The organism is Rhodococcus koreensis (assembly GCF_900105905.1).
In the GTDB taxonomy this organism is placed as follows: Bacteria; Actinomycetota; Actinomycetes; order Mycobacteriales; family Mycobacteriaceae; genus Rhodococcus_F; species Rhodococcus_F koreensis.
Genome location: NZ_FNSV01000005.1, coordinates 1086074 through 1143744, shown reverse-complemented (window position 1 = coordinate 1143744; position 57671 = coordinate 1086074). Strand labels below are relative to the sequence as shown.

At 68.9% G+C, this 57671-nt stretch carries 53 protein-coding genes (2 of these 53 running past the window's edge); 39 read left to right on the top strand and 14 right to left on the bottom strand.

Annotated features, from left to right (window positions below):
- The 4 genes in view from BLV94_RS09955 to BLV94_RS09940 are tightly spaced (at most 1 nt apart) and all read left to right on the top strand, a layout consistent with a single transcriptional unit that may run on beyond the window.
- Positions 1 to 311, top strand: partial view of an amino acid permease gene (locus BLV94_RS09955; protein ID WP_072942215.1) — the 3' portion only. It extends 1228 nt beyond the left edge of the window; only the last 311 of its 1539 coding nucleotides appear in the window; its start codon lies beyond the left edge, outside the window; the stop codon is at positions 309 to 311.
- Position 312: 1 nt separating this feature from the next.
- The gene (locus BLV94_RS09950; protein ID WP_072942213.1) at positions 313 to 1158 is read left to right on the top strand and encodes an urea amidolyase associated protein UAAP1; all 846 of its coding nucleotides are present in this window, start codon (positions 313 to 315) and stop codon (positions 1156 to 1158) included.
- Positions 1155 to 1811 (top strand): urea amidolyase associated protein UAAP2, encoded by a 657-nt coding sequence (locus BLV94_RS09945; RefSeq protein ID WP_072942210.1) that lies wholly within the window; start codon positions 1155 to 1157, stop codon positions 1809 to 1811. Before BLV94_RS09950 ends, BLV94_RS09945 begins: the two co-directional genes overlap by 4 nt.
- Positions 1808 to 3793, top strand: coding sequence for a 5-oxoprolinase/urea amidolyase family protein (locus BLV94_RS09940; RefSeq protein ID WP_072942208.1), 1986 nt, complete (start codon positions 1808 to 1810; stop codon positions 3791 to 3793). The genes BLV94_RS09945 and BLV94_RS09940 overlap by 4 nt, the downstream gene beginning before the upstream one ends.
- Before the next feature lie 7 nt (positions 3794 to 3800).
- Here the strand turns inward: BLV94_RS09940 and BLV94_RS09935 are convergent, their stop codons facing one another.
- Genes BLV94_RS09935 through BLV94_RS09920 form a run of 4 tightly spaced genes read right to left on the bottom strand, consistent with a single transcriptional unit; the run spans position 3801 to position 6412 of the window.
- A complete protein-coding gene (locus BLV94_RS09935) occupies positions 3801 to 4424 on the bottom strand; it encodes a dihydrofolate reductase family protein (protein WP_072942206.1) in 624 nt (207 codons plus the stop codon).
- Between the two features lie 15 nt (positions 4425 to 4439).
- Positions 4440 to 4916, bottom strand: a complete 477-nt coding sequence (locus BLV94_RS09930) for an SRPBCC family protein (protein WP_072942204.1) — start codon at positions 4914 to 4916, stop codon at positions 4440 to 4442.
- A complete protein-coding gene (locus BLV94_RS09925; protein ID WP_072942202.1) occupies positions 4913 to 5269 on the bottom strand; it encodes an ArsR/SmtB family transcription factor in 357 nt (118 codons plus the stop codon). The genes BLV94_RS09930 and BLV94_RS09925 overlap by 4 nt, the downstream gene beginning before the upstream one ends.
- 57 nt (positions 5270 to 5326) lie before the next feature.
- Positions 5327 to 6412 (bottom strand): NAD(P)H-dependent amine dehydrogenase family protein, encoded by a 1086-nt coding sequence (locus tag BLV94_RS09920; RefSeq protein ID WP_072942201.1) that lies wholly within the window; start codon positions 6410 to 6412, stop codon positions 5327 to 5329.
- Positions 6413 to 6572: 160 nt separating this feature from the next.
- On the opposite strand from BLV94_RS09920, the gene BLV94_RS09915 reads away from it, so the two are divergent.
- Complete coding sequence (locus BLV94_RS09915) at positions 6573 to 8165, top strand: HD domain-containing phosphohydrolase (RefSeq protein WP_072942199.1); 1593 nt, start codon at positions 6573 to 6575, stop codon at positions 8163 to 8165.
- 38 nt (positions 8166 to 8203) lie between these two features.
- Here BLV94_RS09915 and BLV94_RS09910 read toward each other — a convergent pair whose 3' ends face one another.
- The 3 genes from BLV94_RS09910 to tnpA form a co-directional block, all read right to left on the bottom strand.
- On the bottom strand, positions 8204 to 9982 hold the full coding sequence (locus BLV94_RS09910) for an ABC transporter ATP-binding protein/permease (protein WP_244163572.1): 1779 nt from the start codon (positions 9980 to 9982) through the stop codon (positions 8204 to 8206).
- 7 nt (positions 9983 to 9989) lie between these two features.
- Positions 9990 to 10286 carry a hypothetical protein gene (locus tag BLV94_RS09905; RefSeq protein WP_244163571.1) on the bottom strand — a complete coding sequence of 99 codons (297 nt, stop codon included), beginning with the start codon at positions 10284 to 10286 and terminating at the stop codon, positions 9990 to 9992.
- Positions 10287 to 10386: 100 nt separating this feature from the next.
- Positions 10387 to 10899 (bottom strand): IS200/IS605 family transposase, encoded by a 513-nt coding sequence (gene tnpA, locus BLV94_RS09900; protein WP_244163570.1) that lies wholly within the window; start codon positions 10897 to 10899, stop codon positions 10387 to 10389.
- Between the two features lie 35 nt (positions 10900 to 10934).
- Between tnpA and BLV94_RS09895 the strand changes: the two genes are divergently transcribed.
- Both BLV94_RS09895 and BLV94_RS09890 read left to right on the top strand, forming a co-directional pair.
- A complete protein-coding gene (locus BLV94_RS09895) occupies positions 10935 to 12173 on the top strand; it encodes an RNA-guided endonuclease InsQ/TnpB family protein (protein ID WP_072942195.1) in 1239 nt (412 codons plus the stop codon).
- A 216-nt stretch (positions 12174 to 12389) separates the two neighbouring features.
- Positions 12390 to 13682, top strand: a complete 1293-nt coding sequence (locus BLV94_RS09890; protein WP_072942193.1) for an SAM-dependent methyltransferase — start codon at positions 12390 to 12392, stop codon at positions 13680 to 13682.
- Positions 13683 to 13767: 85 nt separating this feature from the next.
- On the opposite strand, the gene BLV94_RS09885 is transcribed toward BLV94_RS09890, so the two are convergent.
- From BLV94_RS09885 to BLV94_RS09875, 3 genes are all read right to left on the bottom strand, one after another.
- A complete protein-coding gene (locus BLV94_RS09885) occupies positions 13768 to 15831 on the bottom strand; it encodes a transglycosylase domain-containing protein (protein ID WP_072942191.1) in 2064 nt (687 codons plus the stop codon).
- A 426-nt stretch (positions 15832 to 16257) separates the two neighbouring features.
- Positions 16258 to 17241: a potassium channel family protein gene (locus BLV94_RS09880; RefSeq protein WP_072942189.1), complete on the bottom strand. Its 984-nt coding sequence runs from the start codon at positions 17239 to 17241 to the stop codon at positions 16258 to 16260.
- A gap of 110 nt (positions 17242 to 17351) precedes the next feature.
- Positions 17352 to 17750 (bottom strand): RidA family protein, encoded by a 399-nt coding sequence (locus BLV94_RS09875; RefSeq protein WP_072942187.1) that lies wholly within the window; start codon positions 17748 to 17750, stop codon positions 17352 to 17354.
- A gap of 108 nt (positions 17751 to 17858) precedes the next feature.
- Between BLV94_RS09875 and BLV94_RS09870 the strand changes: the two genes are divergently transcribed.
- On the top strand, positions 17859 to 18893 hold the full coding sequence (locus BLV94_RS09870; protein WP_072942186.1) for an Rv2578c family radical SAM protein: 1035 nt from the start codon (positions 17859 to 17861) through the stop codon (positions 18891 to 18893).
- Between the two features lie 156 nt (positions 18894 to 19049).
- Entirely contained in the window at positions 19050 to 19505 is a 456-nt protein-coding gene (locus tag BLV94_RS09865) for a hypothetical protein (protein WP_072942184.1), read from the top strand.
- 19 nt (positions 19506 to 19524) lie between these two features.
- On the opposite strand, the gene BLV94_RS09860 is transcribed toward BLV94_RS09865, so the two are convergent.
- From BLV94_RS09860 to ypfJ, 3 genes are all read right to left on the bottom strand, one after another.
- Positions 19525 to 20241 carry an SRPBCC family protein gene (locus tag BLV94_RS09860; protein ID WP_072942183.1) on the bottom strand — a complete coding sequence of 239 codons (717 nt, stop codon included), beginning with the start codon at positions 20239 to 20241 and terminating at the stop codon, positions 19525 to 19527.
- Between the two features lie 2 nt (positions 20242 to 20243).
- Positions 20244 to 20870 carry an ArsR/SmtB family transcription factor gene (locus BLV94_RS09855; RefSeq protein ID WP_072942181.1) on the bottom strand — a complete coding sequence of 209 codons (627 nt, stop codon included), beginning with the start codon at positions 20868 to 20870 and terminating at the stop codon, positions 20244 to 20246.
- A 63-nt stretch (positions 20871 to 20933) separates the two neighbouring features.
- Positions 20934 to 21857 carry a KPN_02809 family neutral zinc metallopeptidase gene (gene ypfJ, locus BLV94_RS09850; protein ID WP_072942179.1) on the bottom strand — a complete coding sequence of 308 codons (924 nt, stop codon included), beginning with the start codon at positions 21855 to 21857 and terminating at the stop codon, positions 20934 to 20936.
- Positions 21858 to 22000: 143 nt separating this feature from the next.
- Between ypfJ and aspS the strand changes: the two genes are divergently transcribed.
- The 14 genes from aspS to aroB all read left to right on the top strand — a co-directional run bounded on the left by aspS (position 22001) and on the right by aroB (position 40654).
- On the top strand, positions 22001 to 23809 hold the full coding sequence (gene aspS, locus BLV94_RS09845) for an aspartate--tRNA ligase (RefSeq protein ID WP_072942177.1): 1809 nt from the start codon (positions 22001 to 22003) through the stop codon (positions 23807 to 23809).
- 69 nt (positions 23810 to 23878) lie between these two features.
- A complete protein-coding gene (locus tag BLV94_RS09840; protein ID WP_072942176.1) occupies positions 23879 to 24850 on the top strand; it encodes a DUF389 domain-containing protein in 972 nt (323 codons plus the stop codon).
- On the top strand, positions 24850 to 27414 hold the full coding sequence (locus tag BLV94_RS09835; protein ID WP_072942174.1) for a circularly permuted type 2 ATP-grasp protein: 2565 nt from the start codon (positions 24850 to 24852) through the stop codon (positions 27412 to 27414). The genes BLV94_RS09840 and BLV94_RS09835 overlap by 1 nt, the downstream gene beginning before the upstream one ends.
- Complete coding sequence (locus BLV94_RS09830; RefSeq protein WP_072942172.1) at positions 27411 to 28361, top strand: transglutaminase family protein; 951 nt, start codon at positions 27411 to 27413, stop codon at positions 28359 to 28361. Before BLV94_RS09835 ends, BLV94_RS09830 begins: the two co-directional genes overlap by 4 nt.
- A 65-nt stretch (positions 28362 to 28426) precedes the next feature.
- Positions 28427 to 29602 carry a phosphotransferase family protein gene (locus BLV94_RS09825; protein WP_072942170.1) on the top strand — a complete coding sequence of 392 codons (1176 nt, stop codon included), beginning with the start codon at positions 28427 to 28429 and terminating at the stop codon, positions 29600 to 29602.
- 55 nt (positions 29603 to 29657) lie between these two features.
- On the top strand, positions 29658 to 31091 hold the full coding sequence (locus BLV94_RS09820; protein WP_072942168.1) for a replication-associated recombination protein A: 1434 nt from the start codon (positions 29658 to 29660) through the stop codon (positions 31089 to 31091).
- Between the two features lie 78 nt (positions 31092 to 31169).
- The gene (gene alaS / locus BLV94_RS09815) at positions 31170 to 33842 is read left to right on the top strand and encodes an alanine--tRNA ligase (RefSeq protein WP_072942166.1); all 2673 of its coding nucleotides are present in this window, start codon (positions 31170 to 31172) and stop codon (positions 33840 to 33842) included.
- Between the two features lie 2 nt (positions 33843 to 33844).
- Complete coding sequence (gene ruvX / locus BLV94_RS09810) at positions 33845 to 34381, top strand: Holliday junction resolvase RuvX (RefSeq protein ID WP_072942164.1); 537 nt, start codon at positions 33845 to 33847, stop codon at positions 34379 to 34381.
- Positions 34378 to 36129, top strand: coding sequence for an endolytic transglycosylase MltG (locus BLV94_RS09805; RefSeq protein WP_072942163.1), 1752 nt, complete (start codon positions 34378 to 34380; stop codon positions 36127 to 36129). The genes ruvX and BLV94_RS09805 overlap by 4 nt, the downstream gene beginning before the upstream one ends.
- The gene (locus BLV94_RS09800; RefSeq protein ID WP_072942161.1) at positions 36119 to 36946 is read left to right on the top strand and encodes a shikimate dehydrogenase; all 828 of its coding nucleotides are present in this window, start codon (positions 36119 to 36121) and stop codon (positions 36944 to 36946) included. The genes BLV94_RS09805 and BLV94_RS09800 overlap by 11 nt, the downstream gene beginning before the upstream one ends.
- 91 nt (positions 36947 to 37037) lie before the next feature.
- A complete protein-coding gene (locus tag BLV94_RS09795) occupies positions 37038 to 37640 on the top strand; it encodes a prepilin peptidase (RefSeq protein ID WP_072942158.1) in 603 nt (200 codons plus the stop codon).
- 75 nt (positions 37641 to 37715) lie between these two features.
- Positions 37716 to 38903, top strand: coding sequence for a chorismate synthase (gene aroC / locus BLV94_RS09790; protein WP_072942156.1), 1188 nt, complete (start codon positions 37716 to 37718; stop codon positions 38901 to 38903).
- 38 nt (positions 38904 to 38941) lie between these two features.
- Positions 38942 to 39448: a shikimate kinase gene (locus BLV94_RS49980; RefSeq protein ID WP_072942154.1), complete on the top strand. Its 507-nt coding sequence runs from the start codon at positions 38942 to 38944 to the stop codon at positions 39446 to 39448.
- 93 nt (positions 39449 to 39541) lie between these two features.
- The gene (gene aroB / locus BLV94_RS49975) at positions 39542 to 40654 is read left to right on the top strand and encodes a 3-dehydroquinate synthase (protein ID WP_072942152.1); all 1113 of its coding nucleotides are present in this window, start codon (positions 39542 to 39544) and stop codon (positions 40652 to 40654) included.
- A gap of 120 nt (positions 40655 to 40774) precedes the next feature.
- Here the strand turns inward: aroB and BLV94_RS09775 are convergent, their stop codons facing one another.
- Positions 40775 to 41521 carry a B-4DMT family transporter gene (locus BLV94_RS09775; protein ID WP_072942150.1) on the bottom strand — a complete coding sequence of 249 codons (747 nt, stop codon included), beginning with the start codon at positions 41519 to 41521 and terminating at the stop codon, positions 40775 to 40777.
- Between the two features lie 136 nt (positions 41522 to 41657).
- Here BLV94_RS09775 and BLV94_RS09770 point away from each other — a divergent pair, with 136 nt between their 5' ends.
- From BLV94_RS09770 to BLV94_RS09695, 16 genes are all read left to right on the top strand, one after another.
- Positions 41658 to 42761: an aminopeptidase P family protein gene (locus BLV94_RS09770; RefSeq protein WP_072942149.1), complete on the top strand. Its 1104-nt coding sequence runs from the start codon at positions 41658 to 41660 to the stop codon at positions 42759 to 42761.
- A gap of 34 nt (positions 42762 to 42795) precedes the next feature.
- Entirely contained in the window at positions 42796 to 43359 is a 564-nt protein-coding gene (gene efp / locus BLV94_RS09765; RefSeq protein ID WP_005241702.1) for an elongation factor P, read from the top strand.
- A complete protein-coding gene (nusB, locus tag BLV94_RS09760) occupies positions 43360 to 43869 on the top strand; it encodes a transcription antitermination factor NusB (RefSeq protein WP_072942147.1) in 510 nt (169 codons plus the stop codon).
- Positions 43870 to 44009: 140 nt separating this feature from the next.
- Positions 44010 to 44639 carry a bifunctional pyr operon transcriptional regulator/uracil phosphoribosyltransferase PyrR gene (gene pyrR / locus BLV94_RS09755; protein WP_015890604.1) on the top strand — a complete coding sequence of 210 codons (630 nt, stop codon included), beginning with the start codon at positions 44010 to 44012 and terminating at the stop codon, positions 44637 to 44639.
- Entirely contained in the window at positions 44640 to 45584 is a 945-nt protein-coding gene (locus BLV94_RS09750; RefSeq protein WP_072942146.1) for an aspartate carbamoyltransferase catalytic subunit, read from the top strand. It begins immediately after the preceding gene.
- Positions 45581 to 46924: a dihydroorotase gene (locus BLV94_RS09745; protein ID WP_072942144.1), complete on the top strand. Its 1344-nt coding sequence runs from the start codon at positions 45581 to 45583 to the stop codon at positions 46922 to 46924. The genes BLV94_RS09750 and BLV94_RS09745 overlap by 4 nt, the downstream gene beginning before the upstream one ends.
- Positions 46921 to 47487, top strand: coding sequence for a PH-like domain-containing protein (locus BLV94_RS09740; protein WP_072942142.1), 567 nt, complete (start codon positions 46921 to 46923; stop codon positions 47485 to 47487). The genes BLV94_RS09745 and BLV94_RS09740 overlap by 4 nt, the downstream gene beginning before the upstream one ends.
- Positions 47484 to 48644: a glutamine-hydrolyzing carbamoyl-phosphate synthase small subunit gene (carA, locus tag BLV94_RS09735; RefSeq protein ID WP_072942140.1), complete on the top strand. Its 1161-nt coding sequence runs from the start codon at positions 47484 to 47486 to the stop codon at positions 48642 to 48644. Before BLV94_RS09740 ends, carA begins: the two co-directional genes overlap by 4 nt.
- On the top strand, positions 48644 to 52012 hold the full coding sequence (carB, locus tag BLV94_RS09730) for a carbamoyl-phosphate synthase large subunit (RefSeq protein WP_072942138.1): 3369 nt from the start codon (positions 48644 to 48646) through the stop codon (positions 52010 to 52012). The genes carA and carB overlap by 1 nt, the downstream gene beginning before the upstream one ends.
- A gap of 29 nt (positions 52013 to 52041) precedes the next feature.
- The gene (gene pyrF, locus BLV94_RS09725) at positions 52042 to 52851 is read left to right on the top strand and encodes an orotidine-5'-phosphate decarboxylase (protein WP_072942136.1); all 810 of its coding nucleotides are present in this window, start codon (positions 52042 to 52044) and stop codon (positions 52849 to 52851) included.
- 126 nt (positions 52852 to 52977) lie between these two features.
- Positions 52978 to 53298, top strand: a complete 321-nt coding sequence (gene mihF, locus BLV94_RS09720; RefSeq protein ID WP_072942134.1) for an integration host factor, actinobacterial type — start codon at positions 52978 to 52980, stop codon at positions 53296 to 53298.
- A gap of 8 nt (positions 53299 to 53306) precedes the next feature.
- Positions 53307 to 53930: a guanylate kinase gene (gene gmk, locus BLV94_RS09715; protein WP_072942132.1), complete on the top strand. Its 624-nt coding sequence runs from the start codon at positions 53307 to 53309 to the stop codon at positions 53928 to 53930.
- A 41-nt stretch (positions 53931 to 53971) separates the two neighbouring features.
- Positions 53972 to 54277, top strand: coding sequence for a DNA-directed RNA polymerase subunit omega (gene rpoZ, locus BLV94_RS09710; RefSeq protein ID WP_009480427.1), 306 nt, complete (start codon positions 53972 to 53974; stop codon positions 54275 to 54277).
- Between the two features lie 14 nt (positions 54278 to 54291).
- The gene (coaBC, locus tag BLV94_RS09705; RefSeq protein WP_072942130.1) at positions 54292 to 55593 is read left to right on the top strand and encodes a bifunctional phosphopantothenoylcysteine decarboxylase/phosphopantothenate--cysteine ligase CoaBC; all 1302 of its coding nucleotides are present in this window, start codon (positions 54292 to 54294) and stop codon (positions 55591 to 55593) included.
- Between the two features lie 133 nt (positions 55594 to 55726).
- Positions 55727 to 56941, top strand: a complete 1215-nt coding sequence (gene metK, locus BLV94_RS09700) for a methionine adenosyltransferase (protein WP_072942128.1) — start codon at positions 55727 to 55729, stop codon at positions 56939 to 56941.
- 46 nt (positions 56942 to 56987) lie between these two features.
- On the top strand, positions 56988 to 57671 hold the start of the coding sequence (locus BLV94_RS09695; protein WP_174705491.1) for a primosomal protein N'. It continues 1335 nt past the right edge of the window; 684 of the gene's 2019 nt are visible here — the first part of the coding sequence; its start codon is at positions 56988 to 56990; its stop codon lies beyond the right edge, outside the window.

The window sequence follows — 57671 nt, the reverse complement described above, 5'->3', positions numbered from 1 at the left end:
TGGTCACGGTGCCGCTCCTGCTGCGCAGGCTGAAGGGCTGGCCGCACGGGGGACCGCAGGTCGACGCGGACGGTCGGACGCTGTTCTCGCTCGGACGGTTCGGACTGCCCGTGAACATCCTGGCCGTCGGCTACGGCGCGCTGATGGTCGTCAACCTGTCCTGGCCGCGCGCCGAGATCTTCGACCCCAGCGGCGACTACCCACTCCTGCGGTGGGCCGCCCCCATCACCGTCGCCGCCGTGGTCGCGCTCGGGATCGCGTGCTTTCCGCGCGGCCGCACGACCCCCAACCCCGTCACGATCGGAGCCTGACATGACCTCAGTGGACACCTCGACCACCAGTGCCGCGAAGGAACACGCGCGTGCCCAGTCGGGCGTGGTCACCGACTCGATGCCGGTGGTCCCCGCGTCGTCCTGGCCCACCCCTCCGTCCGGTGTCGATCCGGCGCTGCTCACGTGGGCGGAGACCGTTCCCGGCGGCCGGTACACCACGAAAGTGCTGGGCCGCGGCACCCGACTGCGACTGCGGGACCTCGACGGCCGGGCCTGCGCCCACCTGCTGCTGTACCGGGCGGACGCGCCGTGGGAGCGGCTCAACGTCGCCGACACGGTGAAGGTGCCGTGGCAGGCGTACACGGGGACCGGGCATCCGCTGCTCTCCGATCAGGGGCGCGTCCTCGCGACCGTGGTGTCGGACGGGTCCGGCCGGCACGACGCCCTCTGCGGCACCACCTCGCTCGCCACGAACACTGCGAAATACGGTGACGGCAGCCTGCATTCGGGGTCTCCAGCCGGCCGTGAGCTCTTCACCGTGGCGGCCGCGAAGCACGGGCTCGAGCGTCGCGACCTCCCGCCCTCGCTGTCGTTCTTCCACGGGGTGCGGGTGGGCGCGGACGGATCGCTGAGCAGCATCGGATCCGCCGGCGCGGACACCGCCGTCGAACTCGTGATCCACCTCCCGGTGATCGTCCTGATCGCCAACACGGCGCACCCCCTGGATCCGTCGCCGACGTACGACACGACCGCGCTCGAGGTGCTCGCCTGGACCGGCGCCGACGTGGCCGAGCCCGTCGACGCCGACCCGGAGTACCGGCGCGCCTTCCTCAACACCGAAGACGTCTGGGCTGCAGCGCAGCGCCAGGGACGGGAGCAGGCATGACCACCACCATCGAGACCGCGCCGCTGGTACCGGGAACGGTGATCCTGGACGAGGAGGTCGGCGCCCGCGGACCCTGGTCCGCCGTCGTCGCGGCCGGCGACGTCCTGACCATCGTGGATCTGTACGGCAACCAGGCCGTCGACACCCTGATCTACGCGGCCGGCGACCACCGGCAGCGCTACTCGGCCGCCGCGACGGTGTCGGCGCAGCGAAATCTGTTCCTGACCACGGGAAGTGTGCTCCGCACCGACGATCACGACGCGCTGATGACACTCGTCGCCGACGAGGTCGGCTCCCACGACACGGTGGGCGGCGCCTGCTCCCAGGAGTCGAACACCCTGCGGTACGGCCACCACACCAAGCATCAGCACGCCTGCGTCGAGAACTTTCTCGCGGAAGGGTCGCGGTGGGGAATCGGCAAGCGGGATCTGGTGTCGAACATCAACTTCTTCATGAACGTCCCCGTCGACGCCGACGGCACACTCGGCATCGTCGACGGCCTTTCCGCACCCGGCCGCCGGCTCGCACTCCGCGCGGACCGCGACGTTCTGGTACTGGTGTCCAATTGCCCGCAGATCAACAACCCCTGCAACGGGTTCGACCCGACGCCGGTGCGGATGATCGTGACCCGGCCGGCGGGAGCACCCGCATGAGCGCCAAGATCACGGTTCAGCGGCCCGGCATGCTCACCACGGTCCAGGACTTCCCGGGCCGGACCGGGTACTGGCACGTCGGGGTGCCGCCGTCAGGTCCGATGGACGACCTGTCGTTCCGGCTCGGGAACACCGCGCTCGGCAACGACGAGGGCGCCGCCGGAATCGAATGCGCCATGTCCGGCCCCGCGTTGCAGTTCGACGAGGAGACGGTGGTCTGCGTGACCGGTGCGCCCGCCCCGGTCACCGTCGACGGCGTGCTGCACGCGCAGTGGCGACCGGTACGGGTTCCGGCGGGCGGGACCCTGGATGTCGGCGCGGTCGCCGGACCAGGGCTGCGCATCTACCTCCTCGTCCAGGGCGGGCTCGACGTCGACGACTTCCTCGGCAGCGCCTCGACTTTCACACTGGGCAAGTTCGGCGGTCATCAGGGCCGCACGCTGCGGCAGGGCGATGTTCTCGCGGTCGGTGAGCACACCGGCGCCCGCGCGGCCGCCGTTCCCGCAGAACACGTCCCGGCCCTGTGCCGTCGCTGGGAGATCGCGGTCACCGAGGGCCCGCACGGCGCACCCGAATTCTTCACCCGCGCCGACATCGACACGCTGTACCGGACCGACTACGAGGTGCATTTCAACTCGGACCGCACCGGGGTGCGGCTGATCGGGCCCAAACCCGACTGGGCTCGCACGGACGGCGGCGAGGCAGGCCTGCATCCGTCCAACATCCACGACAACGCGTATTCGGTCGGCGCCCTGGACTTCACGGGAGACACCCCGATCCTCCTGGGCCCGGACGGGCCGAGCCTCGGCGGGTTCGTGTGCCCCGTCACGGTCGTCTCCGCGGAACGCTGGAAGCTCGGACAACTGGCCCCCGGCGACACGGTGCGCTTCGTGCCGATCCGGGCCGACCGGGCCGCGTCCACGCGTGCGCTGGGGCCTGCCCGGCGGGCGGCGTTCTCGACGGTCTTCTCCACCGCCGGTGACCGGGACGACGGCGTGATCGCCCGGCGCGACGGAGAGACCGCCGTGACGTACCGGCGATCCGGCGACGACAACGTCCTGGTCGAATACGGCGACATGAGCCTCGACCTCGCACTGCGGGCCCGCGCACATGCGCTGCACCAGCGGCTCGAGGTCGAGAAGCCGGCCGGGCTCCTCGACCTGACACCGGGCATCCGGTCACTGCAGGTGCGGGTCGACCCCGACGTGCTGCCGATCCCGAAGCTGATGGGGCTGCTCGCCGAGGCGGAGGACGCGCTGCCCGCGGCGAACGAACTCGTGGTGCCGAGCCGGTCCGTGCGGATGCCGCTGTCGTGGGACGACCCCTCGACGCGTGAGGCGATCCAGCGGTACATGCACGGTGTCCGCGCCGACGCGCCGTGGTGCCCCTGGAACATCGAGTTCATTCGTCGCATGAACGGCCTCGGCAGTGTCGACGACGTCTTCGACACCGTCTTCGGGGCGGAGTACATGGTGCTCGGACTCGGCGACGTCTACCTCGGCGCGCCCGTCGCGACACCCCTCGACCCGCGGCATCGGCTGGTCACAACGAAGTACAACCCCGCCCGCACGTGGACGCCGGAGAACGCGGTCGGCATCGGTGGGGCATACCTCTGCATCTACGGGATGGAGGGCCCCGGCGGCTACCAGTTCGTCGGCCGCACCACCCAGGTGTGGAACCATCGGCACCCCGAGAAGTCCGGACCGTTCGAGGACGGCACCCCCTGGCTGCTGCGCTTCTTCGACCGGATCTCCTGGTACCCCGTGGAACCGGACGAGCTGATGGACCTGCGATCCGACGTCGCCGCCGGCCGCGGCGGCGGAATCGAGATCACGGAGGGCACGTTCTCGCTCGCCGAGCACCAGCAGTTCCTCGCGGCCAATGCCGAATCGATCGGCGGATTCCGAGCCGAACAGGCCGTCGCGTTCGCCGCTGAGCGGCAACGATGGTCCGCGGCAGGGGAATTCGCGACGGTGGGCTGATCGCTCGTCACGCGAGCAGGTCGGTGAAGCTCTCCGGCCGCGGTGCGTCGTCGTGTTCGCGGGGCACGTAGTGGACTTCGACCACCCCGTTGCCGAACGACTCGGAACCGACCAACTGCAGGCGCCGCTGATCGGGGATCTCCGAGAACCAGGGCGCGCCGGGCGAGACCACCGGGTAGACGAAGAAATAGAACTCGTCGACGAGACCCGCCGCCACGACCGAGCGTGCCAGGGAAGATCCGCCGGACAGATGAATGTCTTTGCCCGGCTCCGCCTTCAGCTTCTCGAGGTAGGTCGCCAGGTCGCTGTCCGCGGCCACGACGACCTGTTCGGTGTTGGCCCATTCGGTCAGCGGAGTGTTGCCGGAACGCGAGAACACCAGTTTCCGGTAGGTGTTCATTCGCTCGGCCATGACCTGATTGGTCTCGGTCCCTTCGTGTTCGGCCAGTGCGCGGGGCCAGTACGCGGCCATCTCCTCGTAGGTGGTGCGCCCGACCAGCACAGTGTCGTAGGTCGAGTAGATTCGATCGATCTCGCGGTACTGGTCGTCGACGACGTCGTGGACCCACGCTGCGGGGTCGTCGAGGCGGCCGTTGAGGGTCGTCATCATCTGCAGGACGATCTTGCGCATGTCCGGCCTCCTCGGTTACGCCTGTCGCTCGGCGAGTTCGGCGAGTTGCTCCGTGACGGTGCCCCAGCCGTCGTAGAAGCCCATTTCTTCGTGGGTATTCCGGTCGGCGTTGTTCTTGTGCATCACGTGGGCGACGTATTCGGTGCCCGTCGGATGGTCGGTCAACGTGATGATCGCGGTCATGAACGGCTGTTCGGCGGGTCGCCAGCCACCGACGAGGGAGTTGGTGAACACGATGCGTTCGAATTCGTCGACGGCGAGGAAGCAGCCATTCATGTGGGGCACGAATTCGCCGCCGTCTTCGCTGATCTGGGTGGTGAGCGCGCCGCCAGGGCGTAATTCCATGTCGACGACCCGGCACCGGGAAGGCGCGGGGACCCACCATTGTTCGAAGCTGGCAGGGTCGGTCCAGGCGCGCCACACGACGGCCCGGGGCGCCCGGATGATGCGCGAAATCGTGAGGTCGAGATCGGGTCTCGCGGTGTCGGTCATTGCGGTGTGTCCTTCGCGTGAGTGGTGACTGCGTGTTCGGTGACGAATTGTTCGAGCCTGTCGGTGCGGCCCTCCCAGAGTTCCTGTTGCTCCGCGAGCCAAACTCCGACCGCCGTGAACGGCGCCTTCTCGATCGCGCACGTCCGTACCCGGCCTTCCTTGCGTGTCCGGATCCACCCGCTGTCCTCCAGGAAGTGGATGTGCTTCATGAAGGAGGGCAGGGCCATGTCGAACGGTTTCGCCAGTTCGCTGACCGTCGCCGGGCCGCGGCTCAGGCGGCCCAGCACGGCCCGCCGGGTGGGGTCGGCGAGCGCTTGGAAGATACCGTTGAGCTGCTCCGGATACTGAGCCACAAGGCAAAGTATTCACCGCAACGATGGTTAGCGCAAGGGCTAACTGTTTGGCTGGTGTCAGCCGAGCTTGCCGTGACCGGGGACGAGCGGGACATCCAGGGCGTCGTAGAGCCCCGGCGAGGCCGTCCGCAGCCACGGAATCGCGTTGACCAGGCGCCCCACCGCGGTGGCATTGCCACCGGCCGCTCGATTGCCGCCCTCGTCGGTGGCCTCCACATTGACCTCGATCCGCGGACGGCCCTCGATGATCACCTTGTGGGCGCCGTCCCCGCCGTCCGGTGGCACGGGCCAGTCCGGGGCGCACGACGGGTGGATCCGCGTGACGTGCTCGATGACGATGCGGGGTTCGCCGCCCACGATGCCCTGAACTTCGAAACGCAGTGCCCCCTGGGTTCCCGCCTCGAACTCGCCCATGAGTTCGGTGGCGATCGTCTCCTCGAGCGGCCGGCGTAGCAGCGTCTCCCGGATCTCGTCGAGTTCCACCCCGAGAGCGCGGGCGATGAGCCGGATCTGGCCGCCCCACACCATCGTCGGCACCGTCGCCGCGACCATCGGCGGTTCGTAGTCCATCGGCTGGCCCATGCCGACGAGGTACCGCACCGAATCGTGTTGGTCGTACGTGGTGTAGTCGAAGATCTCCTGGCACCGGATCCGGTCGATCGTGCCCGCCAGGCCCGTCATCAGGATCGGCAGGATGTCGTTGCCCCATCCCGGATCGACACCCGACACGAACAGCGCGCCGCCACCGGACTTCGCGGCCGCCTCGATCGGGTCGCGCAATTCGGCCGGCGCATTACGGTGGTCGTAGAGCGCATAGATCGACGGGGTCACGACGACCGCCCCGGCATTCAACGCGCGGGTGATGTCGGCCGCGGCATCGTCCGGGCGGATGTCACCCGACGCGGCGTAGACGACGGCGCCGGGAGAGTTCGCGAGCACTGCGTCGGCATCGTCGGTTGCCGCCACCCCGAGCGAGCGGCCGAGGCGCGCGAGGTCGCCGGCGTCGCGTCCGACCTTCTCCGGGTTCGCCACGAGCACCGCGGACAGCTCGAGTCCGGGGTGGGCGTCGACGGCGCGGATCGCGGCCCGCCCCACATTCCCGGTTCCCCATACCACGGTCCGGATCTTCCCCTGGTCAGCCATGGAATCGGACCCTACCCAGTTTGCGGGCCGGTCATAGCCCGAATCGGGCAACACCGGTCCCATTCGTCGACTGTTCCCGGCAGCGCTAGACCGTGTCCAGGTGGACCGTGTTCAGGTGGACCGTGTTCAGGTGGACCGTGTTCAGGTGGACAATGGGTAGATGCACCCGCACGGGACGCTGCCCGGCTCGGAAAAGGGACTGAGCAGAGCCGAACTGCTGGCCTCGGTATCGCTGGCGATCGACCTCGGTCTGGGTCAACCGATGGAACACATGCTTCGGTCGTCGTTGATCGCGACACGGATCGCCGAGCGGATGGGGCTCGACCCCCGGCAGCGAGAGACCGTCTACTACGCCAATCTGATCGGGTGGATCGGTTGTCACGCCGACTCCCACGAACTCTCGGCGCTCTTCGGCGACGACATCGCCTTCCGCGCCGACACCTACGCGGTGGACATGACAGGCCTGCCGTTTCTGCGGCTGACGATGAGTCATGTGGGACGCGGATTGCCGGGCTGGGAGCGCGGTATCCGTGCGGCAGCATTCCTGGTCGCCGCGCGCGGTCAGGTCGCCACGCTGATCCATTCGCATTGCAGTTCCGCCGGGGTTCTTTCCGATCGGATGGGTTTGGACGGGCAGGTCGGAAAGGCGCTGGCCTACGCCTTCGAACGCTGGGACGGCCGCGGATTGCCGAACGGTTGTCGCGGGGAGGGTATCCCGGTCGAGATCCACATCGCTCACGTAGCAGACGTCGTCGAGGTGCACCTGCGGACGGGTGGGCTCGCGCACGCGAAGGACGTTCTGCGTTCCCGGCGCGGCAGCCAGTTCAGCCCGGCCGTGGCGGAGGTGTTCGAACGTGACGCGGCGGCGATCGTCGACGGGGTGCTGGAAACAGACGTGTGGATCGCGGCGTTGGCCCAAGCGCCGGATCGTGACCGAACCCTGAGGGCCGACGAGAGCGACGAGTTGCTCAGGGCCATGGCTGATTTCGTCGATCTCAAATCGCCGTTCACCCTGGGGCATTCGCGTGGCGTCGCGAATCTGGTCGCCGGGGCGGCCCGACACCTGGGCATGTCACCACCGGACGTCACGAATCTCTACCGTGCCGGTCTCGTGCACAGTCTCGGCAAAATGGGGGTGTCCAACCAGATCTGGGAGAAGAAGAGGCCTCTCACCACGGCCGAATGGGAACGGGTACGGATGTATCCGGATCTGACCGGCCGGATACTGAGCCGAGTCAATGGCTTGGAATCGGTGGTGCCCGTCGCGATGAAGCACCGGGAACGGATCGACGGGTCCGGCTTTCCCCGGGGGATCGCCGGCGCGGAGTTGACCGCGCAGGACCGGCTGCTTGCCACGGCGGACGCATATCAGCGACTGCTCGAACCGCGTCCATACCGGCCGGCGCTCGATCCTCGCGGCGCTGCGGATCGGCTGCGCGAGGAGGCGCGTGCCGGACGCCTCGACGCCGAGTCGGTGGCGGCCGTGCTGGCGGCGGCCGGGCAACGGCTGTCGAGGCGCACGCCCTGGCCGGCCGGGCTGACCGACCGCGAAGTCGAGATCCTGCGACTCGTCGCGCAGGGCCGGTCCAACCGGGACATCGCCGCCGAACTGTTCATTGCAGAGAAGACGGCACGCAACCACGTCGAACGTGTCTACGCCAAGCTCGGTGTCAACAACCGCACGCAGGCCAGTCTCGCCGCGATCGACCGGGGTCTGGTGGGATTCCCGGTCAATGCAGTCGTGGGGAAGTGACGCGTCCGCCGTCCGGCGGGACCGACCGTGCCGGGCCGTCATCGCCGGGATGCGCCGGGCCGGGACCGCCGGTCCAGTACCCACACCGTGGCGAGTGTGAGGCCCACGGCAAACGAGGCGAGCGCGAGGAGACTGCCGCCGGTGCCACCCCGGAAGGTGTCGCCGTAGGCGGACATGGCCGGCACCGTGGCGCTGTACCGGTCGAGATCGAGGTCGCGACCCAATGCTTCGAATGCGTGGCGGTTGGACAGGCCGAGGCTCATCAGGCGTCCCGGGACGGCCATCTCGTCAACGGGAACTATGGCGCCACCGAACAGAACCTGAGGGAAGCAGAGCATCGGCAGGGCGAGGGCGGCCTGCGCGGCGTTCGAGACCGCGGCCGAGGCGAGCAAACCGAGGACCAGCGCGGACGTCGCTTCGATCACAATCGTCACGAACAGGAAGGCGTACACGTGCCATCCGACGGCGGGGAGCCGACCGAGCGCCCGCAGAACACCGAGCAGCAGCCCGCTCACTCCCGCCAGCACCGGAAGCAGCGCTGTCACCTTGGATGCCACGTAGGCGCTCACGCTGAGCCCGGCCAGGCGCTCCTGCCGGAAGACGGCCATTTCCCCGACGATCTGGAGCAGTCCGTACGTGAGGCCGAAGAAGAAGCCCGCGAAGGCGATCCAGAACACGATCTGGGCGGGGCCGAGGTCGGCCGCGCTGCGCGGATCGAACGCGCCGCGCTGGAACAGCGTCGCCATCATCGCCGTGACCAGCACCGGTGAGCCGAGCAAGACCGCCAGGGTCAGCCGGTTGCGAAGGAGAACGTCGACATTGCGTCGTGTGAGGAGCCACCATTGCTGCACCATGCCCGTGCGTTTTACGTCCGAACGGGTGGCCGGGAGGGGCGGTGGAGCCGAGCCGGGCCGGGCGTCCGAATTCTCACCGCTGTCCGCGAATCGCTCCGCCCAGATCTGAGGGGTGTGCTCGCGTGCCAGCCGGTCGTACACCTCGGCCAGATCCTTCACACCGAAGTAGCGTCGAGCCTCGGTCGGGCTGCCGGTGAAGGCCAGGTGGCCGTCGCGAGCCAGGAACACCACCCGGTCGCAGCGGTCGATGCCGGCCGGCTCGTGTGTCGTGAGGACGACTGTGACCCCACGCCGGCTGAGTCGGTGCAGCAGGCGCATCACGTCGGCTGCGGTCGACGGATCGAGCCCGGAGGTGGGTTCGTCGAGGAAGAAGAGGCGTGGCCGGGTCAGTAGCTCCACGGCGATACTGGCCCGCTTGCGTTGGCCGCCGGACAGCGCACGGACCGGCACCTCGGCCCGATCGGCCAGGTCGAGGTCCTGCATGGTCTCGTCGACGATCCGGTCCGCTTCGGCCGCCGACGTGCCCGCGGGCAGCCGGAGCCGCGCCGCGTACCGCAGCGTGCGGCGCAGGGGCATCTCGAGGTGGATGATGTCGTCCTGGGGTACGTAGCCGATACGGGAATCGGCGCCGACCCGGGCCCCGCGAACGACGCCGTCGTGCCGAACCTCCCCGGCCGACGGTGGTTGCAGTCCGGCGAGGATCTCCAGCAACGTGCTCTTTCCTGCTCCACTGCCGCCGGCAATGGCGACCAACTCGCCCGGTTCGACGGATAGCGACAGCTCCTGGAGGATCTGCCGCCCCCCGACACTCCTGCTCACGTCGACCGCATCGACCCGCCCGCCGTCCGCCGCTTCAGGTGCGTGATCCGACAGGCACGTACCGACCCGCCCGACGGTCGGTGGTTCGAATGTCGATTCGGTCGTGACCGGTGATTTCCGTGATTCCTGAACTCGCTTTGTCATGCCCTGATCATCGGTCCGCCGGTTCCGTCGTCGCATGGGGCGTTTGCCTCAAATCGCGAGGTCCGTCCGGGGCGCGGGCGAAGAATTTCCGGCCGTCAACCATCGATCGTCGGGACAGGACGTGTTCGGCCGCGTTGGCGACGCTGGCGTGGTTGCGGGGGGCAATGTCGAGGAGTGCGTCGAAGGCGGCTTCCTGGCCGCAACCATATTGCTCGGCCAGGAGTGCTACCGCGGTCGACAGGAGCTGTGCACGTGCCTTCTTCGACGGATTCCGTCCGGCTGCAGCGGGGGTGTCAGTGGGCACGGAGAGTCCTTTCGCTGTGCCTGCGGGTCCAGGCGACCTGGGCGACCACTTCAGGGTCGTCGGCGTGACGAGCAGAGAACACCGACATTCACCGGGTTAATCAGAGGAAGCCTGGCCCTTGGGGGCCGGGAGGAAGCTGATTCTGTATTGCGGGATCGCGCGTAGCGGGGTCGCTTTCTGGTGTGGGTTCGGGTCGTTGTTGGTTGGTGATGTACTCGGCGACGATGGCGAGTGGGGCTCCGCCGGCGGAGGCGGCGAAGTAGGACGGTGACCAGAAGTGATTGCCCCACAGGTATTTCTGGATGTGGTCGGGGAACTCTTGGCGCAGGTATCGAGCGGAGACGCCCTTGAGGCTGTTGACCAGGGTGGAGAGTTGCACGGTAGGTGGGTAGTGGATCAAGAGGTGGACGTGGTCGGTTTCTCCGGTGAACTCGGTCAACGTTGCGCCGAACTTGTCACACACCTCTGCCATGATCTGCCCGCATCGGGTCAGCATCGGGTCGGTGAACGCACCGCGACGATACTTCGTGACGAAGACCAAGTGTGCATGTAGGTTGGAGACAACGCTACGACCGCGGCGTATGTTCGGGTCAGGCGGCCATCTCGGTGACATAGACCAAAGAGTATCCGCAGGGAAAGGCGCAGGGTGTGAAGCGGATCGTTGTCGTCAAGCTGGCTCCCACCCCGGAGCAGTATGTGGCGCTGAAATCGACACTGGAGTTGTGCAATGCGGGGGCGAACATGGTTGCGCAGCTCGCGCACACCGCCGCTGATCGGCGCCCGTTCGCGCTGCAAAAGCAGGTCTATGCCCAGCTCAAAGCGTGCGGGTTGTCGGCGCAACCGGCGATCCGGGTCATCAAGAAAGTCGCGGATGCGTACGCGACCCGGACCGCGAACCTGCGTAACGGCAATTACGGCACGCCGGGATCGACACGGTATGCGAAGGTTGCGGGTAAGGCGATCGTGTTCCGTCAGGACGCGGGCCAACCGTTCGACGATCGGTGCTTGTCGTGGCAGATCGATCGATCGACGGTGTCGATCTGGACGACCGCGGGCCGGATGCGCAACGTCGGATTCGTGTGCGCGCCGTGGCAGCTGACAATGCTCGCCGACCGCACAGGCGAGTCGGATCTGATTTTCCGCGACGGATCTTTCTACCTGCACGCAACCGTCGACACCGACGCACCGCAGCGGCTGGTCCCCGCCGACGACCCCACCGGGTGGCTGGGCGTGGACTTGGGGATCGTGAACCTGGCGGTGACCACCGCAGACGACCCGGCCGAACTCGACGTCCGGTGGTCCGGTGGTGCGGTCACCGCCCGCCGGAAAAAGAACGGAACCATCCGGTCCGCGCTGCAAAAGGTGGGGACCAAGTCCGCGAAACGAAAACTGAAGAAACGGCGTAGGAAGGAGACTCGGTACGCCACCGACATCAATCACCAACTCTCGAAAACGATTGTTGCCCAGGCACAACGCACCGGTCAAGGAATCGCGGTAGAAGACCTGTCGGGAATCCGGGACCGGGTACGGCTCGCACGCAGACAACGGCAACAACTGCACTCCTGGGCCTACGCGCAACTGCGCGACCAGATCACCTATAAGGCGCACGCCGCAGGAGTGCCGGTGCAGGTGATCAACCCTCGCAATACCAGTAAGACGTGCCACCGCTGCGGGCACTGCGACACCGCGAATAGGCACAGTCAAGCACTCTTCCGGTGCCGCGGCTGCGGATGGACCGGCCACGCGGACCATAACGCCGCCGCCAACATTGCCGCACTCGGACACGACAACTACCGGGCCGCCCAATCAACCGTGCCTAAAGCAGCCACGCCTCTCACAGCCAGTGAGAACGTGAGCAGCAAACCCGCGTCCTTCAGGACCGGGTAGTTGATCTAGTCGTTCCCAGGCGTGCGGGCGGCGAGATTCGAGAATCGCGACGCCCGTATCGGTAGCAGTAGTTGGTGTGATGGTCTGCGGCGACGGACGTTCCATCGATATGGTCGACGAGGTGGATTTCGGGACGTTTGAGGGTTGACAGGTCTGTGGGTCACGGCGAGCGGCATGAAGTGCGCACGCCGGACCCACACTTCGACGGAGGTGGGTATGACGGTCGCTGACACGGTGGCTCCGCTGGTTCGCGCGGTGCTCGGTACACAGGTTCCGGTGGGGATCAGGTGCTGGGACGGTAGTCGCAGTGGGCCTCCGGACGCGCCGTGGCAGGTGCACCTCGCCAATCGGCGTGGTCTGCGGCGGTTGCTGTGGGCGCCGAACGATCTCGGTTTCGCCCGGGCTTACGTGTCCGGCGACATCGACATCGAGGGTGACCTGCTCGCCGGACTGGACGCGCTGGAGGAGGTGGCGGACCCGAGCCGGGGCCCCGGTGTGCGGATAGACGGGCAGACGAAGAAGGCACTGGTGACGGCGGCGCTGCGCCTGGGGATCGTCGGGCTGCCACCGAAGCCGCCGGCGGAGGAGATGAAATTGGCGCGCGGGCGCCGGCACGACAAGGCTCGTGACGCCGCCGCGATCAGCCACCACTACGACGTCGGCAACGATTTCTATCGACTCGTGCTCGGTGAGTCGATGACCTACTCGTGTGCGTACTGGGCGGAGCCGGGCGGGGATCTGGACGCGGCCCAGTACGCCAAATGCGATCTGGTGGCCCGCAAGCTCGGACTGACCGCGGGGATGCGGGTACTCGACGTCGGCTGCGGGTGGGGGACTTTCGCGCTGCACGCGGCACGTCATTACGGTGTGCACGTCGTCGGTGTCACCCTGTCCCACGAGCAGGCGGACTACGCCGCCAAACGGATGGTCGACGCCGGGGTGGGGGAGTTGGTGCAGATCAGGGTCCAGGACTACCGCGACGTCGCGGACGGCCCCTACGACGCGATCTCGAGCATCGGCATGGCCGAACACGTCGGCGAAACGATGCTGGCGACCTACGCTGCGGACCTGTTCGCACTGTTACGCCCGGAGGGCCGGTTGCTCAACCACGCGATCTCGCGGCGACCACGCAAGACCGCGGACAGTTTCTCCACGACGTCGTTCATCGATCGCTATGTGTTCCCCGACGGTGAAATCGAACCGATGGCACCGATGATCGACGCGCTCGAAGGTGCCGGCTTCGAGGTGCGCGACGTCGAGTCGCTGCGCGAGCACTACGCGCTGACCCTGCGGGCTTGGGTGGCGAACCTGGAGGCGAACTGGGACGAGGCGGTGGCCTCCAGCAGCGCCGGGCGGGCACGGGTGTGGCGGCTGTACATGGCCGGAGCGGCCTTGGCCTTCTCGGCGAACCGGCTCGGGATCAACCAGATTCTGGCAGTCAAAAGCACCGATCGGGGCAGCAGCGGCATGCCCGGCACCCGCGACGAACTCTTGCGGGCGCACACCTGAGGGGCGGCGTGCCGAACCCGGGTGGCGCTGAACCGCACAGGGGTGGAGGCCCGCTCAGGTCGTCGCGGGCCTCCACACCACCCGGTCAGCGGGCGTAGCGCGGGTCGATCGGAGGCAGGGCGGTGGGGCCGAAGTTGTTCGCGATCGGCATCATCGCCGTGAACCAGGTGCGGGCCGGCTCGGTGCCGCCGAACAGGTTTCCGTCCCCGCACGCGCGCAGCGGGCTGGTACAGATCTGGCCGGGGGTCGGAGTGTCCCCGAACACGTAGACGCTGCCGGCCAGGTTGTTCGTGTACCCGACGAAAGCCGACGACATGTGCGATTCGGTGGTCCCGGTCTTGCCGGACATCGGCAGTTTCCACCCGGCGGCGCCGGCCGCGGCCGACGCCGTGCCACCGGGCAGGTCGTCCTTGCTGAGCGCGTTGGACAGGGTGTCGGCCAGGCCGGGATCGATGACCTGCTCGCACGCCTGCTGGGTGAGCGGGACCGGCCGGCCCTGCCGGTCGACGATGGAGTCGATCGGGCTCGGCGGGCACCACTTGCCGTGTGAGGCCAGGGTCGCGGCGACATTCGACAGCTCCAGCGGATTGATCCACACCGGGCCGAGGGTGAACGACCCCAGATTCTGGTCTTTCTGCATGTCGGCCAGGCTCTGGTCCCCGAACCCGGACGTGCCCGGTTCGTTGTAGGACCGCATGCCGAGGCGTACCGCCATGTCCACCGTCGCATCGACCCCGGTGGCCTGGAGAAGTTTCACGAACGCGGTGTTCGGTGACTGGGCGAGGGCGTCGGTGAGCGACAGTGCCCGCGGATACGGGGCGGCGTTCTGCACGCAGTAGGCGCCGCCGGGACACCCGGGCGCGCCGCCGTCGCCCATCCCGTAGGCATCGAACCGGCCCGGTACGTCGAGGATCGCGTTCAGACGCAGCCCCTTCTCCATGGCCGCTGCCGTGGTGAAGATCTTGAACACCGATCCGGCGCCGTGCCCGGAGAGGGAATAGGGCAGCTCCTGCACCGTCTCGGCGGCGGCTGCGTCCAGGCCGTAGTTGCGGCTGCCCGCCATCGCCAGGACTCGGTGTTGGTCCTGCCCGGGTTGCACGACGTTCATCACGCTCGCGATGTCCGGGAGTTTCGGGTCGGCGTAGGTGGACACCGCCGACTTCACCGATCCCTGTACGGCCGGATCGAGGGTGGTGCGGATCAGGTAGCCGCCCCTTTCGAGTTGCTCCCGCGACAGTCCGGCGTTCTGGAGGTACTGCAACGCGTAGTCGCAGAAGAACCCGCGGTCGCCGGCGGCGATGCATCCGCGGGGCAGGTTGTTCGGTTTCGGGAGCACCCCGAGCGGCGTCTCCTTCAGGGCGCGGATCTCGGCGGCCCGGTCCGGAACATTCACGACCAGGGTGTCCAGGACGACGTTGCGGCGCTCGAACACCCCCTCCGGGTTGGTGTAGGGGTTGAGTGCGGAGCTGGACTGCACCATGCCCGCGAGCATCGCCGACTGCTCCAGGTTCAGGTCCTTGGCGTCGATGCCGAAGTACGTGCGGGCGGCGTCCTGCACCCCGAAGGAACCGTTGCCGAATGGCACCAGATTCAGATACCGGGTGAGAATTTCCTCTTTGGAGAGTTCCTGGTCGAGGGTCATCGCCATCCGGATCTCGCGGATCTTGCGGACCGGCGTGGTCTCGATCGCGGCCCGGCGTTCGCCGTCGGTCTTGGCGACCACGTGGAGCAGGTAGTTCTTCACGTACTGCTGATTGATCGTCGAGGCACCCTGTTCGATCTGACCGCTGGTGGTGTTGGTGAAGAACGCCCGCATCGTGCCCTGCCAGTCCACCCCCTGGTGTTCGCCGAACCGTCTGTCCTCGATGGAGAGAATCGCCAGTTTCATGTCGTTGGAGATCTGGTCGCTCGGGACCTCGAATCGGCGCTGGTCGTACAGCCAGGCGATCGGGTTGCCGGTGACGTCGGTCATGGTCGTCACCGCAGGCACCACCCCGTCGGCCAGTTCGGCCGAGGAGTTACCGACGCTGTCGGCGGCGCGGTTGGATGCGTACCCCAGCCCGGCGGCGATCGGGAACATCACCCCGGCCAGCAGCACTCCCGCGGCCACCGTGGCGCCGGTGAGTTTGAGAACGGTCCTGGATTGCAATTCGGCACCTCCTGCGACGATGCACCGGCAACGACGCAACCGGTGCTCGCCCGATTATCGGGCCACTCGGCGCGGTTGGGGCGCGAATGACACGCATCCGCCACAACGTGACGGGTGACCAACCGGCCGCGCGGCCTCTCATGGGCGATGCCTCACCCCGCGCATTCATCGCATGTGTGTCCTCCTCCGGCCAACCCGGATGGTCAGGACGGTGACGCCGGGGAAGGGCGGGGCGGAGGCCGTCGACCTCGATCGGAATCTGTCGATCCGCGGCCGCGACCGAGTTCGTCGAGTCCGGATCGTTGGGAAACCTGATGAAGCCGAGGTTGTTTCGGCAGAGAACACAGGGAGGTGACCCCTCGAGAGCCGCCCACATCGGTTCGGTGTGAGCCCTCGGGTAGGCCGGTGATCAACCCGCGCAGGGAGTTACGGGTTGACGTGGTGGCGTGCCGCATCGAGTTCGTCGGGGGTTCCGAGAGCGATGAGGATCGTTTCGGGTTCGAGTTGGATAGTGGGCGCCGGATTGGCGACGAACTGACCGGAGACGGTGCGAATCGCAAGTAGCAGTGCGCCGCTTACGTGAAGTCCCATCTGCGCGAGCGTGTATCCCACCCAGGGTGAAGCGGAACCGACGGTGATCTCTTCCATTCGGTAGTCGAGGGTTTCGTCGTGCATCACCACGTCGAAGAATTCGGCCACGTGGGGTTGCAGTGCAAAGGAACCCATTCGGCGGCCGCCGATCAGTTGCGGGTTTACAACCCGGTTGGCGCCGGCGCGTACCAGTTTGGACATCGACCCCTCGTTCCGGGCGCGGGCGATGATGATGAGATCCGGGCGCAATGCCCGGCTCGACAGCGTGACGTACACGTTGTCGGCGTCGGTGTCGAGCGCGGAGATCAAGGCGTGTGCATGCGCGATCCCGGCTGCTTCGAGGGTCCGGTCGTCGGTGACGTCGCCGATGACGGTGGGATGCTCGATATCTCGGAGTCTGTCCGGTTCGCGGTCGATGACGACGATCTCGCGGCCGAGTGAGGTGAGGTATTGCGCGCTCGCAGTACCCACCCGGCCCCATCCGCAGATGATGATGTGGCCGGTCATCCGGCTGATGCGTCGATCCATTCGCCGTCTCTCCATGTGGTGGCGTAGGTGGCCCTCGATGAGCGCCTCGAGGAGGACGCCGAACATGTACAGCGCGGTGCCCACCCCCGCAAGGATGAGTATGATCGTGAATATTTCTCCGACGCGGCTGAGCGGATGTACTTCGCGGAATCCGACGGTCGTGATCGTGGTGACGGTCTGGTAGAGCGCGTCCAGGAGCCCGAAGCCGAGGACGATGTATCCGACCGTGCCGATGACAACGACCAGCGCGAACGCGAGGAGCGCTCGACCGATTCGTCCCAGGGGGCTCACCGCGACAATTGTTCACCCAATGTCGTCGAAGAGTGGGTACTTCCGGTGGACCACCGGTAGGCGGGGAGGCGGACGTGGGCTCGTCGGCGTGGTGCCGCCTCCCCGGACGGTCAGTCGCCGATGACGGCGTCGGCCTCGATCTCGATGAGCAGGCCGGGGGCGATCAGCGCGCTGACCTCGAGGATCGTCGTGGCGGGACGGATCTCGCCGAAGACCTCGCCGTGTGCGATGCCCGCTTCTTCCCACCGGCTCATGTCGGTGAGGTACATGCGGGTGCGGATCACGTCGGTCGTGCTCGCGCCGGCCTCCGCGAGCGCCGCCTCGATTCGGCGCAGCGCCTCGCGGGTCTGCTCTGCGAGATCATCTCCGCCGACGGGGCCGTCGGGACCCGACGCGGTGGTGCCCGACACGGACACGAGTTGCCCGATACGCACGGCACGGGAATAGCCGATCTTGCCTTCCCACTCGGAACCGGACGAGACGTTGTTTCTGTTCGACATGAGCGACATTGTCGCAAGCCCCGATCCGGCGCTCACCAGCGCGGTCGACGGTGACGATCTCGTGTCCACTCGGTGCGAAGTCTTGACACCGGTTAGAACAAATGTTCGCATGTACTCATGAGGTGGGATGGGCAAGCGGTCGACGCCGACGACGGTGCATTGCCGGGGCTGGAACGCGCCGGGCTGGTGCGCAGCGTGCAGACACCCGAGTTCGACGGCATCACCTTTCACGAAGTGCTCTGCAAGAGCGCGCTGAACAAGATGCCCGAGGAGTCGCAACTGCCATTCCGGTTCACCGTCAATGCCTTTCGCGGGTGCTCACACTCGTGCCGCTACTGTTTCGCCCGGCCCACCCACGAATACCTCGACCTCGACGCGGGCCGCGACTTCGACAGCCAGATCGTCGTGAAGACCAACGTCGCGGCGGTGCTGCGCAAGGAGTTGGGGCGCAGGTCGTGGAAGCGTGAACACGTGGCGCTCGGCACCAACACCGATCCGTATCAGCGCGCCGAGGGCCGGTACCGTCTGATGCCCGGCATCATTCGCGCGCTTGCCGAATCCGCGACCCCGTTCTCGATTCTGACCAAGGGGACGCTGCTGCGGCGCGACCTCCCGCTGCTGACTCTCGCCGCCCGGCAGGTCCCGGTGAGCATCGGCGTCTCGCTGGCGATCCACGATCCCGACCTCCAGAAGTCGATCGAGCCGGGAACGCCCACCCCGAAGGCGCGCCTCGATCTGATCCGGGCGATCACCGACGCCGGGCTGCCGTGCAATGTGATGGTGGCCCCCGTCATTCCGTTCCTCACCGATTCGGTGCGGCACCTGGACGGCCTGCTCGAATCGATCGCCGATGCCGGCGCCTCGGGCGTGACCGTCTTTCCGATGCATCTACGCGGCAGCACCAAGGGCTGGTTCATGAACTGGCTGTCGACGGAGCATCCCGCGCTGGTCCGTCAGTACCGGCAGTTGTACGGGCGGGCGGCCTACGTTCCGCCCGAATACAAGGCGTGGCTGAGGCAGCGAGTCGACCCGCTCGTCGACCGATACGGTCTCGGCGGTGGTGCGAAACACCGGGAGGCCGGGCAGCCCGAACCGGATCGCCGTGAACTGGTCGGGGCGGGTCGTCCCGGACCGGCGCTCACCCTCTTCTGAGGCCCGTTCCACCGGCTGATCGGCCGCGCCGTAGACCCGGATGGATCGCGCGACGAACGGTACGTCGATCCCGGCGGTCCGGACGGGTAACGCGCCCCGCATTCCCGGAGACACACGGGGGAGGGGTTCGCCCGCCGCACACGACCGAGGAGCGCCATGACTGTGGGAAATCTGGTAGGCCGTTCGGCGGTGGTGGCGTCGCTCGCCGCTGCCGCGCTGATCGGCGCACCCACTGCTGCCGTTGCGGATACGGCGACGCTGACACCCACGTTCACGATCGGGCACGGTCTGAACCCCGGCGACATCAGCGTGTGCGGTGGCCGAATCGACGCCCAGGCGTCGTCCGGCTACCCGGGGCCGTACGGGCCGAACTACGTCATGCTGAGGACGCATTTCGTGGGCAGTTCCCGGGTCTGCATGGTCGACGGAACGTTGCGTTGGCGCAACCTCGACACCGGCGCCTCCGGAACGAAGCAATGGGCGTTGAGCGGATGGGACGGTCCGGGGGCTCCGACAGCCGTCTACTTCGATCCGGGGGCGGGTCGCGTCCGTGTCGAGATCACCCCGAGCACGCCGAACATTCCGGGGACAGGCGAGTTCACGGCCTCCTGAACTCGGGCACCACGGAGAGTCACGCGAAGACGTCGTCCAGCCACGACGTCCACGCGTCCTGCGACTTCTCCTGGTCGGCGCCCGCGGCGAACAGGTGGTGCGCCGCGTCGACCGTTCCGCCGAATGCGTTGCGACCGTAGAACCGGTACAGCGCGTCGGCGGTCCGGATGCCGATGAAGTGCGGCGTCAGGTAGTCGACGACGCCGTCCACCGTGCCGAATCCGGGGACGTCGACGGTGACGGTGTCGCCGGCGGTCGACGTGTCGGACAAGCCGAGCGCGCCGCGGAGCGTGATCATCGCGCCGGGATCGGCGGAGGCCGCCGGGCCGCCGGTCGCGATGTAGGTGGCTGCGCGGCCCGCGAAGTACCGGACGTACTGGCCGAGGCTGTGCAGGTAGAACGTGGTGTGCTTGTCGGCGCCGTCGTACTGGGCGTCCCAGTCGTCGGTGAAGATGCCGCTGTGCACGTAGCGCAGCACCGCGGTGCCGCCGTCCCGCGCCTCGATGAGGTACTCGAGAGCGTTGAACCAGCCGTCAGGGCCCTCCTGGCGGACCGCGAACTTCTGCGGCGGCTCCCAGGCGATGACGGCGGGGTCGTCCGGCCCCTCGCTGCCGACCCCGGGATCGAGTTCGGTGGGGAACATCCAGCCGCCGGTGCCGGTGGTGACGGCGGCGAACACGTCCTCGGGGGTGGCGTTCAGGACGACTTCGCGACGGATCTCGAAATTCTTCGACATGGCTAGCTCTCCTCGTGGCGGTTGTCGGATGACTTCGCTTGCGCGGGCGGTGTTTTCAGGCTCGGATGCAGTGCGACGACGAGGCGGTGCCTGCGCCCGTTCGGGGCGTTCTCGTCGTGGTAACGGGACACCAGGTTCTTCACGGACTCGCCGAGTTCGTCGGCGAACGCGGACCGGTCGGCCGCCGACGAGAACCGGATCTCGCTGTCGATCGCAAAGGTGGCCAGCGGCTGACACGCCGCGGTGGCGCCGGCGATCAACTCGCCGACCTCACGCACCAGTCGCGCGGCCAGTGCCACCAGCCAGCGGGCCGACAGTTGGTCCGGTGCCCGGTCGGGATCGGGCGCGAGGGCGGCGAACGCGGCGGGGGAGATGACGTACGACGCCGCGGTGGCCTGGAACAGCCGCTCGGTGACGTTGCCCTTCTTGCGTTCCTCGACGAGTTCGACGAGGCCGTGCTCCTCGAGCGCCCGGAGGTGGTAGTTGGCCTTCTGCCGTGTCAATCCCACCTGGACGGCGACGGAACTCGCCGAACCGGGTTCGGCGAGCGCCGCCAGCAACCGCGCCCGGACCGGGTCCAGGGAGATCTCGGCGGCGGCCGCTTGATCGATCACTGCTAGGTCCAACATGCGTCCACTGTCGCACCGACAGTAAATTCTGTCAAGACAAAAAAATTTGTCGGCGGATTCCGGTCAGCGGAGCGCGGGCGGGTTGTTCAGATCGCGTGCCGAGTAGGTGTCGCAGGCCTGTACCTGGCCGGTCCGGTATCCGGTGGCGAACCATTTCTGGCGCTGCTGGGAGGAGCCGTGTGTCCAGCCCTCCGGATTCACCCGGGCGCCCGCGGACTGCTGGATCCGGTCGTCGCCGACCGAGGATGCGGCGGAGAGGGCGTCGTCGATGTCGGTGTCGGTGAGGGTGTTCAGGAACGGTGGTCCGCCGTCGGGGCCGGGGAGGGTGTCGGCGTAGTGGGCCCACACGCCCGCGTAGCAGTCGGCCTGCAGTTCGGTTCGCACCGCGGCCGAGTCGGCGCCCCGCGGGTCGGCCTGTGCCCGTCCGATGTCGCCGAGCTGGTTCTGGATGTGGTGGCCGAACTCGTGGGCCACGACGTACTCCTGCGCGAGCGGGCCGCCGCTGGACCCGAAGCGGTCGACGAGGAGCTGGAAGAAGCTGGTGTCGAAGTACGCCGTCGAGTCGGCCGGGCAGTAGAACGGCCCGACCTCGCTGGTGGCGTTGCCACAGCCGGTGCTGACGGAACCGGAGAACAGCACGACTTCCGGCGGCACGTACGCGGTGCCGGTCTGTTGCGCGAGTTCCTGTCCCCACACCGAGTCGAGACTGCCCGCGGTGAACACCACCCGGCAGTTCACGTCGCGGTTGGCGTCCGCGCCGGTCTCGCACCCTTCGAGGCCCGCGCCGGAATTCTGGCCGGACTCGGTGGCACCGCTGAGACCGCCGAGCAGCGAACCGGGATCGCCACCGAGGAGCAGCGCCAGAACCAGCACGATCAGCCCGCCGGCGCCGCCGCCCAACGCGAACTTGCCGCCGAGGCCACCGCCGCCCCCACCTCCGGTCGACACCCGGCCGGAGTCCATTCGGGCGCCCTCGTTGAAGGTCATGTGTCTTCGCTTTCTCGTCAGTTTTCCGGTGCGTGCCGATCGAGCCTCGCACGTGAAGCGGGTATGCGTTTCCGCTCACGCACGGTGTCTCCGTAGGATCTCAGCCAACGAAGTAGCTTGCCCCATGTTTCGAAAGGAATCCCGTGCTGCGCACACATCTCGCCGGTTCATTGCGAGCCGAGCAGGCCCAGCAGACCGTAACCCTCACCGGTTGGGTTGCCAGGCGTCGTGATCACGGCGGGGTGATCTTCATCGATCTACGTGACGCGTCGGGCGTGTCCCAGGTGGTGTTCCGGGAGGGTGCCGCCGCCGAGCAGGCTCACCGTCTGCGCGCGGAGTACTGCGTCAAGGTCACCGGTGTGGTCGAGGTGCGTCCCGAGGGCAACCAGAACTTCGAGATCCCGACCGGGGCCATCGAGGTCAACGTCACCGACCTCGAGGTCCTCAACGAGAGCGCGCCGCTGCCGTTCCAGCTGGACGACCAGGCCGGTGAGGAAGCGCGCCTGAAGTACCGCTACCTGGACCTGCGCCGTGAGGGCCCCGGCCATGCCATCCGGTTGCGGTCCAAGGTCAACGCCGCGGCCCGCGCCGTGCTCGCACACCACGAGTTCGTCGAGGTCGAGACGCCCACGTTGACGCGGTCGACGCCGGAGGGCGCCCGCGACTTCCTGGTTCCCGCGCGTCTGCAGCCGGGCAGCTTCTACGCGTTGCCGCAGAGCCCGCAGCTGTTCAAGCAGCTGCTCATGGTCGGTGGCATCGAACGCTACTACCAGATCGCGCGCTGCTACCGCGACGAGGACTTCCGCGCGGACCGCCAGCCCGAGTTCACTCAGCTCGACATCGAGATGAGCTTCGTCAACCAGGACGACGTCATCCTCCTCGCCGAGGAGGTGCTGGCCTCGCTGTGGAAGCTGGTCGGGCACGAGATCAAGACGCCGATCGCGCGGATGACGTACGCCGAGGCGATGCGCCGCTACGGTTCCGACAAGCCGGACCTGCGCTTCGGTGTCGAACTGGTCGAGTGCGCCGAATTCTTCACCGACACCACGTTCCGGGTCTTCCAGCAGGAATACGTCGGGGCGGTGGTCATGCCCGGCGGTGCGAGCCAGCCGCGGAAGCAGCTCGACGCCTGGCAGGAGTGGGCGAAGCAGCGCGGGGCGAAGGGCCTGGCCTACGTGCTCGTCGGCGAGGACGGCACCCTCGGTGGACCGGTGGCCAAGAACCTCACCGACGCCGAACGTGAGGGCCTCGCCGCGCACGTCGGCGCGAAGCCGGGCGACTGCATCTTCTTCGCCGCCGGCACCACCAAGTCGTCCCGGGCGCTGCTCGGTGCCGCGCGCGGCGAGATCGCCCGCAAGCAGAACCTCATCGACCCGGACGCCTGGGCGTTCGTGTGGGTCGTCGACGCACCGCTGTTCGAGCCGACGGCGGATGCCACCGCGAGCGGCGACGTCGCGCTCGGCTACAGCGCCTGGACGGCGGTGCACCACGCGTTCACCTCGCCCAAGCCGGAGTCGATCGACACGTTCGACACCGACCCGGGGTCCGCGCTCGCGTACGCCTACGACATCGTCTGCAACGGCAACGAGATCGGTGGCGGCAGTATTCGTATCCACCGCAAGGACATTCAGGAGCGAGTGTTCAAGGTGATGGGCATCTCCCACGAGGAGGCCGAGGAGAAGTTCGGCTTCCTGCTCGACGCGTTCGCGTTCGGCGCCCCGCCGCACGGCGGCATCGCGTTCGGCTGGGACCGCATCACCGCCCTGCTCGCCGGTGTCGATTCGATCCGTGAGGTCATCGCGTTCCCGAAGTCGGGTGGCGGCGTCGATCCGCTGACGAGTGCTCCGGCTCCGATCACCGCGCAGCAGCGCAAGGAGTCCGGGGTGGACGCCAAGCCGGAGCCGAAGGGCGACGCCGCGGCGGCCAAGCCCGACGCACACGCCGACAAGTAGGCGGGTCCTCCGGCACGATCTGCCGGCGGGACTCGATGACCGGACGACGCGGAACAGCCGGGGGACACGATGTTGCACCTGCGAGTGATCTGTCCGGCCGAGCGCACCGAGGACGTCCTCGGTGTGCTCGCCGCGGAACCCGGCGCGACCCATGTGGTGGTGCTGCGCGACGCCGCGATCGACCCCGCCGGTGACGCGATCCAGACCGATGTGGCCCGCGAGTCCGCGAATGACGTGATCGACGCGCTCGAGGCCCTGGGAATCGATCGCACCGGCGCGATCACGGTGGAGCCCGTCGACACGGTGCTCTCGAAGTCCGCACACGAGGCGGAGAAGGCGGCCCCGGGCGATCCCGCGGACAGCGTCGTGTGGGAGGAACTGGTCAGCCGGACGCGCGAGGAGTCGACGCTCAACGGCACCTTCCTCGCGTTCCTCACCATCGCGTGCCTGCTGGCTGCGGTGGGTGTGGTGACCGACTCGCCGATCACCGTCGTCGGGGCCATGGTGGTGGGACCGGAGTTCGGACCGCTCGCCGCGCTTGCCGTCGCCCTGATGCGGCGCAAGCTGGGGCTGGCGCGGCGGTCGCTGATCGCCCTGCTGTTCGGTTTCCCGTTCGCGATGGCGGCGACGCTGGTCGCGACCCTGCTGATGGAGCGGCTCGGCTGGATGGAGTTCGAGAGCATCGAGTCCCTCGACCAGGTCGACTTCATCTACCGGGTCGGACCGCTGTCGCTGATCGTCGCGCTGCTCGCCGGCGCGGCGGGCATGCTCGCGCTCGTGTCCTCGAAGTCGGCGGCGCTCGTCGGCGTCTTCATCTCCGTCACCACCGTTCCGGCCGCCGGATTCGCCGTCGTCGCGGTCACCGTGGGCGAATGGCGCGTCGCGGCACTGGCGGCGCTGCAACTCGGGGTCAACATGGTGGGCATCGTCGTCGCCGGCGTCCTGGTCCTGGCGCTGCGACTCCGCAGCGGCGGCGATCCCCGCCGGCTGCTCGAGCAGGCGCGGAAAGAACGCTCCGTGGCGCAGCGGCGGAGGGCCTGATGAGCGTCTCGCCGCACGACGGCGCGGGCTACGACGAACTGTTTGACCACGACGGCGGCCTCCGGGAACCGTGGGCGGAGTTGGCCCAGGACTTCACGGACGGCGGGCCGGACTCCGTCCGCCGCCTGCAGTCCCGCATCCGGTTGCTCGTCGACAACCACGGGATCACCTACAACCCCCTCGACGGTTCGGACGCGCCGATCGCACCGCCACGATGGGAGATCGACGCCGTCCCGCTGATCGTCGCGGCCGAGGAGTGGGAGCAGCTGGCGGCGGGCTTCGTGCAGCGCTCCCGGCTTCTCGACGCGGTACTCGCGGACCTGTACGGACCGATGACTCTCGTCCGGAGCGGCGCCGTCCCGGCCCGCACGGTGTTCGGGCACCCCGGCTACGTCCGTGCGGCGCACGGCATCACGGTGCCGGGCCGCCACCAGCTGTTCCTGCACGGACTCGACGTCGGCCGCGGGGCGGACGGCACGTTCCACGCGCTGCGCGACCACACGCAGTCCCCGGCGGGCGCCGGCTACGCGATGGCGGACCGCCGCGTCATCGCACGGGCGATGCCCGGTATCTACGAGACGGTCGGACCGCGCCCGCTGTCCTCGTTCGCCCAGTCGATGCGGCTCGCGGCGATCGACGCCGCTCCCGCGGGCACCGAGGACCCGCTCGTCGTCGTCCTCAGCCCCCGCACCCGGTCCGAGGCCGCATTCGATCAGGCGTATCTGGCGACGGTCCTCGGCTTCCCGCTCGTGGAGAGTGCCGACCTGGTGGTCCGCGACGGCCACGTGTGGATGCGGTCCCTCGGCAGTCTGGAACGCGTCGACGTCATCGTCCGGCGGGTGGACGCCGACCTCGCCGACCCCCTCGACCTGCGCCCCGGCTCCCGGTCCGGGGTGGTCGGTCTCGTCGAGGTGCTGCGGCGGGGCGCGGTGACCGTCGTCAACACCCTCGGCAGCGGAATCCTCGAGAACCCCGCCCTCACCCGGTTGCTTCCGGACCTGTGCCGACGGCTGCTCGACGAGGATCTGCTGCTGCCGTCGGTTCCGAGCTTCTGGGGCGGCGACCGGTCGGAGCTGTCGCACATCCTCGCGAACGCCTCGTCGATGGTGCTGCGCGCGGTGCACGGGGGTGCGCCGATCGTGCCCGCCGACCTCGGTGCCGCCGACCGGGACACCCTGCTGGACCGGGTGCGGGCCGAACCCGGGCGGTGGGTCGGGCAGATCGTCCCGGACCCCTCGTACGCACCCGCCGCCGGTGGATCCGGGGACGTCGTGCTCGCACCGGTCGGGATGCGGCTGTTCAGCGTTGCGCAGCAGGTGGGATTCACGCCGATGGCCGGCGGTCTCGGCACGTCCCTCGTTCCCGGGGCTGAGCGCGGGGACCGGCGCCACGCCGGGGCGAAGGACGTGTGGATCCGGCTGGCGCAGCGCACGGCGTCCACCGACCCGGGCGACGGCGCCGAGCGGGACGGGGAGACCCTGCCCACGTATGCGGCGACGACGTCCGACCTGATGACGTCGCCGCGCGCGCTGACCGAACTGTTCTGGATGGGCCGGTTCGCGGAGCGCGCCGAGGGTGCGGCCCGGCTGATGATCGCCGTGGGGGAGAAGTACCGCGACTACCGCCTGCGACCGTGGCTGGCGGGCGGCGGAAGCCTCCCGATCCTGCTGAACACGGTCCTGCGGGTCGCCGACGCCGGGAACCGCGCCGTGGCCGACTCGGGTTCCGATCCGATCACCGACCAGCGGCGGGTACGCTCCGAGTTCCGCTCGCTGACGGCGGACCCGGACCGGGACGGGTCGCTCGCCCACGCGGTGCGCGGCGTCGAGCAGGCCGCGCGGGCCGTGCGCGGGCAACTGTCGAACGACATCTGGGCCGTCCTCAGCTCCGTCGAACGCGCGCTCGGACAGGTCGCGGCCGACACCGTCGACGACGGGTCCGCGCTGTTCGAGGCGCAGTCCGCGGTGCTCGGCGGCATGCTCGCGCTGTCCGGGGTCGCCGCGGAGTCGCTGGTTCGCGACACCGGCTGGCACGTCATGGACATCGGCAAACGGATCGAGAGGGCATCCACCTTGATCGCGCTGGTGGACTCCACCCTCGGGCGGAGGACGGATCCCGCGACCGAACGGGCGGTGATCGAATCGCTTCTCGTCGCCACCGAGAGTTCCGTGGTCTACCGCCGCCGCAACCGCAGTATCCGCCCGGCGGCCGTCGCCGAGTTGCTGCTGTTCGACGTGAAGAACCCGCGGTCGCTGGCGTTCCAACTGGAGGCGCTGCGCACGAATCTGGCCGCACTGCCGGACGCCTCGGGTGCGTCCCGTGCGGAGCGGCTCGCCGAGGACATGGTCAACACCGTGCGGCGCGTCGACCCCGTCCGACTCGAATCGGTCGACGCGGGCGGGTCCCGGAAGGAGCTGGGCGAGCTGACGACCACGATGCGCGCACTGCTGAGCGAACTGTCCGACGTGATGCTGAAGGGTCAGCTGTCGCTGCCCGGCGGCACCCAGCCGCTGTGGGGCAGCGGCACCTCGTGGAGCACCTCCCCGGGCGGAGTCTCCGCATGACCGACACGACGCCCCGCACGGACCCGGCAGCGGAACGTCCGGTTCTGCGCAGATACAAGATCACCCACCGCACGACGTACACCTACTCGGGGCCGGTGACCTCGTCGTACGGCCGGGGTTACCTCCTGCCGCGCGACACCGAGGAACAGCGGTGCGTCGCTTCCGTCGTCGACATCACACCGCCGCCCGCAGACCGCTCCACCGGGTCGGACGTGTACGGCAACCGGGACCTGTACTTCCAGGTGAGCACGCCGCACGAGGAACTGGTGGTGGCGGCCGAATCCGAGATCGAGGTCTACGGACCGGACAAGGCGAGGCTCGCCGCCGCACCGGCGAACGCGCCGTGGGAGCTGTCCCGGCCCGTGGGCACCGAGGGCGCGATGGCGCAGGAGTTCGTGCTCGACCTCGATCCCCCCGAGATCGGCGACGCGGTCCGCGAGTACGCGGCACCGAGTTTCCCGCCGGAACGGCCCCTCGTCGACGCGGTGGTCGATCTCACGACCCGCATCCACCGCGACTTCGAGTACAAGTCGGGGTCGACGTCGGTCTCGACGCGGGTCGCGGAGGTGCTGGAGAAGCGGTCGGGCGTCTGCCAGGACTTCGCCCGGCTCGCCATCGCCTGCCTGCGCTCACGCGGACTCGCGGCCCGGTACGTGTCCGGGTACCTGGCGACGCAGCCGCCGCCCGGCAAGGAACGGATGATCGGAGTCGACGCGACGCACGCCTGGGCCGCGGTGTGGATGCCGGGGGACCGGTGGCTGGCCTTCGACCCCACCAACGACCAGCTCGTCGACGAGCGGTACACGGTGGTCGCGTGGGGCCGGGACTACGCCGACGTGCCGCCGCTGCGCGGTGTCATATACACAGAGGCACGAAACAGCACCATTGCGGTGTCGGTTGACGTGGCGCCGATGGAAGTACTCGCACCGGATCAGCCGAAATGCTGAAATTCATCGGGGCTTCCGGAGGAGGACTCGATGATCCGTGTCACTAGCAGGTAAGTTGGTCCGCGATGACTGCAATACTGGCAGACCCCGTTTCAGAGGTAGTTGCCGCAGCCGAGAAGCTGCTCACCCGTCGCACAGGGGCACCCGTGACACTGGTGGATCCCGTGGATCTCGGCGGTAGTGGCCGCACCATCGTGCTCCGTGTGCGGGTGGCGGAGAATCCGTTCTCCCTCCCCCGGACGTTGGTGATCAAGCAGGTCCGCGAGGAGTCCGGTGTGTCCGGCGCGCGGGCCGTCGATCCCGACGACCTGTCCGGCGACAGCCGCAGCGCCTTCCTCCGCGAGGCCGTCTCGTACCAGTTCGCCACGGCGCTGGCGACGGACAGCCGCCCCGGAGCCGAACTGCTCGCATCCGACCTCGAAGCCCGGCTCCTCGTGCTCAGCGACCTCGGGGACGCCACCCCGATCAGCGCGCTGCTCGAGCACTCCGATTCCGACACCGTCACCAACACCCTGATGGCCATGGCCCAGGCGCTCGGCCGCATGCACGCGGCCACCGTGGGCCGCGAAGAAGACTTCACCGCGCTGCTGCGCCGCGCCGAGGTGGCGCACTGCGACGACACCGTGGCCGAGCAGGTCGAGCGTGCGGTGCCCGCCGTGCCCGGTCTGCTGTCCGACATTCTCCGTGTCGACGTCTCGCCGGAGCTGACCGAGCAGGTGGCGCGGGCCGCGAAGCTGTTCGAGAGCGGGCGGTTCCGGGCGTTCAGCCCGTCGGACCTGTGCCCGGACAACATCATCGTCAACGACGAGGGCGTCCGGTTCCTCGACTACGAGTGGGGCGGGTTCCGCGACGCGATGCTCGACATCGCGTACGCGCTGGTCTCGTTCCCGGGTTGCCTGTGCAGCATCGAACTGTCCGAGGACCGCACCCAGGCGATGATCGAGGCCTGGCGGGCGGAGGTCGTGGGGATGTGGCCCGCGCTCGCCGACGACAACGTGCTCGCCGCCCGCATGGTCGAGGCCCAACTGATCTGGGTGTGGCTCAGCACCTACCTGTTCCTGCCGGACAACCACACCCGGATCGCCGCCGTCCGCGAGCATCACCTGTCGGTGCCGCGGTCCGAGGCGCTGACCCAGCGCTGGGACAAGCTGGCCCGTTCGGCGGATCACGCGGGGAACACGGTGGTCGCCCACGACGCCCGCGTCATCGCCGACAAGATCCGGGGACTGTCCGTCGGCTGACGCGAGGTCCGGCCGGACTGGGTCGGACGGTGCGGGTTCCAGTAGCGTCGAACTTGTGAGCGATCTTTTCGGTTCGGATGTCGGCGAGGACGAGTCGGCGGGCCTGTTCGAGACGGCGCAGCCGGACGAGGCGGCGGCTCCGCGCTCGGTTCCCGGTCCGGTGCCGGTCGACCACCGCGCACCGCTGGCGGTGCGCATGCGTCCCCGCACGCTCGGCGAGGTGGTCGGGCAGCAGCATCTCCTCGGCCCCGGTGCGCCGCTGCGGCGGCTCGTGGAGGGGTCGGGGGCGGCGTCCGTGCTGCTGTACGGTCCGCCCGGCACCGGCAAGACCACGCTGGCGTCGCTGATCTCCGGTGCCACCGGGCGCCGCTTCGAGGCGCTGTCCGCGCTGTCCGCCGGTGTCAAGGAAGTGCGTGGCGTCATCGAACTCGCTCGCCGACGGCTCCTCGCGGGCGAGCAGACGGTGCTGTTCATCGACGAGGTGCACCGCTTCTCCAAGACCCAGCAGGACGCACTGCTGGCGGCGGTCGAGAACCGGATCGTGCTGCTCGTGGCCGCCACCACCGAGAATCCGTCGTTCTCCGTGGTGTCCCCGCTGCTGTCCCGCTCGCTGGTCCTGCAACTGCAGTCGCTGACGGCGGACGACATCGAGAACCTCCTCGAGCGGGCGCGCACCGACGAGCGGGGTCTCGGCGGGGACATCGAGATCGCCGGCGACGCGATGGACCATCTGGTGCGCCTCGCGGCCGGTGACGCCCGGCGGGCGCTCACCGCGCTCGAGGCGGCGGCGGGCGCGGCGCTCGACCAGGCCGGTGACGCGGACCGTCCGGTGCTGCTGGACCTCGCGACGGTGGAGGCCAGCGTCGACAAGGCCGCCGTCCGCTACGACCGCGACGGCGACCAGCACTACGACGTGATCAGTGCGTTCATCAAGTCGATCCGCGGTTCGGACGTCGACGCCGCCCTGCACTATCTGGCGCGGATGCTGACCGCGGGCGAGGACCCCCGCTTCATCGCGCGGCGGCTGGTCGTCCATGCCAGCGAGGACATCGGGATGGCCGACCCCACCGCGTTGCAGACCGCGACCGCCGCCGCGCAGGCGGTGCAGCTGATCGGGATGCCGGAGGCCCGCCTCGCCCTCGCCCAGGCCACCATCCACCTCGCGACCGCGCCGAAGTCGGGGGCCGTCATCGCCGCGCTCGGCGCCGCGATGGCGGACGTCGCGGCGGGAAACGCCGGGCTCGTTCCACCGCACCTGCGCGACGGCCACTACGCGGGGGCGGCCAAGCTCGGCAACGCCGTCGGCTACCGATATCCCCACGACCACCCGGACGGGGTACTGGCGCAGCAGTATCCGCCCGACGAGCTCGTCGGCGTCGACTACTACCAGCCCACCACCCACGGCGGCGAGCGTGACATCGCGGGGCGCGTGGACAAACTGCGGGCCATCGTCCGCGGCACGAACCGTCAGGGTGGCCGGTTAAGCTGAATGTTGCCGAACCGCCGGGTGTGCCCAGCCACCCGGCGACCGTAGTTGCCCTCGAGACAGACAATAAGGATCACTGACGTGCAGACCCACGAGATTCGCCGGCGCTTCCTCGACCATTTCGTCAAGGCGGCCCACACCGAGGTACCCAGCGCCTCGCTGATTCTCGACGATCCGAACCTGCTGTTCGTCAACGCCGGAATGGTGCAGTTCGTGCCGTTCTTCCTCGGCCAGCAGACGCCGCCGTACCCGAGGGCGACCAGTGTCCAGAAGTGTGTGCGCACCCTCGATATCGAGAATGTGGGCATCACCACACGGCACAACACGTTCTTCCAGATGGCCGGCAACTTCTCCTTCGGCGACTACTTCAAGCGCGACGCGATCAAGCACGCGTGGTCGCTGCTGACCTCCGGCGTCGACGACGGCGGCTACGGGTTCGACCCGGAGCGGATCTGGGTGACGGTCTACCTCGACGACGACGAGGCCCGCGACATCTGGCGCGACGAGGTCGGCGTTCCCGAGAGCCGGATCCAGCGCCGCGGCATGGCCGACAACTACTGGTCCATGGGCATCCCCGGGCCCTGCGGCCCGTGCTCGGAGATCTACTTCGACCGCGGCCCCGAATTCGGTGCGGAAGGCGGCCCCGAGGCCGACGAGGACCGCTACATCGAGATCTGGAATCTCGTGTTCATGCAGAACGAGCGCGGTCTCGGCATCAGCAAGGACAACTTCGAGATCCTCGGGCCGCTGCCGAAGCAGAACATCGACACCGGCATGGGCGTCGAGCGCGTCGCATTCCTGCTCCAGGGCGTCGACAACGTGTACGAGACGGATCTCGTGCGCCCGGTCATCGCGAAGGCCGAGGAACTGTCGGGCCGCAAGTACGGCGCCGACCACGACGACGACGTGCGGTTCCGGGTGATCGCCGACCACGCGCGCACCGCCGCGATGCTCATCGCCGACGGCGTGAACCCCGGCAACGACGGCCGCGGCTATGTCCTGCGCCGCCTGCTGCGGCGCATCGTCCGCTCAGCGAAGCTGCTCGGCGCCGACAAGCCCAGCATGCGGGAGTTCATCACCGTCGTCCGCGACACGATGGCGCCGTCGTACCCGGTCCTCGACACCGACTTCGGCCGCATCGAAACGGTCGCAGTGGGGGAGGAGACCGCGTTCCTGAAGACCCTCACGTCCGGTTCCAAGCTGTTCGAAGGCGCCGCCGAATCGGTGAAGGCGTCCGGCAAGTCGACGATCGGCGGCGAACAGGCGTTCGCGCTGCACGACACGTACGGCTTCCCGATCGACCTGACCCTGGAGATGGCGGCCGAGGCCGGTCTGACCGTCGACGAGGAGGGTTTCCGCGCGCTGATGGCCGAACAGCGGCAGCGCGCGAAGGACGACGCCCAGGCGCGCAAGCACGCGCACGCCGACCTCACCGTCTACAAGGAACTCCTCGACCGCGGACCCACCGAGTTCACCGGATTCCACGAATTAGTTTCCGAGGCACACGTTCTCGCGCTGATCTCGCAGGGGCAGCGCGTCCCCGTCGCGACGGTCGGCCAGGACGTCGAGGTCATCCTCGACCGCAGCCCCCTGTACGCGGAGGCGGGCGGCCAGATCGCCGACCTCGGCACCCTGACCGGTCCGGGGCTGCGGGTGAAGGTCAACGACGTCCAGAAGATCGCCAAGAAGCTGTGGGTCCACAAGGTGACCGTGCAGGAGGGGCAGATCACCGAGGGTGACGTCGTGCTCGCGCAGGTCGACGCCGCGTGGCGCAAGGGCGCCACGCAGGGGCACTCCGGCACGCACATGGTGCACGCCGCGCTGCGACAGGTGCTCGGCCCCAACGCCGTTCAGGCCGGCTCGCTGAACAAGCCGGGCTACCTGCGGTTCGACTTCTCCTGGCAGGGTGCGCTGACTGAAGCGCAGAAGCAGGACATCGAGGTCGTCGCGAACGAGGCGGTGGCCGCCGACTACTCCGTGAACACGTTCGTCACCGACCTCGACAAGGCGAAGTCGATGGGCGCGATGGCGTTGTTCGGCGAGAACTACGGCGACGAGGTGCGGGTCGTCGAGATCGGCGGACCGTTTTCGATGGAGCTGTGTGGTGGAACTCACGTGGGCAGCTCCTCGCAGATCGGCAACGTCACGCTGCTCGGTGAGCAGTCAGTCGGCTCCGGCGTGCGTCGCGTCGAGGCCTACGTCGGGCTCGACTCGTACCGCTACCTGGCCAAGGAACGGGCCCTGCTCGCCGGGCTGTCGTCGTCGCTGAAGGTGCCCTCGGAAGAGGTGCCCGCCCGCGTCGAGGCACTGGTGGAGCGACTTCGGGTGGCGGAGAAGGAACTCGAACAGACCCGCGCGCAGGCGGTTCTCGCCTCGGCGGGCACCTTCGTCGACAAGGCCCAGCGGGTTGGGCCGGTGCTGCTGGTCGCGGATTCCGCCCCGGCCGGTGTCGGCGGCAACGACCTGCGCGGGCTCGTCACGGATATCCGCGGCCGATTCGGCACCCAGCCCGCCGTCGTCGTGCTGCTCGGTGACGTCGACGGCAAGGTGCCGTTCGTGGTGGCCGTGAGCAAGGCCGCGCAGGAACTCGGCCTGTCGGCCGGCGACCTCGTGAAGGAATTCGGTCCGAAGATCGGCGGCCGCGGCGGCGGAAAGGCCGACATGGCACAGGGTTCCGGTTCGGACACCAGCGGAATCGCGGCCGCTCTCGACGCGGTCCGGGGACAAGTCGCGGACAAGGTGGGGAGCCAGTAGCGGTGGATCACGCGGAACAGGGTCCGGATCGGCCGGGAGTCGACGACCCTGGGCGTGGTCGGCGTATCGGCATCGATGTGGGCAGCGTCCGCATCGGTGTCGCGTCGAGCGACCCCGACGGGATCCTCGCCACCCCGGTGGAGACGGTGCCCCGGTCCAAGGAACGCGGGCCCGACGCGCCGGATATCCGGCGCATTGCCGACATTGTCGAGGAATACGAGGCGGTGGAGGTTATCGTCGGTCTGCCGCAGACCCTGCGGGGTGAACGGGGAAAAGCCGCCTCGATCGCTACTGTGTTCGCGAAGCGATTGCGAAGGAAGGTCGACCCGATACCGGTGCGGATGGCGGACGAACGTCTGACGACGGTCACTGCCGCGCGGGCGCTTCGCGAGAGCGGTGTCAGTGCGAGGGGCCAGCGTCCTGTGATCGACCAGGCTGCGGCGGTGGCGATCTTGCAGGGATGGTTGGACGAGCGGAGCAGGTCGGTGAATGCAGGGGATTCAGGTGGGGACGTGCAGCTACCGGAGGCAGGCCAGTGAGCAATCACCGCCGCCCCGCAGGTGAGCGACCCGACTTCCAGTACATCCCCCGCGAACCCCGACGGCACCGCTACCTCGACGGGGACGACGACGAGGTCGACTACACGCCACCCCCCGACGACGACCTCGTCACCACCGGCCGCCACGCCGTCGTGTACGACGAGCCACACTTCGACGAGCCACACGTCGAGGAGCCGCACGTCGACGAGCCGCACGTCGACGAGCCGCACTACGAGGAACCGCAGCGCCACGAACCGCACCGCGAGTACGCGGAGCCGCGATATGAGCAGCGCTACGACCCCGAGTCCGTGTACGAGGACGGATACGGTCCCCGCTCCTATGGCGACGCCCGCGCGTACCGGGAGACGCCGGCCGACGACCACCCGTATGTGGACGACCACGTCGACGAGCCGGACGAGGTGTACCCCGTCGACGGCTACGACCACCCGCACGACGAACCCGACGTCGCGTTCGCGGAGGCCGAGACGCAGATAATCTCGGCGATTCCCGAGGAGATCCCACCCTCGGCGATTCCCGAGGAGTTCCCACCGACCCGCGCCGCTGCTCGCACGCAGGCCCGCAGCCGCAAACAAGCCAGGGGACGCGCACGCCGGGGCAAGGTGTTCGGCGTCCTCGCCGCCGCGGCGGTCCTCATCGTGCTGGTCGGTGTCGTGTTCGTCGGCGGCAAGTTGTTCTTCGGCGGGTCCGACGCGCCCGCGGACTACGCAGGCCCCGGCGGTCCCGAAGTGGTCGTGCAGGTCCATCCGGGTGATACCGCGGAGGAGATCGCCACCACCCTGGCGGACCGCGACGTCGTCGCCAGCGGATCGGCGTTCTTCAACGCCGCAGTCCAGAGCAACGCCATGAACTCGGTGCAACCCGGTTTCTACAGCCTCTCCACCCAGATTCCGGCGGACGACGCCGTGCAGGAACTGGTCGACCCGGCCTCCCGCGTCGGGCAGATGATCATCTCCGAGGGCAGGCAACTCCACGACACGACCGACGTGCAGACCGGCGCCAAGAAGAAGGGGATCTACACGCTGATCTCCGAGGCCAGCTGCCTGGGTGACGCCGGTCAGCAGAAGTGCATCAGCTACGACGACCTCAACGCCGCCGGCGCGGGCGACCTGTCCGCGCTGGGTGTGCCCGACTGGGCGAAGGACTCGGTCGCGGGTGTCCCGGACCGGGATCGCCAGCTCGAGGGACTGATCGCCGCGGGCAGTTGGGATTTCGATCCGACGGCGGGTCCCGCCGCCATTCTGCAGAAGCTCGTGTCCGAGAGTTCCGCGAGCTACGAGAAGACCGGGATCCTCACCGCGGGCAACCAGGTCGGTCTCACCCCGTACAAGATGCTGGTCGCGGCGTCGCTGGTGGAACGCGAGGCGATGCCCGACGACTTCTCGAAGGTCGCGCGCGTCATCCTGAACCGGCTCGCCGTCAACCAGGCGCTGCAATTCGACTCCACGGTCAACTACGCGCTGGACACCACCGAACTGGCCACCACCGACGCCGACCGCGCACAGGTGACCCCCTGGAACACGTACGCCAGCCCCGGCCTGCCCGCGACGCCGATCTCGTCGCCGAGCATCGGGGCGCTCCAGGCGGTCGAACAACCGGCGCCCGGCGACTGGATCTACTTCGTGACGGTCGATTCGAAGGGCACGACACTCTTCACGAAGAGCTACGACGAACACCTGGCCAACATCGACCAGGCTCTGAACAACGGGATTCTCAACAGTGGACGATGAGTTGGTGACCGCACGCAAAGCTGCGGTGCTGGGCAGCCCGATCGCGCATTCGCGATCACCGCAACTGCACCTCGCGGCGTACCGGGCGCTCGGTCTCACCGGGTGGACGTACGACCGCATCGAGTGCGACGGGGAGCGACTCCCCGGGCTGGTGTCCGGGCTCGGCCCGGAATGGGTCGGTCTGTCCGTCACGATGCCGGGCAAGATCGCCGCCCTCGAGTTCGCGTCCGAGCGCACCGACCGGGCCGTGGCGATCGGCTCCGCGAACACCCTCGTGCGCATCGAGGGCGGCTGGCGTGCCGACTGCACCGACGTGGACGGGGTCAGCGGCGCGCTCACCGCGGGCGGCGTCGGTGCCGTCGCGGGCGCCGAGGCGGTCGTCGTCGGCGCCGGGGGAACGGCCAGGCCTGCGCTCGTCGCGCTCGCCGACCTGGGCGTGAAATCGGTGACCGTGGTGGCCCGCGACGCGGGTCGCGCGGCGGGTGCGCTGGGGTGCGCGGAATCGGTGGGGCTCGAGGTCCGGTTGCTCGGCTTCGACAGCCCCGAACTCGGTGCCCGGTGCGCCGCGGCCGCCGCACTCGTCAGCACCGTTCCGTCCGCCGCGATCACCGACTACGCGGACGTTCTCGGCCGGGCGCCGTTCGTGCTCGACGCGATCTACGACCCGTGGCCGACCCCACTGGCGGCCGCGGTCGAGGTGGCCGGGGGAACGGTCGTCGGCGGTCTGTCGATGCTCCTGCACCAGGCGTTCGGGCAAGTCGAGCAGTTTACCGGCCGCCCGGCGCCGCGCGAGGCGATGGCGGCCGCTCTGGGCTAGTTGTCCACAGGCCCGGCCGCCATCCACAGGGCGATCGTTCCCGCAGGTCGCCGCGAGGGGTCCGGGTGTCCGGTCCCGCACGCTGGTCGGCATGTGGTGGCTGATCGTGACGAGTGTGGTGGCCGGTGCGGCTGTGGGACGGTGTGCGCGCCTCACCGCGGGCCGGTTCGTGGGTCCGGTGCCGCCGGGCTGGTGCGAGGCGGTGTGCGCGGTCGGCGTCGCCGCCGCGGTCTGGGCCGACGCCGGCCGCAACCCGGTGTGGATACTGCCGGGTGCGCTCGCCTTCTGGTGGTGGTGTGTGAGTCTCGCCGCCACCGACCTGTGCGCCCGGAGGCTGCCGAACCTGCTGACGCTGCCTGGGTTCCTGGTGATCGTCGGCATCGGTGTCGCGACCGGCGCCGCGTCCGCCGCCGTGATCGGCGGACTCCTGCTGGCGGCGGCCTATCTCGCCCTCTACCTGGGAGCGCCCGGTGCGATCGGCGCGGGCGACGTGAAACTTGCGCTCGGCGTCGGCGCGGCCGCCGGGCTGGCCGGGGGAGAGGCCTGGGTGTTCACGGCCGCGCTCGCGCCGGCACTGACCGCAGTGGCGGGCTGCGTCGTCCTCGCCGTCCGGCGCTCGCCGCCGCCGCTCCCACACGGACCCGCCATGTGTGCCGCGACGCTGGTGGCGTTGTTCGCCGGGCACCTCACCTGACCGAGTCCGCACCCCGCGCGCGCCCCGAGAGGACCACCGTCACTGCCGGACGCGGCGACATGGAAGGATATTGGCGTGCTGCGCTGGATAACTGCCGGAGAATCCCATGGTCCCGCCCTCGTCGCGATGCTCGAGGGGATGGTCGCGGGCGTCGAAGTGACGTCCGAGGACATTTCGACCCAACTCGCGCGACGCCGCCTCGGCTACGGCCGCGGTGCGCGGATGAAGTTCGAGGCCGACAAGGTCACCATCGTCGGTGGTGTCCGACACGGCCGGACGCTCGGCGGCCCGATCGCTGTCGAGGTGGGCAACACCGAGTGGCCCAAGTGGGAAACCATCATGTCCGCGGACCCGGTGGACGCAGACCTGCTCGCCGACCAGGCGCGGAACGCGCCGCTCACCCGTCCGCGCCCCGGTCACGCCGACTACTCGGGCATGCTCAAGTACGGGTTCGACGACGCGCGCCCCGTTCTCGAACGCGCGAGTGCGCGTGAGACGGCGGCCCGGGTCGCGGCCGCGACGTTCGCCCGGGGTTTCCTGCGCCAGGTGTTCGGCGTGGAGGTGCTGTCACACGTGATCTCGATCGGCGCGTCCGACCCGTACGTCGGCCCCGAACCCACCGCATCGGACCTGGCGGCGATCGACGCCAGCCCGGTCCGCGCGTTCGACAAGGCCGCCGAGGAATCGATGATCGCCGAGATCGAGGCCGCCAAGCGTGACGGCGACACCCTCGGCGGTGTCGTCGAGGTCGTCATCCACGGTCTCCCCGTGGGTCTCGGATCGTTCATCAGCGGCGCGGACCGCCTCGACGCCCGCCTCGCGTCCGCCCTGATGGGAATCCAGGCCATCAAGGGCGTCGAGGTCGGCGACGGCTTCGAGACCGCGCGCCGCCGCGGCAGCCAGGCGCACGACGAGATGCGGCCCGGCCCGGACGGAATTCTGCGTTCGACCAACCGCGCCGGCGGTCTCGAGGGCGGCATGACCAACGGCGAGGCGCTCCGCGTGCGCGCGGCGATGAAGCCGATCTCGACGGTTCCGCGCGCGCTCGCCACCGTCGACATGTCGACCGGTGAGGAAGCCGTGGCCATCCACCAGCGGTCCGACGTGTGCGCGGTGCCTGCCGCCGGTGTCGTGGCCGAGGCGATGGTGGCGTTGGTCGTCGCCCAGGCCGCGCTCGAGAAGTTCGGCGGCGACTCGGTGGCCGAGACGGCCGCCAACTACGAGCGTTACGCGTCGGGTGTCGCAGCCCGGCTCGCGCGATGACCAGCCCGTCTGCCGTCGCGCCGGGGCGGTGACGGGTGATGGCACCGAAAGCCGTGCTCGTCGGTCCGCCGGGAGCAGGTAAGTCCACGATCGGGCGTCGCCTCGCGCAGGCGCTGGACCTGTCGTTGTTCGACACCGACGTGGCCGTCGAGGAAGAGGCGGGACGCACGATCGCCGAGATCTTCGTCCAGGAGGGTGAACCCGCCTTCCGGGCCCTCGAGGAAGAGATCGTGCGGAAGGCCATCGAGAGTCACGAGGGGATCGTCTCGCTCGGTGGTGGGTCCATCCTCTCCGAGCGCACCCGCGAGTTGTTGAAGGGCCAGACGGTGATCTACCTCGAGATCAGCGTGGCCGAGGGGCTCAAGCGCACGGGAACCAACACCGCGCGCCCGCTCCTCGCCGGTGGCGACCCCCGCCAGAAGTACACCGAGTTGATGCGCAAGCGCCGACCGCTGTACCGGGAGGTGGCGTCCATCCGGATACGCACGGACGGGCGGAGTCCCGCCCGCGTGGTGCAGCAGCTGGTGGCGAAACTCGCCGAGTGATCGGCGACCCCGGCGGAGCCGCGGAGTGATGGGCGACCCGGCGGAACAGAGACATCCGAGAACCTCGGACAAGACGGAGCGGAGCAGCAGACAGTGACCGAACCGGTACGCGTACAGGTGCAGACGGCGAACCCCTACCCGGTCATCATCGGGCGCGGATTGCTCGGCGAGCTGGTGGACGAACTCGCCGGCACGAGGACGGTGGCGATCTTCCACCAGCCGCCGCTGGCGGAGACGGCGGAGGCGGTGCGCGCGGCGCTCGCCGAGAAGGGGATCGATGCGCACCGCATCGAGATTCCGGACGCGGAGGACGGCAAGGATCTGGCCGTCGCCGGGTTCTGCTGGGAGGTCCTCGGCCGGATCGGCCTGACCCGCAGCGACGCGGTCGTCAGTCTGGGGGGCGGCGCGGCCACCGATCTGGCCGGGTTCGTTGCGGCCACGTGGATGCGCGGGGTGCGCGTGATCCACGTGCCCACGACGCTGCTCGCGATGGTGGATGCGGCGGTCGGCGGAAAGACCGGCATCAACACCGAGGCCGGCAAGAACCTGGTGGGCTCGTTCCACGAGCCGTCGGCGGTGCTGATCGACCTGGCGACGCTCGAGACGGTGCCCCGCAACGAGATCGTCGCGGGCATGGCGGAGGTCGTGAAGACCGGATTCATCGCCGACCCCGTGATCCTGGAGCTCATCGAGAAGGATCCCGAGGCCGCGCTGGACCCCACGGGAACCGTTCTGCCCGAACTGATCCGGCGGTCCGTGGAGGTCAAGGCCAAGGTCGTGGCCGCGGACCTGCGCGAGTCGGATCTGCGGGAGATCCTCAACTACGGGCACACGCTCGGGCACGCGATCGAGCGGCGTGAACGCTACCGCTGGCGTCACGGTGCGGCGGTCGCCGTCGGGCTCGTCTTCGCGGCCGAGCTGGGACGGCTGGCGGGACGTCTGGACGATGCGACGGCGGACCGGCACCGCACCATCCTGGAACTGGTGGGGCTGCCCACCACGTACGACGCGGACGCGTTCGGCCAGCTGGTCGAGGGAATGCAGACGGACAAGAAGAACCGGGCCGGCGTGCTGCGGTTCGTCGTGCTCGACGGGCTCGCGAAGCCCGGACGGCTCGAGGGCCCGGACCCGTCTCTGCTCGTCGCCGCGTACTCCGCGGTGGCCCGAGAGGCGACGCCGGGCGCCGGCGGCGCCGTTCTCCTGTGACGTAACCTCCTGTGACGTAGCGCGAAGAAGCAGGGACGCGGCGGTGTGAGCGAGTGCGCTCACACCGCCGCGCCGTCTGTCGGTGTGTCGTCGGTCGGGTATTGGAGAGTCGAACGGCTGCTACTCGCCGCGGCGCGGGTCGTCCGTGGTCCGCTTCCCGAGGTCGACCGGGTCCTGCCAGGTGGTGTCCCCGCCCTGCGACTGATCGAGGTCCGATGTGTCCTCGCGGTAGTTGTGCACCGGTTCGAACACCGCGGTGTCGGCGTCGGAACCGGCGTACCCGGTGTCCGGGGTCTGCTCGTATGCCTGGCCGGGGTAGTTCTGTCCGTACCCGTCGTCGTCGGCGACGGCTGCGGCTGCGGTTCCCCCCGCTGCGGCTCCTGCGGCCACTCCGGCGCCGTGCGCCGCCGGCCGGCGTTCGCCGCGGTCCTTCACCGTCTTCCTGGAGTCCCGGCCGACGAAGAACCGGCCGAGGAACACGGCGAGCATGGCAGGAACGAAGATCAGCAGGACCGTGAACGCGGCCCCGGACGTGATCTCGAAGAAGAACGAGTTCTGGGTGACGTTGAGGTTCGGCACCAGGTTGGCCAGCCAGCTCCCCACACCCGCGACGACTCCGCCGAGCAGGGCCGCCTTCAGCCACAGCATCGTCAGGTCGGCGCCGTCCTCCGGATCGGGGTTCCGGCGACGGTCCCGGATGCCGTCGATGCCGGCCCAGATCAGTGCCACGAACACCACGATCAGCAGTGCGAGCCATCTCAGAGCGGAACCCTGAAGCGGCCACTGTGTAATCGACACACCGAGGATCACACGAACGAAAACATGTATCAGGGCCATGCCGAGGCCGCGTACCACCCACGCATTCATGGGCACAGCGTAACGAGCGGGTTTTCGCCCGTGTGGCCTAACCCACACGGGGGCTGTCTGGAACCTGTTCTCGCCGCTGCACCGGTGCCGTCGATCCGCGCCCTCCCGGCGGCGGATTGCCGGTACGTTTGACGACATGCCTGCTGATCATGGTTCGCGGCGCGCGGCGCTGCGTGCGGCCCTCGCCGCCCGGGATCTCGACGCACTTCTGGTGACGAATCTGGTGAACATCCGGTATCTCACCGGGTTCACCGGCTCCAACGCCGCGCTGCTCGTGCACGCGTCGGACGCGGAGGGCGCCGAGGAGCGCACCGTCATCTGCACCGACGGCCGCTACCTCACGCAGGTCGGAGAACAGGTTCCCGATCTGCGGGCCGAGATTGCCCGCGCCAGCGCCGCCCACCTCATCGAATCGGTGAGGCGGCAGAGCCCCTCGTCGCTGGCGTTCGAGAGTCATGTCGTCACCGTGGACGAGTTCGCCGCCTGGTCGGTGCTCGCGCCGGACGCGCGGCTCGACCCCGTTCCGGGTCTCGTCGAGGAACTGCGGATGGTGAAGGACGACTTCGAGGTCGGACTGCTGCGCGCGGCGTGCGCGGCCGCCGACTCCGCGCTCGCCGAGCTGATCGAGCGCGGTGGTCTCCGCCCAGGGCGCACCGAGAAGGAGGTCGGCCGGGAACTCGAGGCGCTGATGCTCGCGCACGGCGCCGACGGCATCTCGTTCGAGACCATCGTCGCGGCCGGCGCCCACTCGGCGATCCCGCACCACCGCCCGACCGAGGCGGTGCTCGGCAGCGGCGACTTCGTCAAGCTGGACTTCGGGGCGGAGATCGGCGGTTACCACTCGGACATGACCAGAACGTACGTCCTGGGGCAGGCCGCGGACTGGCAACGCGACGTGTATGCGCTGGTCGCGCGGTCGCAGGAGGCCGGGCGGGACGCGCTGCGCCCGGGAGCGGAGGTGTCCGCGGTGGACGCCGCCGCCCGCCGGGTCATCGACGACGCCGGCTACGGGGAGCTGTTCCTGCACGGGCTCGGACACGGCGTCGGCCTGGAGATCCACGAAGCTCCGGGAATCGGCAAGCTGGGCACCGGTACACTTCTGGACGGTGCGGCGGTGACCGTCGAGCCGGGCGTGTACTTCTCCGGGCGCGGAGGCGTGCGGATCGAGGACACGCTCGTGGTTCGTGAGCAGGGACCGGAACTGCTCACACTCACCACCAAAGACCTGACTGTCGTGTAGACGGTTTCGACCTTATCGAGGAGACGCGAAGCAAGTGGCTTCCACCAGTGATTTCAAGAACGGCCTGGTCCTGCAGATCGAAGGCCAGCTGTGGACGATTACCGAGTTCCAGCACGTGAAGCCCGGCAAGGGTCCCGCGTTCGTGCGCACCAAGTTGAAGAACGTGCTCTCGGGCAAGGTCGTCGACAAGACGTTCAACGCCGGCGTCAAGGTGGACACGGCCACGGTCGACCGCCGTGACATGACGTACCTGTACCACGACGGCACCGACTACATCTTCATGGACGGCGACACCTACGACCAGATCTCGATCAGCGAGGCCACCGTCGGCGACGGCGCCCGCTTCATGCTCGAGAACATGGCCGTGCAGGTCGCGACGCACGAGGACGTTCCGCTGTTCGTGGAACTGCCCGTCACCGTCGAACTGGTGGTCCAGCACACCGATCCCGGCCTGCAGGGCGACCGCTCCACCGGCGGCACCAAGCCCGCCACCCTCGAGACCGGAGCCGAGATCAACGTTCCGCTGTTCATCAACACCGGTGACAAGCTGAAGGTCGACTCCCGCGACGGCAACTACCTCGGGCGTGTGAATTCCTGAGTGTCCGGTACGCATAAGAAACTCGGCGCACGGCACAAGGCCCGCAAACGCGCCGTCGATTTCCTCTTCGAGGCCGAGGCGCGAGATCTCGATCCGGTCGATCTCGCGACCGAGCGCGCGGAATTGTCCGGCAAGGACGATGCGGTGGCACCGGTCGCCCCGTACACCGTCACCGTGGTGACGGGTGTCGCGGAGAACCTGGACCGTCTCGACGAGGTGATCTCGTCCCACCTGCAGGACTGGACGCTGGAGCGGCTTCCCGCCGTCGACCGCGCCATCCTGCGGATCGCCGTGTGGGAGCTGTTCCACGCCACCGACGTGCCTCCGGTCGTGGCCGTGGACGAGGCGGTGGAGCTCGCCAAGCAGCTCTCCACCGACGAGTCGCCGGGTTTCGTCAACGGCATCCTCGGTCAGGTCGTGCTGGTGGCCCCGCAGGTGCGGTCGGCTGCGGCCGCGACGTCGCGCCGCGCCGAGACCGCCGACGGCGAGTCGAACGACGCCCGCTCGTAAGTTCGTGTCCCGCTGCGGGCCCGCGTCGGCGGGTCCGCAGGTCAGGGGTCCGGGCCTGGCGCAGTCGACGCGCTGATAAGCTGTCCGCGTCAGGCATCCTTTAACGATCCGTCCAGTGAGGCGGAGAAGGAGGTCGTTGTATGCGCGTGCCCGAAGGGTCTCGCCCCGCCGGGGAACCGGCGGATTCAACACCAGAAGAGTCCCCGTCCGTCGAACCCGCACGAGAGCTGCTGTCCGCAGCCGATGTGGGACGGACCATTGCGCGAATCGCGCACCAGATCATCGAGAAGACCGCGATCGACGCCGCGGACGGTGAAGCGCCGCGTGTCGTTCTGATCGGCATCCCGACCCGGGGCACGACGCTCGCCGCGCGGCTCGCCGGGAAGGTCGAAGAATTCTCCGGGGTGCGCCCACCGGTCGGCTCCCTCGACATCACCCTGTACCGCGACGATCTGCGGACCAAACCGCACCGGCCCCTCGAACGCACCTCGGTGCCCGAGGGCGGCGTCGACAACACCCTGGTCGTCCTCGTCGACGACGTGCTGTTCTCCGGCCGCACCGTCCGCTCGGCGCTCGACGCCCTCCGCGACCTCGGTCGGCCCCGTGCCGTCCAGCTGGCCGTCCTCGTCGACCGCGGGCACCGTGAACTGCCGCTGCGCGCCGACTACGTGGGCAAGAACGTGCCCACCGCCCGCACCGAGGACGTCAAGGTGCTCCTGAGCGAACACGACGGCCGCGACGCGGTCATGATCTCCGGGGGGAAGAGCTAAGTGAAGCACCTGTTGTCGATCGCGGACCTGACACGGGAATCGGCCGTCGAACTTCTCGACGAGGCCGAACGCTTCGAACAGGCCCTCCTCGGGCGTGAGGTGCGGAAGCTCCCGACGCTGCGCGGCCGGACCGTGATGACCGTGTTCTTCGAGAACTCGACCCGCACCCGGGTGTCGTTCGAGGTCGCAGGCAAGTGGATGAGCGCAGACGTCATCAACGTCAGCGCGTCCAGTTCGTCGGTGTCGAAGGGTGAATCGCTCCGGGACACGGCGATGACGTTGCGCGCCGCCGGCGCCGACGCCCTGATCGTGCGGCACCCCGCGTCGGGTGCGGCCCACCAGATCGCGAGCTGGACCGGACGTCAGGACGACGGCGGACCCGCGGTGATCAATGCGGGCGACGGCACGCACGAACACCCCACCCAGGCGCTTCTCGACGCGCTCACACTGCGTCAGCGCCTCGGCGACATCGAGGGCAAGCGCATCGCCATCGTCGGCGACATCCTCCACAGCCGGGTCGCGCGGTCGAACGCGCTGCTGCTGTCGATGCTCGGCGCCGAGGTCGTCCTCGTCGCGCCGCCCACGCTGCTCCCGGTCGGTGTGTCGTCGTGGCCGGTGTCGGTGGCGCATTCCCTCGACGCGGAGCTGCCCGGTCTCGACGCCGTCCTCATGCTGCGGGTGCAGGCGGAACGGATGAACGGCGGGTTCTTCCCGTCCCAGCGGGAGTACTCGATCAATTACGGCCTGTCGGAGAAGCGGCTCGCGCTGCTTCCCGAGCACGCGGTGGTGCTGCACCCCGGTCCGATGCTGCGCGGCATGGAAATCGCCTCGGCGGTGGCTGATTCGTCGAGAACCGCCGTGCTGCAGCAGGTGACCAACGGTGTGCACATGCGGATGGCGGTGCTGTTCCGGCTGCTGGTCGGGGCGGAGGAAGTTGCGGGATGAGTGACAGTGCAGTGACAGGAGAGACAGTGCTCATCAAGAACGTGTTGCTGTACGGCGAGGGCGAGCCCACCGACGTTCTGCTCGGTGACGGCGTCATCGCCGCGATCGGAGCGGACGCGGGCAAGGACGCCACGCCCGACGCCGAGGTGATCGACGCGGCGGGGCAGATCCTGCTCCCCGGTTTCGTCGATCTGCACACGCACCTGCGGGAACCCGGCCGCGAGGACACCGAGACCATCAATTCCGGTTCGGCCGCCGCCGCGCTCGGCGGGTACACCGCGGTGTTCGCGATGGCCAACACCAGCCCGGTGGCCGACTCGGTGGTCGTCACCGACCACGTGTGGCGCCGCGGCCGGGAGGTCGGGCTCGTCGACGTGCACCCCGTCGGCGCCGTCACCGTGGGGCTCGAGGGCAAGCAGCTCGCCGAGATGGCCACGATGGCGTCGGGGGCCGGCCGGGTGCGGATGTTCTCGGACGACGGCCACTGCGTCTACGACCCGCTGATCATGCGCCGGGCCCTCGAGTACTCGAGCTCGCTCGGAGTGCTCATCGCGCAGCACGCGGAGGAGCCGCGACTGACCGTCGGGGCGATCGCGCACGAAGGACCCACCGCCGCCCGGCTCGGGCTGGCGGGGTGGCCGCGCGCCGCCGAGGAGTCGATCGTCGCCCGTGACGCACTGCTCGCCCGCGACGCCGGGGCGCGGGTGCACATCTGCCACGCCTCCACCGCCGGCACCGTCGAACTGATGAAGTGGGCACGCGGGCAAGGTATTTCGATCACCGCCGAGGTCACCCCGCATCACCTGCTGCTCGACGACTCGCGGCTCGAGACGTACGACGCCGTCAACAAGGTGAACCCGCCCCTGCGGGAGGCGAGCGACGTCGCCGCGCTCCGGGCCGGACTGGCCGAGGGGACCATCGACTGCGTCGCGACCGACCACGCGCCGCACGCCGAGCAGGACAAGTGCTGCGAGTTCGCGGCCGCCCGCCCCGGAATGCTGGGGCTCGAGACCGCGCTGTCGATCGTCGTGCAGACGATGGTCCGCACGGGGCTGCTCGACTGGCGCGGCGTTGCCAGGGTGATGAGTGAGCGCCCGGCCGAGATCGTCGGACTCGACGACCAGGGTCGCCCGCTCGAGGTGGGCGAGCCCGCCAACCTCGTGCTGATCGATCCGGACGCCGAATGGACGGTCCACGGCCCCGATCTCGCCAGCGTCGCCCACAACACGCCCTACGAGTCGATGACCCTTCCGGCCCGGGTGACGACGACGATCCTGCGCGGCCGGATCACCGCGAGCGACGGCCAGGCCCGCGTCCGGGTGCGAAACGGCAGGGGATGACGGTGGAGAGAATTCTGTGGGTAGTCGGCCTCGTCGCGTTCTGGGCGCTGGCCATCTTCCTCATGTACGTCGGCTGGCGCGGTCGCGCCCGGCGGCAGGCCGACCGGGTCGGGCAGCTTCCCGGCGTGCCCGCGCACCTCGGCGCGCAGACGATCGCCCCGGCCACCGGACTGTACGTGGGCAGCACCCTCGCCCCCAGCTGGCAGGACCGGATCGCGGTCGGTGACCTCGGCTTCCGGGCGACGGGTGAGATCTCCCGCTACGAAACCGGGATCCTGCTCGAACGGGACGGGGCGTCGGCGATCTGGATACCGCAGGACGCGGTCCGCGCCGTGCGCACCGAACGCGGCCTCGCGGGCAAGGTCATGAGCAAGGACGGCGTCCTGGTGATCCGGTGGGAGCTGCCGACCGGCACCGAGATCGACACCGGATTCCGCAGCGACGACAAGTCCGTGTACCCCGCCTGGGTGGGCGCAGGGAAGCCGGACGGCAAGACAGACAGTGAAGATTCAGCGAATGCGGCGAGCTCTGGTGAGGTCGAGCAGAACGGAGAGAACGCATGAGCGGCTACGACACCGACTCTGCAGTACTGGTCCTCGAGGACGGACGGGTATTCCGGGGCACCACTTTCGGTGCCGTCGGTCAGACGCTCGGTGAGGCCGTCTTCAGCACCGGCATGACCGGGTACCAGGAGACGCTCACCGACCCCAGCTACCACCGCCAGATCGTCGTGGCCACCGCGCCGCAGATCGGCAACACCGGGTGGAACGACGAGGACGACGAGTCCGTCGGGCCGACCGGCAGCAGCGCCGAGGCGAAGATCTGGGTCGCCGGGTACGTCGTCCGCGACCCCGCCCGCCGCACCTCCAGCTGGCGCGCCACCGGATCCCTGCAGGACGAGCTCGTCAAGCAGGGAGTCGTCGGGATCGCCGGCATCGACACCCGGGCCCTGGTCCGCCACCTGCGCACCCGGGGCTCCATGCGCGCCGGCGTGTTCTCCGGCGACGCCCTCGCCGACACCGACGTGCTGCTCGAGCGGGTGAAGGGCCAGCCGTCGATGCTCGGCGCGGACCTGGCCGGCGAGGTCAGCACCACCAGCGGGTACGTCGTCGAGCCGACCGGGGGAGACGCGCGCTTCACGGTCGCGGCCATCGACCTCGGCATCAAGACCAACACCCCGCGCATGTTCGCCGAGCGCGGCATCCGGGTGCACGTGCTCCCGTCCGACGCCACGCTCGCGCAGATCCTGGACCTGAAGGCCGACGGCGTCTTCCTCTCCAACGGTCCCGGCGACCCGGCGACCGCCGACGGCGCCGTGCACCTGACGAAGGAAGTCATCGGGCAGGGTCTGCCCCTGTTCGGCATCTGTTTCGGCAACCAGATTCTCGGGCGCGCACTCGGTCTCGGCACGTACAAGATGAAGTTCGGTCATCGGGGCATCAACATCCCGGTCGTCGAACACGAGACGGGACGCATCGCGATCACCGCACAGAACCACGGGTTCGCGCTGGAGGGGGAGGCCGGACAGGAGTTCGACACCCCGTTCGGCAAGGCCGTCGTCAGCCACACCTGCGCCAACGACGGCGCCGTCGAGGGAGTCCGCCTGCTCGACGGATCGGCCTTCTCGGTGCAGTACCACCCCGAGGCCGCGGCGGGCCCGCACGACGCCGCGTACCTGTTCGACCGCTTCACCAGCCTGCTCGAGGGAGTCAAGAACTAATGCCACGCCGTACAGATCTCTCCCACATCCTGGTGATCGGCTCCGGGCCGATCGTCATCGGCCAGGCCTGTGAGTTCGATTACTCCGGAACCCAGGCCTGCCGGGTGCTGCGCGAGGAGGGCCTGCGGGTCAGCCTCGTCAACTCCAACCCGGCCACGATCATGACCGACCCCGAATTCGCGGACGCCACGTATGTGGAGCCGATCACCGCCGAGTTCGTCGAGAAGGTGATCGCCCTCGAGGCCGAGAAGGGGCACCCGATCGACGCCGTCCTCGCGACGCTTGGCGGCCAGACGGCCCTGAACACCGCGGTGGCGCTGCACGAGCAGGGCATCCTCGAGAAGTACGACGTCGAGCTGATCGGCGCCGACTTCGACGCCATCCAGCGCGGCGAGGACCGGCAGAAGTTCAAAGACATCGTCGCCAAGGTCGGCGGCGAATCGGCGCGCTCCCGCGTCTGCTACACGATGGACGAGGTCCGCGACACGGTCGCCGAACTGGGCTTCCCCGTCGTCGTGCGGCCGTCGTTCACGATGGGCGGACTCGGCTCCGGCATGGCCTACGACGACGAGGACCTCACGCGGATCGCCGGCGGCGGCCTCGCGGCGTCCCCCACCGCCAACGTGCTGATCGAGGAGTCGATCCTCGGGTGGAAGGAATACGAGCTCGAGCTGATGCGCGACGGCCGCGACAACGTGGTGATCGTGTGCTCGATCGAGAACGTCGACCCGGTCGGTGTGCACACCGGTGACTCGATCACCGTCGCCCCCGCCATGACCCTCACCGACCGCGAGTACCAGGCGATGCGCGATCTCTCGATCGACATCCTCCGCGAGGTCGGCGTCGATACCGGCGGCTGCAACATCCAGTTCGCGATGGACCCTGCCGACGGGCGTCTCGTCGTCATCGAAATGAACCCGCGCGTGTCCCGGTCCAGCGCGCTCGCGTCCAAGGCGACCGGCTTCCCGATCGCGAAGATCGCCGCGAAGCTCGCCATCGGCTACACGCTCGACGAGATCGTCAACGACATCACCAAGGAAACCCCGGCGTGCTTCGAGCCGACCCTCGACTACGTCGTGGTCAAGGCGCCCCGGTTCGCGTTCGAGAAGTTCCCCGGCGCCGACGACACCCTCACCACCACGATGAAGTCGGTCGGTGAGGCCATGTCGATCGGCCGCAACTTCACCGAGGCGTTCGGCAAGGTGCTGCGCTCCCTCGAGACCAAGCGGGCCGGGTACTGGACGGGTCCTGACGTGGAGGCCGACGACCTCGACAGCCTCCTCGCGGAACTGAGCATCCCCCGCGACGGTCGCGTGTACGGCCTGGAGAAGGCGTTCGCGCTCGGCGCCACCGTCGAGCAGCTGTTCGACGCCACGAAGATCGACCCCTGGTTCCTCGACCAGATCCTGCAGATCCACGAACTCGGGGACGCGCTGCGCGAGGCGCCCGAGGTGACCGAGCGGGTCCTGCGCCGCGCCAAGCACCACGGCCTGTCGGACCGGCAGATCGCGGCCCTGCGCCCCGAGATCGGCGGCGAGGACGCGGTCCGCGCGCTGCGTGAGCAGTGGGACGTCCACCCCGTCTACAAGACGGTCGACACCTGCGCCGCCGAGTTCGAGGCGAAGACGCCGTACCACTACTCCACGTACGAACTGGACCCGGCGGCCGAGTCCGAGGTGGCCCCGCAGACCGAGCGTCCGAAGGTCCTGATCCTCGGTTCCGGACCGAACCGCATCGGTCAGGGCATCGAGTTCGACTACTCCTGCGTCCACGCCGCCCTGACGCTGTCGGAGGCCGGCTACGAGACCGTGATGGTCAACTGCAACCCGGAGACCGTCTCCACCGACTACGACACGGCCGACCGGCTGTACTTCGAACCGCTCACGTTCGAGGACGTGCTCGAGGTGTACCGGGCGGAGTCGATCTCGGGCACCGTCGCCGGTGTGATCGTGCAGCTCGGCGGTCAGACCCCGCTGGGTCTGGCGAAGCGGCTGAAGGCGGCGGGGGTGCCGATCGTCGGCACTAGCCCCGAGGCGATCGACCTCGCGGAGGACCGCGGCGAGTTCGGGAAGGTGCTGGTCGACGCCGGCCTGCCCGCCCCCAAGTTCGGCACCGCCACCACGTTCGCCGGGGCCCGCGACATCGCGGCCGGCATCGGATACCCGGTGCTGGTGCGGCCGTCGTACGTCCTCGGTGGCCGCGGCATGGAGATCGTGTACGACGAGGCGTCCCTCGAAAGCTACATCTCCCGCGCCACCGAGATCTCCGACGACCGGCCGGTGCTGGTCGACCGCTTCCTGGAAGACGCCATCGAGATCGACGTCGACGCACTCTGCGACGGCACCGAGGTGTACCTCGGCGGCGTGATGGAGCACATCGAGGAGGCCGGTATCCACTCGGGCGACTCGGCCTGTGCGCTGCCGCCGATCACCCTCGGCCGCGCCGACCTCGAGAACGTCCGCCGCTCGACGGAGGCGCTCGCGAAGGGCATCGGCGTGAAGGGCCTGCTCAACGTCCAGTACGCACTCAAGGACGACATCCTGTACGTCCTCGAGGCCAACCCCCGCGCCAGCCGCACCGTGCCGTTCGTGTCGAAGGCGACGGCCGTGCAGCTTGCCAAGGCGTGCGCCCGCGTCATGCTCGGCGAGTCCATCGCCGATCTGCGCGCGAGCGGCGTGCTCCCGGCCACCGGCGACGGCGGCTGGACCCCGGCGGACGCGCCCGTCGCCGTCAAGGAGGCGGTGCTGCCGTTCAACCGGTTCCGCCGCGCCGACGGCACCGGGGTCGACACCCTGCTGAGCCCGGAGATGAAGTCGACCGGCGAGGTCATGGGCATCGACGCCGACTTCGGCACCGCGTTCGCCAAGAGCCAGACGGCCGCGTACGGTTCGCTGCCCACCTCGGGCTCGGTGTTCGTCTCGGTCGCCAACAAGGACAAGCGGTCGCTGATCTTCCCGGTCAAGCGGCTCGCCGACCTCGGCTTCCGGATCCTGGCCACCGAGGGCACCGCGGCGGTCCTCCGCCGCAACGGGATCACCTGCCAGGAGGTGCACAAGCACTCCGGCGAGAAGCTGGAGGCGGGGGAGCGCACCATCGTCGAGACGATCCGCGACGGCGAGGTCGACATGGTGATCAACACGCCGTACGGCAACTCCGGACCGCGTGTCGACGGCTACGAGATCCGCAGCGCGGCCGTCGCCACGAACATCCCGTGCGTCACCACCGTGCAGGGCGCGTCCGCCGCGGTGCAGGGCATCGAGGCCGCGATCCGCGGCGACATCGGCGTTCAGTCGCTCCAGGCGCTGCACGCGCGGCTGCGCTCGCCCGCCGTCGTCGTGGCCCCCGCGAGCGGGGCCGTCTCGTCGTGAGCGGACACCATCACCACCACCACTCCTGGGTGCATCGGCTGACGTCGGCGGTCGAGCACCGGGGGCGGTTGTGTGTCGGCATCGACCCGCATCCCGGGCTGCTCGAGGCGTGGGGCCTTCCCGTCTCCGCCGAGGGGCTGGAGACGTTCGCGGAGATCTGCGTGGAGGCCTTCGTCGGTGAGGTGGCCGTCGTGAAGCCTCAGGTGGCGTTCTTCGAAGCGTACGGCTCCGCCGGGTACGCGGTGCTCGAACGCACCATTTCGGTCCTCAGAGAGGCAGGGACGCTCGTCGTCGCCGACGCCAAGCGTGGGGACATCGGGTCGACGATGGCGGCGTACGCGCAGTCCTGGCTGGGCGCGGAGTCCCCTCTGTCGTCCGATGCCGTGACGGTGTCGCCGTACCTGGGATTCGGTGCCCTGGATCCGGCGCTGTCGCTGGCGGCGGAGCAGGGCCGCGGGCTCTTCGTGCTGGCGCGGACGTCCAATCCCGAGGGCGGCGATCTGCAGGCGGCAGGGACGGCCGCAGGGGTGTCCGTGGCCCAGTCCGTGGTGGACGCGGCAGTCCGGCACAACGACGCGCAACCGGGTCTCGTGGGTCTGGTGGTGGGCGCGACACGCGGACACGGCCTGGATTTGTCGAATTTTTCCGGGCCGATTCTCGCGCCCGGTCTCGGCACCCAGGGGGCGACTCCCGGTGATCTCGCCGACATTTTTCCCGATTCCCGTAAACTGTTGTTGCCGAACAGTTCTCGTGGTGTTCTTCGGGCGGGACCGTCGGCGGCGGCACTGCGTGAGGCGGCCGTGAAGGTGCGTGACGAGATCGAGTCCGCACTCTCATAGCCCACCTGAATCCGGCTCTGACCTCGGGGGGTGGGTTCGCAATCGGCGCCTGGCGTGAGTACGGTCGCTATCGCTGCTGGTTATCCAGTGGTTTGGACTATTTGCCAACGACGAGACGGAGGAACCGTGGCCCTTCCCCAGTTGACTGATGAGCAGCGCGCTGCTGCTTTGGAGAAGGCAGCTGCTGCCCGCAAGGCCAGGGCTGAGCTCAAGGAGCGCCTGAAGCGTGGTGGCACCGACCTCAAGCAGGTTCTCAAGGACGCCGAGGACGACGAGATCCTGGGCAAGATGAAGGTGTCGGCACTGCTCGAGGCGCTGCCCAAGGTGGGCAAGGTCAAGGCGCAGGAGATCATGACCGAGCTGGAGATCGCTCCGACCCGTCGCCTCCGTGGCCTCGGCGATCGGCAGCGGAAGGCCCTGCTCGCGAAGTTCGACTTCGAGGCCTGAGCACGACAGTGGTAGCTGACGCACAAGTGTCAGAGAGCAAGACCGCAGTGCGGAGGGGTCGGCTGGTAGTACTGGCCGGCCCCTCGGCCGTCGGTAAGTCCAGCGTGGTGCGACTCCTGCGTGAGCGGATGCCGGAGCTCGTCTTCAGCGTGTCCGCGACGACGCGTGATCCACGCCCGGGCGAGGTGGACGGCAAGGACTACCGGTTCACCTCTCGTGGCGACTTCCAGCGGATGATCGATTCCGGTGAGCTGCTCGAATGGGCCGAGATCCACGGCGGACTCCAACTGTCGGGAACCCCGGCCGCACCCGTCCGCGCGGCGATCGAACAGGGCAGACCGGTGCTGGTCGAGGTCGATCTCGCCGGTGCGCGGGCCGTCCGTGCCGCGATGCCGGAGGCGCTGCTCGTCTTCATGGCGCCCCCGAGCTGGGACGTGCTGGTCGAGAGATTGACCGGCCGGGGCACCGAATCCGCGGAGGTCGTGGAGCGGCGTCTCGCGACCGCCCGGGTCGAGCTGGAGGCGCAGGACGAGTTCGACGTGGTCGTCGTGAACGAGGATGTCAGCCGAACGTGCGACGAGTTGGTATCCTTGTTGGTTGGACGACCGGAACAGTCCGAGTCGACCCACTAGATCTCACATCAACTAGCCAGAACAATTTCAGGAGATACCGAGTGAGCAGCACCCCCGCAGCAGCGTCCGCAACACCCAGCCACGGCGCCCTGCCGGCTTACGACACCCCGCTCGGCATCACCAACCCTCCGATCGACGAGCTTCTCGCTCGCACGTCGTCGAAGTACGCGCTGGTGATCTACGCGGCCAAGCGTGCGCGTCAGATCAACGACTACTACAACCAGCTCGGCGACGGCATCCTCGAGTACGTCGGCCCCCTCGTGGAGCCGGGCCTGCAGGAGAAGCCGCTGTCGATCGCGCTGCGTGAGATCCACTCCGATCTTCTCGAGCACACCGAAGGCGAGTGAGCGGAGGACCTGCAGTGCCTGACCAGGCAGCGGGCCCGGACTCCGGGCGCGTGACGGATTCACCGGAACCGGGGCCCTCGGGGGCGCGCAAGCGGATCGTCGTCGGTGTCGGCGGCGGCATCGCCGCGTACAAGAGCTGCGCCGTCATCCGCGCCTTCACCCAGGCCGGACACCACGTGCGGGTCATCCCGACGGAGTCCGCGCTCGAGTTCGTCGGCAAGGCGACGTTCGAGGCGCTGTCGGGCAACCCCGTGCACACGGGTGTGTTCACCGACGTTCCGCAGGTCCCGCATGTGCGTCTCGGGCAGGAAGCGGACCTCGTCGTCATCGCGCCCGCCACCGCCGACCTCATGGCGCGGGCCGTGGCGGGACGCGCGGACGACCTGCTCACCGCGACGCTGCTCACCGCGCGATGTCCCGTCGTGTTCGCACCGGCGATGCACACGGAGATGTGGGAGCACCCGGCCACCGTCGCCAACGTCGCCACGCTGCGCGACCGCGGCGTGACCGTCATCGAACCCGCATCCGGCCGCCTCACCGGCAAGGACACCGGCGCAGGCAGGCTGCCCGAACCCGACGAGATCGTCGGATTGGCGTCCTTGCTGGTCGAGCGTCCCGACGCGCTGCCCCGTGACCTCGAGGGCCGGCGGGTCCTCGTGTCCGCGGGCGGCACCCGGGAACCGCTCGACCCGGTGCGGTTCCTCGGGAACCGCAGTTCGGGCAAGCAGGGGTACGCCATCGCGCGGCTCGCCGTGCAGCGCGGGGCCGAGGTCACCCTCGTCTCCGGGTACACCGCCGGCCTCGCCGACCCGGCCGCCGTCGACATGATGCACGTGCGCACCGCGGAAGACATGCGGGTCGCCGTCGCCAAGCACGCGCCCGGGTTCGACGCGGTGATCATGGCCGCGGCCGTCGCCGACTTCCGGCCGACGACGACGGTGGCGAGCAAGATCAAGAAGGGCGCGGGTGAGCCCGACTCGATCGCACTCACCAAGAACGAGGACATCCTCGCCGGCCTGGTGCAGTCCCGGAGGGACGGCGAGATCCCGGCGAAGACCGTGATCGTCGGATTCGCGGCCGAGACCGGCGACGCCGACGGCGACGTCCTCACGTATGCACGGGCCAAGCTCGCCCGGAAGGGCTGCGACCTCCTCGTCGTCAACGCGGTCGGTGAGGGCAAGGCGTTCGAGGTCGACCACAACGACGGCTGGCTGCTCGGAGCCGACGGCTCCGAGTCCGCGCTCGAGCACGGATCGAAGGCGTTGATGGCGAGTCGGGTGCTCGACGCCGTCGGCCAGCTTTGCCGGACACTCTGACGGAATATCCGGCAGAGTTTCGGTGATTCGAAGGGTGGTCACTCCCGCCGGGGTGGCGCTAGGGTCGTTCGTTGTATTACGCAGCTAAGCTGTTTTCACGTGCTGTTCAGGACAACTGTCGAGAGGGAATTCTGTGAGCCAGTCCGGTAGTCGGCTATTCACCAGTGAGTCTGTGACCGAGGGGCACCCGGACAAGATTTGTGATGCGATCAGCGACTCCATCCTCGACGCGCTCCTCACCGACGACCCGCGTGCCCGCGTCGCCGTCGAGACGCTGGTGACCACCGGACAGGTCCACGTCGCCGGTGAGGTGACGACCACCGCCTACGCCGACATCCCCAAGATCGTGCGCGACACCGTGCTCGAGATCGGGTACGACTCCTCGGCCAAGGGCTTCGACGGCAACTCCTGCGGCGTCAATGTGGCGATCGGGGCGCAGTCCCCGGAGATCGCCCAGGGCGTCGACCACTCGCACGAGGTTCGCACCGGCGAACTGAGTGACGACGAGATCGACCGTCAGGGCGCGGGCGACCAGGGACTGATGTTCGGGTTCGCCACCACCGACACCCCGGAACTGATGCCGCTGCCGATCGCGCTGGCGCACCGGCTGTCGCGTCGACTCACCGAGGTCCGCAAGTCGGGGGTCCTGCCGTACCTGCGTCCGGACGGCAAGACCCAGGTCACCATCGAATACGACGGTGACAAGGCGGTGCGCCTCGACACCGTGGTCATCTCGACGCAGCACGCCGCCGACATCGACCTCGACAACCTGCTCACCCCGGATTTGCGGGAGAAGGTGCTCGGTTCGGTTCTCGCGGAGATCGACATGCCCGAACTCGACGTCTCGGACATCCGCCTGCTCGTCAACCCGACCGGCAAGTTCGTGCTCGGCGGCCCGATGGGCGACGCCGGGTTGACCGGCCGCAAGATCATCGTCGACACCTACGGCGGCATGGCCCGCCACGGCGGCGGCGCGTTCTCCGGCAAGGACCCGTCGAAGGTCGACCGGTCGGCGGCCTACGCCATGCGCTGGGTGGCCAAGAACGCGGTCGCGGCGGGTCTCGCGGACCGGATCGAGGTCCAGGTGGCGTACGCGATCGGCAAGGCGGCGCCCGTCGGCCTGTTCGTCGAGACGTTCGGAACCGAGAAGACGGATCCGGTTCGGATCCAGCAGGCCATCACCGAGACGTTCGATCTGCGTCCGGGCGCCATCATCCGCGACCTCGACCTGCTGCGCCCGATCTACGCGCAGACCGCGGCGTACGGTCACTTCGGTCGCACCGACATCGACCTCCCGTGGGAGAGCATCGACCGGGCGGAGAAGCTGCGGGCAGCCGCAGGCCTCTGATCGGTAGTCACGGCGCGGCGGGCGCCGCTGCGGTAGGGGCCGCCGCGTGAGCGCGGACAAGGTCGCGGCGGAAGTCGACCCGGTTGCCCGGGTGCTGCCGCTGCTTCCGCTCGCGCACCTCGACCGCGAGTTCGACTACCTCGTGCCGAAGGACCTCGACGAGCAGGCGCAGCCCGGGGTCCGGGTCCGCATCCGGTTCGCCGGGCGCCTCGTCGACGGATTCGTCGTGGCCCGCACCGCGACGAGCGACCATCAGGGCCGGTTCGGCTGGCTCGAACGGGTGATCTCACCGGAGCGGGTACTGACCGAGGAGATCACCCGGGTCGTCGACCTCGTCGCCGGCCGCTACGCCGGAACCCGTGCCGACGTCCTGCGGCTCGCGATTCCGCCGAGGCACGCGCGGGTGGAGTCCGAGGCCGCGTCCGAACCGCCCGAGGCGTCCGGCACCGCGATCGCCACCGACGCGTGGGACCGGTACGTCCACGGCGCCGCTTTCCTGACGGCGCTGTCCGAGGGGCGCGCCCCCCGCGCGGTGTGGCAGGCACTCCCCGGCGAGGACTGGCCGGCGCGTCTCGCCGAACTGTCCGGGCTCGTCGCCGCCACCGGGGCGAGCACCGTCGTCGTGGTCCCCGACCAGCGCGACCTCGACCGGGTGGTCGCTGCCGTGGAGACGCTGCTGGGCAAGGACGCCGTCGTCGGACTCGCCGCAGGTCTCGGGCCCGCCCTGCGC

Coding starts and splice junctions, on each gene's coding strand:
- BLV94_RS09950 (WP_072942213.1), top strand. CDS start 313: ATGACCTCAGTGGACACCTCGACCACCAGTGCCGCGAAGGAACACGCG.
- BLV94_RS09945 (WP_072942210.1), top strand. CDS start 1,155: ATGACCACCACCATCGAGACCGCGCCGCTGGTACCGGGAACGGTGATC.
- BLV94_RS09940 (WP_072942208.1), top strand. CDS start 1,808: ATGAGCGCCAAGATCACGGTTCAGCGGCCCGGCATGCTCACCACGGTC.
- BLV94_RS09935 (WP_072942206.1), bottom strand. CDS start 4,424: ATGCGCAAGATCGTCCTGCAGATGATGACGACCCTCAACGGCCGCCTC.
- BLV94_RS09930 (WP_072942204.1), bottom strand. CDS start 4,916: ATGACCGACACCGCGAGACCCGATCTCGACCTCACGATTTCGCGCATC.
- BLV94_RS09920 (WP_072942201.1), bottom strand. CDS start 6,412: ATGGCTGACCAGGGGAAGATCCGGACCGTGGTATGGGGAACCGGGAAT.
- BLV94_RS09915 (WP_072942199.1), top strand. CDS start 6,573: ATGCACCCGCACGGGACGCTGCCCGGCTCGGAAAAGGGACTGAGCAGA.
- BLV94_RS09910 (WP_244163572.1), bottom strand. CDS start 9,982: ATGACAAAGCGAGTTCAGGAATCACGGAAATCACCGGTCACGACCGAA.
- tnpA (WP_244163570.1), bottom strand. CDS start 10,899: ATGTCACCGAGATGGCCGCCTGACCCGAACATACGCCGCGGTCGTAGC.
- BLV94_RS09890 (WP_072942193.1), top strand. CDS start 12,390: ATGACGGTCGCTGACACGGTGGCTCCGCTGGTTCGCGCGGTGCTCGGT.
- BLV94_RS09875 (WP_072942187.1), bottom strand. CDS start 17,750: ATGTCGCTCATGTCGAACAGAAACAACGTCTCGTCCGGTTCCGAGTGG.
- BLV94_RS09870 (WP_072942186.1), top strand. CDS start 17,859: ATGAGGTGGGATGGGCAAGCGGTCGACGCCGACGACGGTGCATTGCCG.
- BLV94_RS09865 (WP_072942184.1), top strand. CDS start 19,050: ATGACTGTGGGAAATCTGGTAGGCCGTTCGGCGGTGGTGGCGTCGCTC.
- BLV94_RS09860 (WP_072942183.1), bottom strand. CDS start 20,241: ATGTCGAAGAATTTCGAGATCCGTCGCGAAGTCGTCCTGAACGCCACC.
- BLV94_RS09855 (WP_072942181.1), bottom strand. CDS start 20,870: ATGTTGGACCTAGCAGTGATCGATCAAGCGGCCGCCGCCGAGATCTCC.
- ypfJ (WP_072942179.1), bottom strand. CDS start 21,857: ATGACCTTCAACGAGGGCGCCCGAATGGACTCCGGCCGGGTGTCGACC.
- BLV94_RS09840 (WP_072942176.1), top strand. CDS start 23,879: ATGTTGCACCTGCGAGTGATCTGTCCGGCCGAGCGCACCGAGGACGTC.
- BLV94_RS09835 (WP_072942174.1), top strand. CDS start 24,850: ATGAGCGTCTCGCCGCACGACGGCGCGGGCTACGACGAACTGTTTGAC.
- BLV94_RS09830 (WP_072942172.1), top strand. CDS start 27,411: ATGACCGACACGACGCCCCGCACGGACCCGGCAGCGGAACGTCCGGTT.
- BLV94_RS09825 (WP_072942170.1), top strand. CDS start 28,427: ATGACTGCAATACTGGCAGACCCCGTTTCAGAGGTAGTTGCCGCAGCC.
- BLV94_RS09795 (WP_072942158.1), top strand. CDS start 37,038: ATGTGGTGGCTGATCGTGACGAGTGTGGTGGCCGGTGCGGCTGTGGGA.
- BLV94_RS49980 (WP_072942154.1), top strand. CDS start 38,942: ATGGCACCGAAAGCCGTGCTCGTCGGTCCGCCGGGAGCAGGTAAGTCC.
- BLV94_RS09775 (WP_072942150.1), bottom strand. CDS start 41,521: ATGAATGCGTGGGTGGTACGCGGCCTCGGCATGGCCCTGATACATGTT.
- BLV94_RS09770 (WP_072942149.1), top strand. CDS start 41,658: ATGCCTGCTGATCATGGTTCGCGGCGCGCGGCGCTGCGTGCGGCCCTC.
- pyrR (WP_015890604.1), top strand. CDS start 44,010: ATGCGCGTGCCCGAAGGGTCTCGCCCCGCCGGGGAACCGGCGGATTCA.
- BLV94_RS09745 (WP_072942144.1), top strand. CDS start 45,581: ATGAGTGACAGTGCAGTGACAGGAGAGACAGTGCTCATCAAGAACGTG.
- BLV94_RS09740 (WP_072942142.1), top strand. CDS start 46,921: ATGACGGTGGAGAGAATTCTGTGGGTAGTCGGCCTCGTCGCGTTCTGG.
- carA (WP_072942140.1), top strand. CDS start 47,484: ATGAGCGGCTACGACACCGACTCTGCAGTACTGGTCCTCGAGGACGGA.
- carB (WP_072942138.1), top strand. CDS start 48,644: ATGCCACGCCGTACAGATCTCTCCCACATCCTGGTGATCGGCTCCGGG.